The sequence below is a fragment of the Agromyces sp. NPDC058104 genome (assembly GCF_042884835.1).
GTDB lineage: Bacteria > Actinomycetota > Actinomycetes > Actinomycetales > Microbacteriaceae > Agromyces.
Window position 1 is genome coordinate 648832 of sequence record NZ_JBHVTD010000001.1, and the last position, 51275, is coordinate 700106.

Sequence of the window (51275 nt, forward strand, 5' to 3'; positions counted from 1 at the left end):
TCTCGAAGGTTCCGTGCTGCGCGCCGGGCTGCTGGAGCACGGCGAGCACGTCGCCGTCGGCGTCGAAGTCGTTCGCGAGCACGCCGGGCGCCGCGACGACGAGGGTCTCCCCCGCGCTCGCGACCGCCTGGTCCTCGTGCGGGTCGGGCGGAGTGTTCGTCCCGTCGTCGGCGACGACCTCGAACACGAGCTTCGCCTCGTTGCCGTGCTTGCCGTGCTCGTCCTTCACCGTGTAGGTGAACTCGTCGATGCCGACGAACCCGACCGGCGGCGTGTAGCGCCCCCAGTCGCCCGAGTACCAGTTGAGCTGGCCGTCGCCGCTCGACCCGAACGAGCCGACCGAGATCGCGTCGCCGTCCGGGTCGGTGTCGTTGGCGAGCCCGAGCGGCGCAGGCAGCAGGTTCGTCTGTCCCGCCTTCACGACGAAGTGGTCGTCTGATGCGACGGGGGCGTGGTTGACCGAGCCGTCGCCGACCTGCAGCTCGACCTGCACCGGCTTGCTCGTGTAGGCGTGCTGGTCGTTGACGTAGTACTCGAAGGTGTCGGTTCCGGTGAACCCGGCCGGCGGCGTGTAGGTGAAGCTGCCGTCGGTGGACCAGGTGAGCGCACCCTGCAGTGCGCCGTCGTCGACGATCGCCTCGAGCAGTTCGCCGGGTTCCCCGAGTTCCGCGTCGGTGTCGTTCGCGAGCAGCCCCTGCGCGGCGCCGACGGCGATCGGGGTGTCCTGCACGACGCCGTACACGTCGGGCGCGGCGACGGGGGCCTCGGGGATGACGTCGGGGCCCGAGGGCTCGACGCCGTCGGGCGCGGGGGAGAGCCAGAGGAACGCCTCGCTGCAGGCGACCGCGGTGCAGACGCGGTACGTCAGCGTGTAGGGCGTGGCAGGCGAGTCGGCGAGCTCGGCGAAGAAGGCGCCGCCCGTGCCGAGCATCCGTGCGTCGCCGTTGCCGACCTGCTTGCCGTAGGGGAACACGAGCGAGGTCACCGGCTGCCCGTCGAGCGCGTCGTTCTGCAGGAGCCCCTGGATGTCGCCGATGTAGAGGGAGGCGCCGGGGGTGTAGAGGTAGGTGTCGTCGGCGGCGACGGGCGGGGCGTCGACGTCGCTGCCGGCGGGCAGCACGTCGACCGTGATCGTCGCCCAGTCGCTCGTGAGGTCGTCGGCGTCGTGGTCGTCGCGGATCTTGTACTCCCAGGTGACCGTGCCGGTGAAGCCCGCGGGCGGGGTGTAGGCGAATCCGGGGTAGCTGCCCCAGCCCGATCGCGTTCCGACCGATGGTTCGGTCGAGTCGTTGAGCGTGAACCAGTCGCCGTCGGGATCGACGTCGTTGATGAGCATCGCCGGGTCGGCGATGCGGAGGGTCGTGCCCTCGAGCATCTGCCAGTGGTCGTCGACCGGCGCCGGCGCGGTGTTCACGGGCCCGAACTGGGCCGGCCCGGCGACACCCGACTTCGCCTCGGGCAGGCCCGTCGTCGCCTCGGGCGCCGGCTGCGCGTCGACGGTCTCGGCGGTGGACGCCTCGTCGGAGGGCGTGGGCGCGGATGCCTCGTCGGCGTCCTCGACCGGGACGCCGGGCTGCTCGGCGGGGTCTTCGGCACTCCCGTCGGCCTCGGCGCCGGGCGTCGGCGCCTCGGCCTCGACCGGTGCCTCGCGCGCCTCCACGGCGGGCTCCGGCGATTCGGCGGCAGCGGGCACGGTGGGCAGTTCCTCGGCCGCCGCGCCGAGCGGTGCGGCGATCGCGGCACCGCCGATGACGGCGGCGAGCGCGAGGCCCGCGAGACGCGCGGCCGGTCTGCGGCGGAACTGCGGTTCTTCGGTTTCAGTGGGGTGCACGGTGTTCTCGCTTCTCTGCTGGGTCGGTCCGGAGTCGGTTCGGCGGAGGCGGTTCAGGCCCACTCGATCCGCAGGGTGTCGGCACGCCCCTGGACGAGGCTGACGTCGAGGGTCGCGCCGGGCACGGCACGCGCCAGGTGCAACGGCGCGAGCTGCTCGGTCCGGACGACGGGCATCGGCACGCCGCCCGGCATCAGCACGTGCAGCTCGAGCTCCACTGCCGCGTTCATGCCGAACATCACCGGCAACTGCCGGGCGCCGAGCACCGTCGCGGTCGTGTGGAACCGCTGCGACTCGAGTCGGGGGTCGGTCGCCGAGGGCGTCGTGGCGGCCATGATGCGGCTCGCCTGCTCCATCGAGGCCTGCGCCTGCGCCATCGTCGCACCGACGTCCATGCGTTGCTGCGCCTCGTATCCCTGGCGGGTCAGCGTCGCGAGGTTCTTCAGGAATCCCACGTCACACCGCCGAGTAGATCTCGTTGAATCGACGCCCGACCCCGCGGTCGGCCTGGATGCGGGCGCCCCAGCCGGCGGCGGCGGCCTCCCACGAGGGACCGTCGACGCCGAACATGGCCGCGACCGTCGGCAGCATGGCGGCGTCGTAGCCGTAGGCGGCGATGCCCTTGGAGATGCGGGCGTAGCGCTCGAGGTCGACGCCGGCGATCGGCTCGAGGGCGCCGGGCGCCGCCTCGACGGTCAGCGCGTACGCCGCCTGCGCGTTCATCTGCTGCTGGTACTGCGCGGACTGCGCCTGCAGCGTGTTCGCCTGGTCGATGAGGCCGGGGGCCGCCTCGACCATCTTCGCCATGTCGCCGAACTGCTTGAAGAGGTTCATGATGATGTCCTTGTCGTGGTGTTGCTCGGTGTCCGAGGGCCGTGCGGCCCCGATGACCAGAGGTTCCCGCGGCAGGGGACTGCGCCGGATGGGCAGCGCCTGCTCAACCGGCCTCCCGGCATTACTCACGACCCGCCCGGATTGCTCAGCAGCGTCTCCGGATTGCTCAGCGACACCCCCCGATGCGGGGTACTGCGCGGGTACGCGTGCGAGCCGTACAGTGAATCGACCCACCCACCGATGACGCGAGAGGCGGCGATGGCCCCGACCGACCCCGCCTCAGCGCCCGAAGCCGAGCCGACGCTCGACCGGCCCTGGCCCCTCGTCGGCCGCGAGCCCCAACTCGCCCGCGCAGCAGGAGCGCTCATCTCCGGACAGGCGCGCTCGGTCTTCCTCTACGGCCCGTCGGGCATCGGCAAGAGCCGCATCCAGTCGGCGGTCGGCGACCGCCTGGCCGAGGCCGGATGGCTCGTGCTCACCGCGAGCGGCAACCCGGCCCTGTCGTCGGTGCCGTTCGCGACGGTCGCACCGGCGCTCGCGCGCGGGGTCGAGAACCCGACGCTTCCCGCCACGACCGACCCGCTGGCGCTGTTCAGCGCGACGAATGCGACCATCTCCGAGCTCGCCGCCGGACGGCCGGTGATCATGGCCGTCGACGACCTCTCCACGGCGGACACCGTGTCGGTGGCACTCATCGCCCAGCTCGTCGCGGCCGGTTCGATCGCGCTCATCGCCACCCTCCCCGAGGGCGAGCCCGTGCCGGAAGGCGCACTGCCCGTCGCGGCCGCCGCCGACTCGCTGCGCATCGACGTCGCGGCCCTCGACCTCGAGGAGGTGAGCGAGCTCCTCGCGCTCGTGCTCGACGGGCCCGTCGCGCACCGCGACGCCATCGAGCTGCACCGCGCCTCGCACGGCAACCCGCTCTTCCTCCGCGAGCTCGCCATCGGCGCGGTCGAGGCGGGCACCCTCGCCCACGTGGGCGGCCAGTGGCAGCTCCACGGCGACCCGGTCGGCACCCCGGCGCTCCGCGACCTAATCCGCGCGCGACTCCGCAACCTCGACGTCGAGGAACGCGACGCAGTCGAGCGACTCGCGCTCTGCGAGCCGCTCGGCATCGACGAGTTCGTGCGGCCGGGCGCCCCCGAGGCGCTCGCCGAGCTCGAACTCCGCGGCATGGTGCGCGTCGACGAGTCGGGCCACGGCATCGCGATCACCCTCGCGCATCCGCAGTACGCCGGCGCGGTGCGCGAGTCGCTCCCCCGCATCCGGGCGATCTCACTGCTGGCCGAGCAGGCCGACGTCGTCGCGAACGGCCCGATGACGGTCGTCGACGAGCTCCGCATCGCGATGTGGCGCCTCGACGCCGGCCGGCCCTCCGACCCCGAACTGCTGATCCGCTCGGCCGACCTCGCGCGACGCGCTCACGACCATCGCACCGCGGAGCGGCTCGCCTCCGCCGCGATCGGCGCAGGCGCGACGGACGCCTCCGCACACCTCATGCACGGCGACCTGCTCTGGTCGCTCGGCCGCGGCGAGGAGGCGCTCGCCGCGCTCGCGAACGCCGAGGCCGCGGCTCGCGCCACCCAGCACCCCGGTGCGGCCCTGGCCGCGATCGCGGCGAAGCGGGCCGAGATCTACGGCGGCGACCCGCTCGGCAGCGAGCGCGGCATCCGCCTGCTCGAGGAGATCGGGCGGGCGCTGACCGAGCAGGCGCCCATGCTGCTCATCAGCAAGGCGACGCTCGTGCTGCACCTGCTGCGCGCCGAGGAGGCGCTCGCCCTCGTCGACGAGGCCGACGCCGGCCTCGGCGACAGTCCGGTCGAGCGCGCCATCGTCTCGCTCGCCCGGGCGATGCCGCTCTCGCAGATGCAGCGCTCGGCCGAGGCGCTCGCCGAGGCCGAGACGGCCGTCGCCTACGCCGGCACCGAGGGCGCGCACATCCCGAAGCGTCGCGCACAGGTGCCCTACGCGTACGCGCTCATCGAGAGCGACCACTACGACGACGCCCGCCGCACGACGATCGAGATGCTGCACGACGCGATCCGCAACGACGACGAGCTCACCGCCCGGCACGCCGAGTTCCTGATGGGCCGGCAGTTCTGGGCGGTGGGCCGGCTCGACACGGCCGCACGCTGGTTCCGCGACAGCCTGAGCGGCGCCGAGCTGCGCGGTCCGGCGTCGCTCCGCGGCCCCTCGCTCGGGTTCCTCACCGTGATCGCCTGCATGCAGGGCGACCTCGCCCGCGCCCGCGAGCTGCGCGGCCGCTTCGACGCCGGCTACGACCGCGAGGACACCCTGACCGCGCTCTCCGACGCCTGGCTCGCCCGCACAGAGGGCGATGCGGAGACCGCGGCCACGATCCTGCTCACGCGGGTCGAGGAGGTGCTGCCGCGCGGCGCGTTCAACGTCGCCGCGTCGTTCCTGCACACCCTCGCCCGCATCGGCCCGCGGCCTCGGGTCGCCGACGCGGCCGAGCGGCTGGCCGAGCTCGAGCGACGCACCGGCGCCCCCGAGATCGGGCTCCGCGCCCGGCACGCCCGGGCCGAGGCCGCCGCCGATGCCGCCGGGCTGCGCAGCGTCGGCGAGGAGTGGGAGCGCCTCGGCGGCCTGCTGTTCGCCGCGGAGGCGTTCGCCTCGGCGGGGCAGGCGGCCCGCGCCGACGGGCGCGGGCGCGAGGCATCCGCCGACCTGCAGCGCGCCGGCGCGCTCGGCGCCGCGTGCGAGGGCGCGCGCACGCCGCTGCTCACCTTCACGGACGGCACCGAGCCGCTCACGCCGCGCGAACGCGAGATCGCCTCGCTCGCCGCCCAGGGGCTCAGCTCGAACGAGATCGCGCAGCGGCTGTTCCTGTCGCCGCGCACGGTGAACAACCACCTGCAGTCGACGTACACGAAGCTCGGCATCCGCGGCCGGCACGAGCTCCAGCTCTGACCGCGACGCGTGCGCTACGCGCCGACGATGTCGCCGCGCATGCCCTCGAGCCGCTCGCCGACCGTGTGCACGGCCTCCTTCGCGACGCCGAGGTCGGCGAGCGCGGTCATCAGCGCGGAGACCACTCGGTCGAAGGCGTCGTCGGTGATCGCCATGCCGCCGTGCGCCTCGGGAATGGAGCGCCCGGTGAAGACCTGGGGCCCGCCGAACGCGGCGGCGAGGAACGCGCGCTGGTGCGCCTTCAGCCGGTCGGTGTCGACGCCCTCGAACCAGGGCGCCAGCTCGGGGTCGGCGACGACCCGGTGGTACATGACCGTCACCGCGGTGCGCACCCCGTCGCTGCCCCCGAGATCGTCGTAGATCGCGTGCATCCGGCCTCCTTCGGCTGTCGGACCCAGTCTGGCCCGCCGGGTGCCGCTCGCGCCTGAGCAATCGTTGCTCATTCCACCCGACCGCGCGGCGCCGGCGCCGCGCGTGGGACGATGCTTCCGTGGCGCCGACTCCCCCGCGCATCGAGTTCGAGACCGACATCTTCTCGTCGACGGGTCTCACCCTGCTCGTCGACGGCACGGCGCAGTCGCACGTCGACGCAGCCGACCCGACGCACCTCTTCTTCGAGTACGTGCGCCGCATCGGGCACGTGATCGACGCGATGGGCCTGCCGGGCGAGCCGCTGCGGGCGCTGCACCTCGGCGGCGGCGCCCTCACCCTGCCGCGCTACCTCGCCGCGACCCGGCCGGACTCGGCGCAGCACGTCGTCGACATCGACGGCGAGCTCGTCGACCGGGTGCTCGAGCGCCTGCCGCTGCCGGCCGGCGTCGACGTCGTCGTGCAGATCGGCGACGCGGCATCCGTGATCGGCGAGCTCGGCGACGCGACGCCCTTCGACCTCGTCATCGTCGACCTCTACCAGCGCCTGCAGGCGCCCGGCTTCGTCGAGACGCGCGAGTTCATGGCCGGATGCCTCGCACTCCTCTCGGATCGCGGGCTCCTCGTCGTGAACGTGGCCGACGCCGCGGGCCTGGGCCGGCTGCGCGCGCAGGCGAGGGCGGTCGCTCGAGCCTCCCCGTCGGCCGAGCTGCTCGTCACGGGCGACGCCGCCGTGCTGGCGGGCGCCGAGGAGGGCAACACCGTGCTCGTCGCCGCGCCCTCGGGCCTGCCCGACGGCCTCGCCGGGCGTCTCGCCGCACACGGACCGCACCCGGCGGAGGTGCTGACGGCGGAACGACTCGACTTCGTGCTGTGGGGCGCCTGCTGAGCGTCCGCGCCGGAGGGGCGCGGGCCGTCGGGGTGATCCGCGCTGCCGGCCGCCGCCGCGCGGGGAGCGGGTAGCGTGGGCACGTGCCCTCCTCCGACCGCTCGCTCGAACGCCGCCTCGCCGTGAGCGGGCACCTCGCCCACCTCGAGGAGTCGCGGCAGACGCCGGGCTCGTGGACCCTGTACGTCGACGGCACCCCGCAGTCGCACGTCGAGCTCGAGCGGCCCGAGTGGCTCGGCTTCGAGTACGTGCGCCGCATCGGGCACGCGGCCGACCTCGTGCGTCCCGAGGGCGAGGCGATCACCGCCGTCCACCTCGGCGGCGGAGCCCTCACGCTCCCCCGCTACGTCATCGCGACCCGGCCGGGCTCGCGCCAGCAGGTCGTCGAACTCGAGTCGGAGCTCGTGGACCTCGTGCGCGAGCATCTGCCCCTGCCGCGGGGCGCACAACTCCGTATCCGCCACGGCGATGCCCGCGAGGTCCTCGCGAAGCTCCCGGGCGGGCTCGACGGCGCGGTCGACCTCGCCGTGGTCGACATCTTCTCGGGGGCCCGCACGCCGGCGCACGTCACGAGCGTCGAGTTCTACCAACTCATCGCACCGCGGCTCGCCCCCGGCGGCATCGTCGCCGTGAACGTCGCCGACGGCGCAGGGCTCGCCTTCGCGCGCTCGCAGGCGGCCACCCTGGCGCACGTCTTCGCGCACGTCGCGATCGCCGCCGACCCGAGCATGCTGAAGGGCCGCCGCTTCGGCAACGTCGTCATGTATGCGTCGAACGCGCCGCTGCCGTTCGACGAGATGCCGCGCCGGCTCGCGAGCGATCCCGCTCCGGCGAAGCTCGTCGAGGGCGAGGAACTCCGCCGCTTCATCGCCGGGGCGCCGATCGTCACCGACGCGACCGCGGTGCCGTCGCCGCCGCCGGCACGGTCGATCTTCCTCGCGAAGCCCGGGCGCTGACGCGAGGGCGGGCTCGCACGCGCGACTCGGCCCGCCCCCGCGTCCCGCCTCAGCCGATCGAGCGAGTCCGGCTCGGCGCGCTCTCGTTCCACACGCGGTCGAGGGCCGTCACCGCGTACGAGTACGAGCGGCCCGCCTCCGCCGAGTCGTCGACGAACCGCTGCACCACGCCGGCGCCCGCGCGGACGGTCGCGATGAGGGCCGTGGCATCCTCGACGTCGATCTCGCCGTCGCCCTCGACGCGGTAGACGGCGAAGGAGGTGGCTCGCCGCGAGGGCGGCGCCGCATCCTGCCACTGCAGCACGACGCCCGCATCGCCGCGCACCGGCGGCGTGAGCACGGGGGCGCGCACCGCCGTCGCGGGCAGCCACTCCATGGCTGGCACGATCGCGGGGTGGGCGTAATGATCGGCGAGCACCCGCGACATCGACCCCTGCGGGTCGGCCGGCACGTGCTTCGCCGAGAAGTACACGTTGCCGTGCACGGGCGTCCCCGATGCATCGATCGCCCGGTCCATCGTGAGGTGGTTCGAGAGCTCTGCGGGGTCGGTGAACACGCCGGAGGTGACCTTGTAGAGCGCCTCGCCGATGTAGAGGTGCGTGCCCGAGGTCGCGGCGACCTCGGCCCACCAGGGGGTGAGCTTCGCGTAGTCGGCGACGGCGAGGCCGATCTGCCAGTAGATCTGCGGGTTGATGTAGTCGAGCCAGCCCTCGAGCACCCACTTGCGGGTGTCGGCGAACTGGAGGTCGTACGACTGCGACCCGCCGGTCTCCGAGCCGAGCGGATCGGTCGAGCGGTTCCGCCAGATGCCGAACGGGCTGATGCCGAACTTCACCCACGGCTTCAGCGCCTTGATGCGCTCGGAGATCGAGCTGACGAAGGCATCGACGTTGTGGCGCCGCCAGTCGGCGACGTCGTCGAACCCGGTGCCGTGCGCGGCGAACGTCTCGGCGTCGGGGATCGTCTGCCCGGCGACCGGGTACGGGTAGAAGTAGTCGTCGAAGTGCACGCCGTCGAGGTCGTAGTGCTCGACCGAGTGCAGGATGGCCCGCTGGATGTGCTCCTGCACCTCGGGCAGCCCGGGGTCGAAGTAGAGCTTGCCGCCGTACGCCCAGATCCACTCGGGGTGCACGCGGGCCGGGTGCTCGGGCACGAGCTTCGACGGGTCGGCCTGCATCGAGACGCGGTACGGGTTGTACCAGGCATGCAGCTCGAGGTTGCGGGCGTGCGCCTCCTCGACGATGAAGGCGAGCGGGTCGTAGCCCGGGTCCTGCCCCTGCACGCCCGTCAGGTACTGCGACCACGGTTCGAGCGGGCTCGGCCAGAAGGCGTCGGCGGTGGGCCGCACCTGCACGAACACGGCGTTGAGGTTGAACTGCTCGGCGACGTCGAGCCAGTGCAGGAACTCGGCGCGCTGCTCGTCGGCGGTGAGCCCGGTGCGGCTCGGCCAGTCGATGTTGACGACGGAGGAGATCCACATGGCCCGCAGCTCACGCTTGCGGGGACCCGTCGCGGCGGCCGACGCCACGGCGGCGGCAGGGCCAGCGGCGAAGGCCGGCGTCGGGGCGAGCGCCCCCACGGTCACGGTGAACGCCGAGGCCGCGACGCCCGCCACGGCGAGGGTGAGGAAGCCGCGTCGGTGGAGGCTCCCGGCTGCGGGAGCGAGGGGCGCGCCTCCGTCGGGCGTCGCATGGTGGTCGTGCGTGTCGTCGAGGGGCATCTTCGATCCTCCGAGTCGTAGGGTTTTGGAAGATACTTCCATACCCGCTCGAAGTTGTGAAGAGTAATTTCCACGCAGTCAGGCGTGCCGGAACCGCAGCTCCTGCCCCGGCCGCAGCTGGGCGATCGCATCGAGCGACGCGCTCGCGACGATCGCGATCACGGGATAGCCGCCGGTCACCGGCCGATCGGCGAGCAGGATGGTCGGACGCCCGTCGCCCGCGACCTGGATCGAGCCCGGCACCGTCGCCTCGCTCGCGAGCTCGCCCTGCACCCGCCGCTCGAGCACTGGGCCCAGGAGCCGCGCGCCGATGCGGTCGGCCTGCTCCGAGAGTCGCCAGCTCGCGTCGAACAGCGCCGCCCGCGCCGCGTCCGTGAACCGGTCGGCCCGGGGGCCCGGGAGCAACGCCACGGTCACCGCGCCGTCGGGCGGCGCGAACGCGGCCTCCTGGTCGATGAGCGGCACGGATGCCTCGGGCTCGCCGCCGATCGCGAGCACCCTGCCGGCGGCGAGCGGCTCGGGCCCGAGTGCGGCGAGCGTGTCGCGCGAACGCGAGCCGAGCACCGGCGCCTCGTCGATTCCGCCGCGCACCGCCAGCGAGTAGCGGAGCCCGCGCACGGCGGGCCCGAGCTCGAGCACCGCGCCGTCGGGGGCGCGCGCGGCCGTGTACGGCGCCACCGGCCGCCCGTCGAGGGCGACCGGGCCCCACGCCCCGGTGACCGCGAACCAGCAGGGGCCGCCCGTGAACCGCGCCCGGAACCCGCCGACCAGCACCTCGGCGATCGCGGCGCCGTCGGGGTTGCCCACGAGCCGGTTCGCGAGCCGGGCGGCGCCGCGGTCGAGGGCGCCCGAGCCCGTCACGCCGAGATGGGCGAACCCCGGCCGGCCGAGGTCCTCGACGAGCGCGAGCGGGCCGGGAGACTCGATGACGAGGGCGCGGGTCATCCGGTCACCCGCTCGAAAGGCACCAGGCGACCGGGTGCGAGCATGGCGGGCTCGGCCCGTGCCGCGTCCCAGAGCACGGCGTCGGTACGGCCGATCAGGCGCCATCCGCCGGGGCTCTGACGCGGGTAGACCCCGGCGAATCCCCCGGCGAGCGCGACGGCCCCTGCGGGCACCCGCGCCCTGGGGGCGCCGAGCCGCGGCACGTCGAAGGGCCAGTCGTCGCTCACGAGGTACCCGAATCCCGGCGCGAAGCCGCCGAACGCGACCCGCCACGACGCGGCGAGGTGGCGGGCGACGAGCGACTCGGGCGAGACGCCGAGCAGCTCGGCGGTCTCGTCGAGGTCGTCGCCGTCGTACACGACGGGGACCACGGCTTCGCCGGGCGCGACCGCGTCGGCCGGCCCGACGCCCTCGACCCGGACGCGCCGCAGCCAGGTCTCGAGCGACTCGAGCGGGAGCACCGCCGGATCGACCGCGACGAGCACGGTCCGGGCCGCGGGAACGAGCTCGACGACGCCGGGCCGCCGCTCGGCGGCGAGCGCGTCGTGCAGCGCGAGCACCTCGTCGAGGTCGTCGCACTCGACGAGCAGGGCGGCCTCGCCGCTCGGGAGGAGTCGCCGCGTCACGCGAACGCCTCGATGCGCAGGCCGGCGCCCTCGAGCGCGCCGCGCACGGCGCGGGCGATCGCCACCGCACCCGGGGTGTCGCCGTGCAGGCAGAGCGAGTCGGGGGCGAGCTCGAGCCGGCTGCCGTCGTCGGCGGTGATGCCGCCCGTCTCGACGAGCTCGAGCGCCCGGTCGGCGGCCGCGGCGGGATCGTCGACGATCGCGCCCGGCTCGCCGCGCGGGCTCAGCGAGCCGTCGGCGGCGTACCCGCGGTCGACGAACGCCTCACGGGCGAAGGCGAGGCCCGTCGCCGCGGCGGCCGCCTCGATCTCGCTCGCGCGGGGGCCGAGCACCGCGAGGGTCGGGTCGTACGCGGCGATCGCCTCGACGGCGGCGTGCGCGGCGGCGCGATCGGCGACGAGGCGGTGGTACAGCGCGCCGTGCGCCTTCACGTAGCGCACCCGCGTGCCCGCGAGCCGGGCGAGCGCGTCGAGCGCTCCGAGCTGCGCCACGAGTTCGGCGGCGATCTCGCCCGGGGCGACGTCGAGCGCCCTGCGGCCGAAGCCCACGAGGTCGCGGTAGCCGGGGTGCGCGCCGAGCGCCACGCCGTGACGGGCCGCGCGTCGCGCGCTCTCGAGCATCGTGACCGGGTCGCCGGCGTGGAAGCCGCAGGCGACGTTGGCACTCGACACCAGGCCGAACATCGCCTCGTCGTCGCCGACGCGCCACGCGCCGAACGACTCGCCGAGGTCGCTGTTGAGGTCGATCGCGGGCCGCATCCTCCCATTCTGCCGCTGCGGCGCGCAGACTGGGGGTGGGAGGCGGCATGGGACGAGCGGGAGACGGGACGGTGGATGCCGCGGGCCGGCCCCGCGGTCGAACCGGGCGCCCGACCGCGCTCCGCGTGCTCGGCGCCGCATGCGCCGCACTCGCCGTCGCCGTCCTCGTCGGCTGCACCTCGGCCCCGCCCGTGCCGACGCCCTCCATCACCCCTGCGCCCGAGCCGTCCGTCACGCCGACGCCGAGCCCGACGCCGGCGCCGCCACCCGAGGTGCTCCAGCCGTCCGGCGAGGTCTCGGTCGTCGCCGAAGGGCTCGACGCGCCCTGGTCGATCCTCGTGCTGGCAGGCGGCGGCACGCTCGTGTCGCAGCGCGACCGGGGCGACATCGTCGAGGTGCTGCCGGGCGGCGCCATCCGCGTGGTCGCCGCGGTGCCCGGGGTCGCGGCCGGAGGCGAGGGCGGCCTCCTCGGGCTCGCACTGCTGCCCGGCGACGCCGACCGCCCTCCGTACGTGTACGCCTACTTCACCGCGGCCGCCGACAACCGCATCGTGAGGATGCCGCTCGGCGGCGCCCGGGGCACGCTCTCGCTGGGCGCCCCCGAGGAGATCCTCACCGGCATCCCCAAGGCCGGCAACCACAACGGCGGGCGCCTCGCCTTCGGACCCGACGGCCTGCTCTACGCCACCGCCGGCGATGCGGGCGTCCGGGAGGCCGCGCAGGATCCGGCCTCCCTCTCGGGCAAGATCCTGCGGATGACGCCCGACGGCGGGCCCGCGCCGGGCAACCCCTTCGGCAACTACACCTGGTCGCTCGGGCACCGCAATCCGCAGGGCCTCGCATGGGATGCCTCGGGCGGCATGTGGGCCGCCGAGTTCGGCCAGGACACGTGGGACGAGCTCAACCGCATCGACCGCGGGGCGAACTACGGCTGGCCGGTGGTCGAGGGCGCCGCGGGCGACCCGCGCTTCACCGACCCGGTCCAGCAGTGGGCGACCGGCGACGCGAGTCCCAGCGGGCTCGCCGTGATCGGCGACACGCTCTTCCTCGCGGCGCTGCGGGGCGAGCGGGTCTGGGCGATCGCGCCGGCGACCACCGCCGGGGCGCTCGGCTCGACCCCGTGGTTCACCGGCGATTTCGGGAGGATCCGCGACGTCGCCGCGGCACCCGACGGCGGGCTGTGGTTCATCGGCAACAACACCGACGGGCGGGGCTCGCCGCGCGACGGCGACGACCGGCTGTTCGCGGTGCAGCTGGCCCCCGCGGGCTGATTGCCCCGTTCGGGGGTGTCGCGCCCCTCCCCGGCGCGGGCGGCCGGGGCTATTCTCATCCCATGGCGGATCTCGATCGAGTGCGGCGCTGGGCTGAGGCGCTGATCGTGCTGCACCTCGATCCGGCCGTGTGGAGCTTCGAGTTCGACAACGCCAAGAAGCGCGCCGGCCTCTGCAACTACACGGCCAAGCGCATCTCGGTGTCCCGCTACCTCGCGGCGCGCTACGACGACGACGAGATCCACCAGATCCTGCTGCACGAGGTCGCCCATGCGATCGCGGGCCCGCGCGCGGCGCACGGTCCGAAGTGGGCGGCCGTCGGGGCCGAGCTCGGCTACGTCGGGCGCCGCACGCACGACGGCGAGGTCGCCCACGAGCTCGCGCCGTGGGTGGGCCGCTGCCCGGCGGGGCACGAGCACTTCCGGTACCGGCAGCCGACGAGGCCGCTGAGCTGCGGACTCTGCCGCAGGGGCTTCGACCGGGCCAATCTCATCGTGTGGCACCACCGCGAGATCACCCCCGCGGTGCGCCGCCGGGCGGCGAGCGCGGCCGTCGGCTGACCGCCGAGTACCACTACGCTGGACGGATGCCCGTCTCCACCGTCTCGATCCCCATCGGGCAGTGGCTCATTCCCGCCGAGGGCGTCCGCTGGTGGTTCGACTCAGGCTCGTTCGCGCTCGACTTCGCGACGACCGGGGCGATCGGGGGCACCGCGGCCGGAGCCGGCGTCGAACGCCTCCACTCCCCCGACGACCTCACCGCCTGGCTGCGCGAGCGCTTCCCCGTGCCCGTCGGCGTCGCACGGTCCCGCGACCTGTTCGACGCCGTGGCCCTCCGCGACGCGATCGCGCGCATGGCGCTCGCCGCCAGCCGCCGCGAGGCGCCGCGCTCGGGCGACGTCGACCTCGTGAACCTCTACGCGGCCACGCCCGACGTGCCCCCGTCGCTCGGCGGCGGCTCGCGCCAGGCGGGCCGCTCGGTGCACACCGTTCCGCAGGCGCTGTCGACGATCGCGCGCGACGCCGTCGACCTGTTCGGCCCGGCGAACCTCGAGCGCATCCGCGAGTGCTCCGGCGACGACTGCGACATCGTCTACCTCGACACCTCGCGCGCCGCGACCCGGCGCTGGTGCTCGATGCAGCGCTGCGGCAACCGTGCGAAGGTGCGCGCCCACCGGGCTCGCAAGAGCGGTCGCTCGTCGAACGCCGGCTCGGCTCCGACGCTGCCCCTCACGGAACTCGAACTCGAACCGGCGACCACGACCGCGACAGGGACCGCGACCGCGGTGCGCCCGACCGCCCCTTCGCCGATCGAGCCCGACCGCGCCGCCTGACCGCAACCACGGCGCCAGCCGCAGCCGCAGCCGGGATCACCCGTCGGCGACGACCCGTGCCCGGCGCCGCGGCAGCGCGAGCAGCACGCCCGCAACGAGCAGCAGCAACGCGAACCCGGCGGCATACCAGGCCGTCTCGCCTGGGATGTCGAGGTACGTGGTGATGCCGAGGATGCGCGCGAGGCCCCACGGCAGCAGCCCCATCTCGTCGTTCCAGAGCGTGAGCGCGCGCTCGAGGCCGATCGCCCCGATCACGACCGAGGGCACGACCAGCCCGGCCCCGACCGCCGCGAGCACGAAGCCGGTCGCCCGCCTGGCGCCGACCTGCGTCGCGAGCGCCCAGCCGGCGGCCACGAAGACCCAGACGAAGAGCGCGAAGGCGAGCGCGACGTAGCCGGTGCGCAGCAGCGGGTCGGTCCAGAAGGCGAACCAGTAGCCGCCCGGTCCCGTGAACGACAGCGCGAACAGCGTCACGATGCAGCGCAGCACGACGACGCCGCCGACCGCCGCGATCACCGGCCACGGCGAGCGCCGCCCGACGCAGAGGCGCAGCACGCCGGCGAACACCGTCCACGCGCCGATGACGACCACGAGATGGGTCCACGACAGGAACGACGTCTGCACGGCGCGGGTCGCGACGAGGAGGGCGACCGGGACGAGGAAGAGCAGCCAGCGGTCGAGCTCCAGCAGGCCGAGCATCGACTCGCGGGCGCGCCACGGGCGCGTCGAGGCCACCCAGGTCGCGCGCGCCGCCGCGGCGCCGGGCTTCGCGACGAGCCGCGTCCGCGCGGCGAGGATGCCGATCACGACCCAGGCGAGCGCGAGCACGAGCAGCCCGCGGGCGAACCATGCCATGACGAGATCGCGTTCGGCCCGGTCGACGCCGAGCTCCGCGGCGGTGAGGTTGAACGCGGGGTGGTCGAGGTCGCCCTCGTAGCGCTCGAGGTGCTCGGCCGCGCGCTCCTCGAAGACCGCCCGGTCGGCCTCCCACGCTTCGCGGGCCTCGGGCGCGAGGGTGTCGTGCCACTCGCCCTGGTGCAGGATCATCGCGCGGTAGGCCTCGAGCAGGCGGAGGGTGTCGAGCTCGTAGTCGAGCGTCGAGACGAACGCCTCGCGCATCTCGGGCGAGCGCCAGCTCGAGGCCTCCGTCGCCGCGACCATCTCGCGCATCTCCTCGACGGCCGCGACGGCATCCGCCCCGCTCGCGATCGCCGCGTCGACTCCGGACCCCGGGTCGGCGCCGTCGGCCGCCGAGTCGCGCACGATCGAGTACATGACGTCGAGCACCGCCGAGTCGCCGGTGAGGATGTCCCACTCGAAGATCCACATCATGGGCGGGGGCTCGAGCCCGATGGCGAACACGCGCTGTTCGGCGAACTGCTCGACGTACATGCCCTGCTCGATCGCCTCGCGCGACCGGGTCATCGTACCGACGATCGCCTCGACGGTGGCGGGGTCGTCGCTGAACCACTCGCGCGCCCACGCGGCGGTGATGGCGGCGACGTCGGCGTCGGGGTCGCGCGCGAGCTCCGCCGCGAGCTGCGTGTCGAGCTCGTACAGCTGCCAGAAGCCGGCCTTGAGGTAGAGCGACATCGGGCCGGCCCGCCACGGGCCGCCGTCCTGCGTCCAGACCCAGACGCCCTCGATGCGGTCGTTCGCCGCGAGCAGCTGCTGCAGCGCCCACTGGTACTGGGTGCCGAGGTCGTTCGGGAACGCCCCGAAGTTCTCGAACTCACGGCGGCTCTGGAACTCGACGATGCGGCGTTGCTCGCCCTGTTCGAGGGTGTGGTTGAGCGGCAGCCACGAGTAGAAGTCGCCGAGGGTGTACTTCGTCGAGACGATGAGGGCCGGCGAGTCGACTCCGGCGAGCACCGCCTCGTACGAGGCGTCGTTGGTGTGCATGTCGCCGACGGCGCCGACGCCGACGCTCCACGTGCGGAAGATCACCTCGCGCTCGGCGGCCTCGGCCTGGCCCGTGAACGCCTCGAGCATCGTGCGTACCGCGTCGACGGTCGTCACCTCGAGCGCGGAGTAGTAGTCCCAGCCGCCGACGTCGTAGATCGCGCCCGCCTCGCCGATGCGGATGAGCACCCCGTCGAGCGCGGGTGCCGCCTCGTAGAGCTCGTCGAGACCGGCGGTGTAGACGTCCCAGAACTCGGGGTCCTCGGTGTCGAGCGAGCCGAAGCGCTCGGTGAGGAACTGCTCGAGGGGCCCGGTCAGGGCGAGCATGTCGGTGCGCAGGAAGACCTGCATGCCGAGCTGGTCGGCGCGCTCCCAGAACGGGGCGAACGCCTCGCGCAGCGCGAGCGCGCGGTCGCGGTGGTCGTCGCCCTCGGCGTACACGGGCCCGCCGGGCACGTCGTCGAACGTGACGAACTCGACGAAGCCGGGGAAGGCGACGGCGTTGAACCCGTTCGCGAGCGAGTGGCGCAGGAACCCGTCGAAGTCGTCGTACGCCTCGGCGAGCGCGGCCTCGTCGATGTAGGGCGCCTCGGGCTGCACGACCGCCGCGAACGCCTTCGACGCGTGGGAGTAGTCGTCGCCCGAGGCCCACTCGGCCGGGTCGGGCGCGACGCCGACGGCGCCGAGGTCGGTCATGCGCAGCGGCAGTCGCGAGCGCTCGTGCACGCCGAGGAGGTCGGCGATCGGCGCCCCGGCCCGCACCTGCGCGGCGAGGTCGTAGACCGCCCGCACCGCGCCGACCTCGGTGAACGTGAGGATCCGCAGCGAGGCGGCGCCGCCGAGCAGCTCGTAGCCGTCGTCGCCCGGTCCGGAGTCGGCCTCCTGGCCGGCGACGATCTCGACCGAGACCGCGGCCTCGCCCTCGCGCGCCGGGGCGTCGGCGACGGCGTCGCGCAGCTCGTCGACGGCGACGCCCATGCGCACCGTGTCGGGCACGTCGAGCGTCGTGAACTCGGGCGGCGGCGCGGCCGCCTCGACCTCGGGCACGACCGCCGCAGCGGGCTGCATCTGCTCGCTCGGCTCAGTGCGGATGCCGAGGGCGTCGCCCACCGCGAACGCGACGCCGAGGCCGAGCGCGACGAGCACGAGGGCGGTGACGATCGCGAGGATGCCCCGCCGCGTCGCCGTCGTCATGCAGAGATCCTATGCGGCGCGGAACACCCCGTCGCGCAGCACCGGCACGACGTCCGTCACGTCGCGCTCGGCGGCGAGACGCGCGTCGCCCGCGAAGCCGAGACCGCCGAGCTCGACCCCGCTCCCCGAGGCCCTGATGAGGTGCACCGTGGCGCGCGCGAGCCCCTCGAAGGCGGCGCAGGCGACCGCCGCCTCGGGCGAGGTGTGGTCGATGCCCCGTGCGACGAGCGCGTCGACGACGGCCCCCGCGACGAGCAGGTCCTCGACGGCGAACCGCAGAGCACCGCCGGCACCGTTGCCGTCGCGCTCGTGCTCGCCCGCGGCGACGATCGCGATGACGAGCCGTTCGCCGCGCTCGGCCTGGAGCGCGAGCAGGCGCTCGGCGACCGCGCTCCGGTTGCGCATCGCCGCGGCGATCACCACGACGTCGCGGTCGCCGAGGGCGTGCGCGATCGCGCCGCCGTTCGGCGAGGGGACGACGACCGGCGAGGCCCCGACGCCGGCCCAGCCCTGCGGCGAGAGCGTCGGCACCCCGGGCGCGCTGCGGGCTCCGGCGACGATTCCGCCACGCTCGGCGGCGAACGCCTCGGCACGCGCACGCGCCGCGGGATCGGCGGGCCACGGCGCGACGGCGACCCCGTGCTCGGCCGCGACGACGGCGGTGGTCGTGAACGAGAGCGCGTCGACGACGACGACCGCGTGCGCGCCGGGAAGGACCCGCTCGGCGCCGGCGGCGCCCCAGTCGAACCGCACCTGGTACTTGCCCTGCCCGAAGGGCGACGTCGAATCGGTCATCGCGACAGGCTATCGGCCGAGCGCGTCGTACCGCGCGAGGGCCTCGGCGTCGCTCGCACGCGCATTCGCCCGTCTGGCCGCGTCGAGGGCGGCGACCGGGTCGGCCTCCTGCCTGGCGTTCTGCAACTGGCGCTCGGCCTCGGCGAGCCGGGTCCGCGCGGCCGCGCCGACCCGGCCGCCGCCGCGCTCGATCGCCGCGCGTGCAACGCCCAGCTGCCCCTCCGCGATCGAGATCGCGCCGTCGAGCGCGCCTCGGGCCCCGTCGAGCCGGCCCTGCGCGGTGCGTGCCGCCGCCCGCGCAGCCTCCAGTCGGTCGAGTGCGGCGCGAAGCCGGTCTCGGTCGAGCAGCGGGTCGCGGGCGAACGCCGCCCGCCCGCCGAGCGCCCTCGCGGCCTCGCCGATCTGCGCGCCGAGGGACTGCGCCGCGTCGGGATCGTCGAGCGCGTCGCGTTCGCCCCGCGCGGTCTCGAGGTCTCCCGCGAGCTCGACGGCAGCCCGCTCGGCGTCGTCTCCCGCGGCGGCGAGCTCGGCCTCGAACCCCTCCACCGCCTCGACGTCGCGCCGCGCCCGCGACATCGCGTCGGCGGCGGTCGCGAGGCGCGCTGCCGCGGGGCGTCCGTCGGCGACGAGGGCGAGCGCCCCGGCGATCGCCGACTCGGCTTCGGCGAGCCCTGCGGCGGCCCGTTCGCCGGCGGCGAGGGCGCCGCCCATCGCCGACGGGTCGTAGCGCGACGCGAGTCGGGAGAGCACCGTGGCGGCCGCGTCGACGCGGCTCCGGAGCGCATCCGCGTCCTCCGTGAGGGCCGGCAGCTCCGCGCCGGCGCCGCGCTCACTGCGTCGGCGCTCGGCGAGCGCGGCATCGGCCGCGGCGAGCTCGCCGAGCGCGGAACGGCAGAGCTCGTCGATGCGGCCGCTCCAGCTGCGCCGCTCGGCGGCGGAGTCGGGCTCGGCGTCGTCGAGCCGCTGCTGCAGCAGGAACGCCTCGCGCAGCCGTGCCCCGGCGCGATCGACGGCGGCTCGGGTGTCGCGCGCGGTCGCCGCCCCGAACTGGGCCTCGGCGAACGCGATCTCGCGTTCGGCGTCGCGCAGCGCCTCGTCGGCGAGCACGATGAGCTGCTTCGCCTGCACCTCGGCCTGACGCCCCGCCGCGAGGTCGGCGCGCTCGCGCCGGACTCCGAGTCGGCGCAGGCCCACCACCGCCCCGACGAGGGCGACCGCCGCCGCCCCGAAGACGACGAGCGAGGGCAACCACGAGAGGGCGTCGGGCATGGCGCGAGTCTAGGGGCCGCGGCCGACCGCGAGCCGGGAATCGCCCACGATCCCTTGGCACCGACGACGGCCCCGGCCTACTCTCTGCTCATGCGGGTGCTGCTGAAGCTCGAGCTCGACTGCACGCCGGATGCCGCGTGGCGGGCCATCCGGAGTCCCGCCGTGCTGCGCGAGGTGGTCGCGCCGTGGCTCGACTTCTCCTCGCTCGAGCCGGGCGGTCTCCCGTCGGTCTGGCCCGAGGGCCGGCATCGCGTCCGGGCGCTCGCGTTCCGCCGCTTCCCCGCCGGCGAGGAGTTCGTCGACGTGAGCTACCCCGGCGGCCTGCCCGCCGGGGTGCGCATGCTCCGCGACGGCGGCGGGGCGCTCACGGGCCCGCTCGCCGCGTTCCGCCGGTGGGACCACCGCATGGCGGTCTCGCCGCTTCCAGGCGGTCGCACGCTCTACCGCGATCGGCTGCTCGCGAGCGCCGGACCGTGGACCGCGGCGGCCTGGTACCCGACGTGGGCGTTCTGGCAGTGGCGGGCCCTCCGCCTCCGGCAGCTCGCACCGGGGTGGGCGTACGACCCGCCCGGCACCGCCGACGCCGCGGCCGCACTCGACGCCGAGCGGCGAGCCGGCATGCGGTCCGCCCCGTCGGCCCGGTCGCCGGAGGCCCCGCGATGACCGACTCGCTCGGCGCCCTCCAGCTCGCCGACTGGCGCCGCCGCGTGTTCGGCCTCTACGCGGGCGTCCGCCAGCTCAGCGTGCACGACCCCGCAGCCGGCCACGCCCTCTGGATCTCGGGCCGCGACGAGCTCTTCGCTGGGCATCCGCAGTCGCCGTTGCTGCCCGACGACCGCGCGCGCTTCACGGGGCTCACCGTCGCCCGCTACGACCCCGACTGGCGGTTCGAGCTCGAGGTGCGCCGCACGGATGAGCCGCAGCGGATGACCGTCGACAGCGCGACGGACGGCTCCATCCCGTTCGCGCTCGTGGGCACGGTGCGGCTGCCCTACCTCGGCACGCTCGACGTCTGGCGGCTCACCGGCTACGGCGGCGGGCTCTTCCTGCCCGTGAAGGACGCCCTCGCGGGAGCGCCGGGCGGCACCTACGGCGGCGGCAGGTACCTGCTCGACACCGTCAAGGGCGCCGACCTCGGCCCGGGGTCCGACGGCGACACCCTGGTCGTCGACTTCAACTTCGCGTACAACCCGTCGTGCGCCTACGACCCGTCGTGGTCGTGCCCCCTCGCGCAGGAGGGCAGCACCCTGCGTGCCGAAGTCCCGGTCGGCGAGCGGATGCCCCGCTGACGGCGCCCGCACAGGGGCATCCGCTATGCTGGCGGGCGGTGCGCGCGACGATCGCGCCGCCTGCGTCGTAGAAACGCTTCCGGGCAGGGCTCCTCACCGAGCTGCCCGATGACTCTCATACGGCGAACGGATGCGCCGACCGGCGCCTTCGCCACACTCCCACCGCCGGGTCCGATGCCCGATGCATCGGCGCGCGGTGAACCATGCCCCGAAAGGCACCAGTGACCGACATCACCTTCGCAACGCTCGGCGTGCCCGCCCCCCTCGTGGCGGTCCTCACGGCCGACGGCAAGACCGTCCCCACTCCCATCCAGGCCGACTCGCTGCCCGACACCCTCGCCGGGCGCGACGTGCTCGGCCGCGGCAAGACCGGCTCGGGCAAGACCATCGCCTTCGCGCTGCCCATGGTGGCGCGCCTCGGCACGACGCTCGCCGGCGGGCAACGCCGCGCCGGCCGCCCGCTCGGCCTCGTGCTCGCCCCGACCCGCGAGCTCGTCACCCAGATCGCCCGCACCATCGAGCCGCTCGCCGACGCGTACGGCCTGAAGGTCACGACGATCTTCGGCGGCATCAACCAGAAGCGCCAGGTCGAGGCGCTGCGCGCCGGCGTCGACATCGTCGTCGCGGCGCCCGGCCGCCTCGAGGACCTCATGAACCAGGGCTTCGTGCACCTCGACGCCGTCGAGATCACCGTGCTCGACGAGGCCGACCACATGGCCGACCTCGGCTTCCTGCCGGTCGTCACGCGCATCCTCGACAAGACCCCGCGCGGCGGCCAGCGCCTGCTGTTCTCGGCGACCCTCGACAACGGGGTCGACAAGCTCGTCAAGCGCTACCTGCAGAACGAGGTGCTGCACTCGGTCGACGAGGCGAACTCGCCCGTCGCCGCGATGACCCACCACGTCTTCCTCACCGAGGACGCCGACACGAAGTTCGAGCTCGTGAAGACGCTCGCGAGCGGCATGGGCCGCCGCATCCTCTTCATGCGCACGAAGCACCACGCCAAGAAGCTGGCGAAGAAGCTCACCGAGGCGGGCATTCCGGCCGTCGACCTGCACGGCAACCTCTCGCAGCCGCAGCGCGACCGCAACCTCGCAGCGTTCGCCGACGGCTCGGCCAAGGTCATGGTCGCCACGGATGTCGCGGCCCGCGGCGTCCACGTCGACGACATCGAGCTCGTGGTCCACGTCGACCCGCCCATGGAGCACAAGGCCTACCTGCACCGTTCGGGCCGCACCGCGCGCGCCGGCAGCGAGGGCGACGTCGTGACGATCGCCATGCCCGGCCAGCTGCAGGACCTCAAGCAGCTGCTCCGCAAGGCGGCCATCACGGTGACCCCGTCGCCCGCAGTGCCGACCACGCCCGAGGTCGTGAAGCTCGTCGGCGACGTCGCGCCGTACGTCAAGCCCGCGCCCCGCGAGCCCAAGCCCCAGCAGGGCGGCGGTCGCTCGCAGGGTGCGAACGCCCAGCGCAAGCGTGCGGCCCGCGAGGGCCAGGGCGGCGAGCGCCAGGGCCAGTCGCAGGGCGGGCGCGGTCGCGGCCGGGGCCGCTCGGGCCAGTCCGACGTCTCGGCCGGCGCCCCGCGCCGCGACCGCTCGGGCCGCCCGGCGGAGGCGAAGTCGAACGCCCCCAAGCAGGGCTCGGGCCAGAGCCGCGGTGCGCAGACCACGGGCGCGCAGCGCAGCAGCGGCTCGCGCGGCGCCAAGCAGCCGATCCGGGTCGGCAGCCTCGTCTCGCCGTCGCGCAACTCGCGCACCAACCGGCGCGCGCAGGGCTGACCCCCGCTCGACCGTGCACGAGGGCCCGTGGAGTTCGACTCCACGGGCCCTCGTTCTCATCGGCCGGCGTTCCCCCGATCGCCGTACCGACTCCCGTCCCCCGACGGGATCGGGCCGCGTCCCCTCGGCCCGGGTCGGTCGCGATGCGTCGCGTCAGCCGCCCAGCATGACCGTCCGGCCGATCTCTCCGCCGACGACCGTCGCCAGGACGACCATCGCCGCGGCGGCGAACGCCAGCAGCATGGTGGTCATCGTCTTCGTGCGTCGCATCGCCACTCCCCTTCCCTCAACACAGGTATGTCCGGGTGCGCCAGGAAGGTTCCCGATTCGTGGAACTTTCTTCGTGCCCCCGGACATACCTATTGCGAACCCGTCGTCCGAGACTGCGCCACCCGACCCGAGGGAGCCTTCCATGCAGATCCGCCGTGCCGTCATGACCACCGTCTCAACCCTCGCGCTCGCGATCGGGGCACTCGCTCCGACGATGCCGGCGAGCGCCGAGCCCGTCGACACCGCACTCGCGACGCTCGACCGTCCGGCGCAATCAACCGCCGCCCAGGAGCACTGCGCGCTCGATCTCGACGTCGCGGCCGAGGCCGAGGAGCTCGGCCTCGACGCTCCCGAGCCCGTCTGCTTCGCCTCCGTCGAGGAGGTCGAGCGGTATCTCGAGCGGCGCTCCGTCGCCGCGGCCGACTCACGGCTCGCCGCGGCCGCCTCGGCCTCGATCGCCGTCGGCCGCATCTACAAGGACGCCAACAAGGGCGGGTCGAGCCTGACGTTCTGGGGGTCGAGCGGATGCGCCGGGGTGACCTTCGGCTTCTCGGCACTGTCGTCGGCCTGGAACACCTCGGTGAGCTCGCTCACGGGCCTCAGCGGCTGCTGGGCGACGGCCTACGCGGCGACCGGCTACAGCGGGTCGCGGGTGAACTGCACCCCGTACTGCGCCGGCCTCGGCGGCCTCAACGACCGGGTCAAGTCCCTCGTCTTCCGCCCGACCGGAACCCTCGGCTGACGCCGCGGGTCTCGGCCCTCAGTCGGTCGGTCGCGCCATGCCGAGTGCGGCGCAGATCGACTCGTTCGGCGAGGGCACCACTGCGGCGGTGCCGTCCTCCATGACGCAGAGCTGCAGTTCGTCGGGCACCCGTCCGGGCGGGTTGGTCTGGGCGAGCGGGTCGTAGTCGGGCTCGAAGAGCCCCTGCTCCCACATGAGCGTGCACAGTTCGATCGGATCGGTCGGCAGCCCGTTGTCCTCGGCGACGGTGGCACCCGACCCGGGGTAGGTGCCGTCGGAGTTGCGGCGCGGCTCGTCGAGGCACTGCACGTAGGCGGTCTGCGTCACCGGACCGGGCGCGAGCAGCATCGTGCCGGCCGTCGCCGCGACGCCGACCGCGAGCACGCCGAGGCCGCCCCAGCCGATGACGAGGTTGCGGCGGCGACGCGCCCGCACGACCGGCTCGGTGCGGGCGTTCTCGACGAGCATCGCCCGGATCGCGTCGGCGCGCTCGGGCCGCATCTCGGGACCGGTCATCCGATCACCTCCAGGTCGTCGGGGGCGTGCGGAGCACGGGCCGGAGCCGTCGGGGGCACCGCATGCGAGGGCGCGGCCGGCGCGGGCCGCGCCGGTGCCTCGATCGCCGCCTCGCCCGGCCACGCCGCATCGCCGAGCTCCGCCTGCAGCTTGCGACGAGCGCGCGACAGGCGCGACTTGACCGAACCGAGCGGCACGTCGAGCGCCGCGGCCGCGTCGGCGAGCGGCAGCTCTTCGACGAGGCACAGCTCGACCACCCGGCGCTCGGCCGGGTTCAGCCGCTGGAGTGCCGCCTGCAGGCGCCCCGAGAGCAGCCCGCCGTCGAGCCGCTCGTCGACCTCGGGGCCGAAGTCGACGGCGTGGCGGGCGACCGGGATGGCGGCGAGGAGTCGCTTGTGCCGCCGCGCGGCGCGCTGCGTGTTGAGGGTCACGTTCGTGGTCACCACGAGCAGCCACGGGAGGAGCGAACCGTCGACGAAGCGCACGTCCTTCCGGCGTCGCCAGGCCTCGAGGAAGACCACGGCCACGATGTCCTCCGCGTCGGAGACGTCGCGCACCTGCGCGTACGCACGCCGGAAGATGCGCGCGCGATATCGGTCGTAGACCACGCCGAACGAGGCCTCTGTGCCCGACGTCGCCTCGAGCCAGAGCGCCGCGTCGGTCCGTCGGTCTTCGCCCATGCTCGGGCAAGCCTAACCGGGCGATCCGCCGACAGCGGATTCGTGAGAGGGGCCATGCAGTGATATGTCCGGATGCCGTGCCGAGGTTCCCGATCCGTCGGGCCGCTCGATTTCGCGCCGACGGAGGTCTGGCTTAGTCTCGGGGCATGAGCACCGAAGTCGTTGCCGAAGTCGTCGTCCGTCCCATCCGCGATTCCGATGTCGAAGCCCTGGGGCGCGTCCACGCGACCTGCTGGCACGAGACCTACGACCACCTGATCAGCTCCGCCGCGTTCGAGAAGCTCTCGCCGCGACGCATGGCCGAGCTCTGGAACCACTACGCCGAGCGCGGCGACGAGTACGCCCAGTTCGCCGCACTCGTCGACGGCGAGATCGTCGGCTTCGTCGGCTCGGGCCCCGCCCGCGACGAGGCCGCGCCGCGCGACCGCGAGCTGTACTTCATCTACCTGCTCGACGCCTACCACGGCACCGGCATCGGCCAGAAGCTGTTCGACGCGGCCGTCGGCACCGACCCGGTCTACCTCTGGGTCGCCTCCGACAACCCCCGCGCGCACCGCTTCTACACGCGCAACGGCTTCACGGCCGACGGCGCCGACCAGCGCGTGCCGTTCCTCGGCGAGGAGATCCACGAGGTGCGACTGGTGCGCTGAGCGGGCGGCGTCACGCCGCGGCGGGCGCCGGCGCAGCGCGGCGGGCGTCAGTGCAGCGCACCGACCGAGGCGAGTCCCTGCTTGACGAGCACGCCGCGCCCGCCCTCCATCTCGCTCGTGACCGTCTCGTCGACGGCCTCGGCCGGCGTCATCCAGGTCACCTCGAGCGCGTCCTGGCGCGGCTCGCAGGTGCCGGTGACGGGCACGACGAACGCGAGCGACACGGCGTGCTGCCGTTCGTCGGTGAACGGCGTGATGCCCGGCAGCGGGAAGTACTCGGCGACGGTGAACGGCACCGGACTCGCCGGCAGCAGCGGGAACGCCATCGGCCCGAGGTCCTTCTCGAGGTGGCGGAAGAGCGCGTCGCGAATGGTCTCGCCGTACATCACGCGCCCCGAGACGAGCGTGCGGGTCATCTCGCCGACGGCGTTGGCGCGCAGCAGCACCCCGACCTCGGTGACCTGGCCGAGCCCGTCGACGCGGACGGGAACGGCCTCGACGTAGAGCAGCGGCAGCCGGCCGCGGACCTCGGCCAGCTCGAGGTCGCTCAGCCAGCCCGGATTCGCCGGCGGGCGCACGACGGGCTCGTCGCCGGGATTCCAGTCGGGATCGGGGGTGCGTACGCTCATGCCCTCGATTCTGCCCCACGCCGATAGCGTTGTCGCATGACGAGTGTGCTGATCGACGACGACGCCGTGCTCTGGTCGGCCTCCCCCGCCGACCGCGAGGGGCGCCCGCTCCTCGTGCTGCTGCACGGCTACAACTCGAACGAGGGCGACCTCTTCGGGCTCACGCCGTACCTGCCGCTCGAGCCCGCAATCGCCTCGTTGCGGGCGCCGATCTTCGCCGGGTACGGCTACGCGTGGTTCCCGCTGCTGGCCGAGGGCGCCGAGCTCTCGGTCGACGGAGCGTCCGCCGCGGTCGACGCGCTCCTCGCCTGGCTCGATCGCGCGGCCCCCGACGCCGGGCGGGTCGGCCTCCTCGGCTTCTCGCAGGGCGGCGCGATGGCGCTCGAGTTGCTGCGCCGCGCGCCCGAGCGGTTCGCGTTCGCGGTCAGCCTCGCCGGGTTCGCCCTTCCGGGCGACCGCGAGGGCGACGGCCGGATGTCACGGCTCGCGCCGCCCGTGTTCTGGGGCCGCGGCACCGCCGACGAGGTCATCCCCGAGGCATCCGTCTCGCGCACGCTGGCGTGGCTGCCCGGGCATTCGACCCTCGACGCGCGCGTCTACGAGGGGCTCGGGCACTCGGTGTCCGAGCGCGAGCTCGCCGACGTCGCGGGCTTCCTGCGCGAGCGCTACGCCGTCTCGGTGGAGTGACGGGCCTGCGGGGTCAGACCCCGCCGCCGCCTCCGCCGCCGCCCGCGCGGCGCGCGGCCCGCTCCTTGTCACGTTCGGCCACGCGGATCTTCTCGGCGCGGACGGCCGCCTGGGTGGCGCGCTCCTGCACGAGCCACGCGGGCGGCGCGGCGAGGAGCGCCTTGATCTCGGCGGTCGTGAGCGGCTCGGTGACGCCGCCGCGGGCGAGGCCCGAGTTCGAGACGCCGAGCTTGGCCGCCACGACCGGGCGCGGGTGCGGCCCCTCGCGGCGCAGGGTCTCGAGCCACTCGGGCGGATCGGCCTGCAGCGCCGCGAGCTCGTCGCGCGTGACGACCGACGCGCGGAACTCCTCGGGTGCGGCCTCGAGCAGGATGCCGAGCTTCTTCGCCGCGGTCTCCGCCTTCATGGACTGCGGCTTCATGGCCTTCGGCTGCTTCTCGCTCACCCTGCAACCGTAGCCGACGGTAGCCTGAGAGGCATCCGCACGCAGGGAACAAGGGGGCGCCGAATGGCATTGCGGCTCGACTACGTCGCGGGCGTCTCCCCGTCGAAGTGGCTGCGCGCGTGGGGCGAGCGACGCGCCGACCTGCCGCTCGAGGCGGCCAGGGTCGACGAGCACGAGCAGCTCGAGCGCCTGCGTTCGGGCGAGGTCGACCTCGCCTTCGTGCGGCTGCCGGTCGAGGCCGACGGGCTCCACCTCATCCCGCTGTGGGAGGAGCTCGCCGTCGTCGCGCTGCCGAAGGAGCATCCGTTCGCCGACGAGGCCGAGCTCGCCCTCGCCGATCTCGACGGCGAACCCGCCGCGCCCGTGCAGTCCGATCCGGCGATGACGCTCGAACTCGTCGCGGCCGGCACCGGCTACGCGATCGTGCCGCACTCGATCGCACGCCTCCACCAGCGTCGCGACGTGGTGGCGGTGCCGCTCGCCGATGCCCCGCCGACGCGCATCGCCCTCGTCTGGCGCGTCGAGCGCGACGACGACGACATCCAGGAGTTCGTCGGCGTGGTGCGCGGACGCACCGCACGCAGCTCGCGCGCCGACGAGACGCCCGAGCTCTCACCCGCGAAGGCGGCGAAGAAGGCGGCCGCAGAGCGACGTGCCGCCGAGGCCGCGCGCGGCGGCGGCAAGAACGCCGCCAAGGGCAAGAACACGGGCAAGGGCGCTTCGGCGCGCTCGGGCACCGGCCGCGGGGCATCCGGCCGATCGGCCTCGCAGCGCGGGCGGAGGAAGGGCCGATGACCGAAACCGCGCCCTTCCTGTTCCTCTCGGCGCGCCCCGAGATCGAGGCCGTGGGGCCCGAGTACGAGTCGGTGCGCCGCGCGACCGGGCTCGATGCGGGTCGGCTCGAGCACCACCGCCTCGACGTCGAGTCGCTCCGCCAGGTGCCGCTCGCCGAGTACGCGGGCGTCATCGTCGGCGGCAGTCCGTACAACGTGACGACGCCCGAGGCGAACAAGCACGCGGTGCAGCGCCGCGTCGAACGCGAGCTCGCCGAGCTGGCCGAGTGGGCGCTCGAGACCGAGTTCCCGCTGCTCTTCACCTGCTACGGCATCGGGGTGCTCACCCGTGTGCTCGGCGGAACCGTCGGCACCCTCCACGGCGAGAATGCCGCGGCGGTCGAGATCACCCTCACCGACGAGGGCGTCGCCGACACGCTCGTCGGAGCCCTCCCGCGCCGGTTCGACGCACTCGTCGGGCACAAGGAGTCGGTCGAGGCGCTGCCGGCCGGCGCCGCGCTGCTCGCGAGCTCGGCCGGGTGCCCGGTGCAGATCTACCGGGCCGGCCCCCGCCTCTACGCGACGCAGTTCCACCCCGAGGTGACGACGGCCGACTTCATCGCTCGGGCGCAGGTGTACCGTCACCACGGCTACTTCCCCGCGAGCGAGCTGCGCGAGGTCAGCGCTCGCCTCGACTCCGCCAGCGTGACCGAGCCGCAGCGGCTGCTGGCGCGCTTCGTCGAGCTCGCCGGGGGCGACTGGCGGTAACGCGCGGCAGCGGGGGTTGTCGCGCAGCGCGCGCTGCAGCGGAACGCGTTGCGGCGAACGCGCCGCAGCGGAGCGGAGGCCGGGTGAGGCATCCGCTCCGCCGAAGGCGATCAGGCCGCGCTGTTGCGGCTTCCGCGCGTGACGAGACCCCAGATGAGCAGCACGATGATCGAGCCGCCGATCGCGAGGAGCCAGGTTCCGAGGTCCCAGAACTCCGTGAGGGGGCGATTGAGGATGAGGCTGCCCAGCCAGCCGCCGAGGAGGGCCCCGACGACGCCGAGCAGCAGGGTGACGAACCAGCCGCCCGCCTGCTTGCCCGGCAGGATCAGCTTGGCGATGGCCCCGGCGATCAGGCCGAGGATCAGAAACGCGAGGAAACTCATGGTCACTCCTTCGATCGTTGATCCAAACTTGGCACCGCGGCGTCTGCGTGGCAAGCCCTTGCCACGCGTGTCGTCGGCATGGTTGGATCACGCGGGATTCGGCTGCGGGAGCGGGTACACGCGACGCAGCAGCACGCGCTGTCCGAGCGTCCACGCGACGGTGACCAGCAGGTAGAGGCCGGCGGCGAGCGGCACGAACACCGCGACGACGGCGGTGACGAACTGCAGGAGGCCGAGCATCCGCTGGGCCCCGGCCGTCGAGAGCGGCGAGGCGGATGCCGCGGTGCGAGCGCCGGCCGCGGCCGGCCGTGCGGGCGCGGCGGGCACCGCAGTGGCCTGGGCGCGGAACACGCGCCGAGTGACCTCTCCGACGAGGGCGATCGAGAGGATGATCGTGGCGAACACCGCGAAGCCCGCCGGAGCGAGGGTGCCCTCGACGAGCGAACCCGCGAGGCTCGAGCCGAGCGGCACCCCCGCGAGCGTCTCCTGCAGCAGCGCATTGTCGTGCCCCGCGATCGTGGGCAGGATGAACAGCGCGTAGATGATGCCGACGACCGGCGCCTGCGCGAGCATCGGCAGGCAACCGGCGAACGGGCTGGTGTTCTCGTCGCGGTAGAGCGCCATCATCTCGCGCTGCAGGCGCTCGGGGTTCTTCGCGTGCCTGCGCTGCAGTTCGGCGAGCCTCGGCGCGAGCCGGGCGCGCCCCTGCTCGGCCTTCGCCTGCGAGACGCCCACGGGGATGAGCGCGGTGCGCACGAGGAGGGTGACGAGCACGATCGCCGCGGCGGCGCTCGTGGCGCCGGTGAACGGGGCGAGCAGCTCGGCGAGGCCCATGAGGAGCGCATGCGCCCCGTCGAGGAGGGCGGCGACCGGTGGGAAGGCGTACAGATCCATGGTGAGTCCTTTGCGGGTCGGCGAAACGGGTTCCGTCTGGCCGCGAAGGGTCGTCGATCGTCGCCGGGGTCGCCGGGCGCGCCGCAGGTCGTCGGTGGACGAGGGCGGGCTCGGCGGAGGCGGGACGGGCGCTACGCGGCCGCGAGACCGCGCGCGGGCGCCCTCGGTCGCGCACGCCCCGGTGCGTCGGGGTCGCTCTGCGAGAGGAGGAGCCCTGGATCGGCGGTCTGCCGCAGGCGGCGGGCGGCGCCGCTCGCGTCGGCGGCCACGAGCGCGGGGAGCGCCCGGCAGGCGACGACCACGACCGCGACGGCCGCGGCGCCGACGACGCCGACGAGGAGCACTGCGAGCAGGGCGTTGGACGCGAGCGACAGCTCGAGCGAGGCCTGCACCGAGCGGAGGAGCGCGCCGACGAACTCGATCACGACGCCTCCTTCCGACGCAGTCACGCTACCACTCGTCTCCCCGGCTCACTCGGCCCAGTCGGCTCACTCGGGGCTCACTCGGGGCTCACTCGTCGAGCAGCCGCTCGTACATCACGTGGTCCTGCCACTCCCCCGCGATGCGCAGGTAGCGGCGGGCGAGCCCGAAGCGTTCGAATCCGTTGCGCTCGAGCACCCGCTGCGAGCCCGTGTTGTGCACGAGGGTGCCGGCCTGCACCCGATGCAGGCCGGCGGCGCGGGCGTGGTGCAGTACGACCCCGACCGCCGTGGTGGCGACCCCGCGCCCGGTCAACCGCTCGTCGACCCAGTAGCCGAGGTGGGCGTTCTCGAACACCCCGCGCACGACGTCCGACAGGTTCACCCGCCCGACGATCTCCTCGCCCTGCTCGAGCACGAACGGCACCGTGGTGCCGGCCTGCACGCGCGCCAGCGCCCCGGCGACGTCGCGGTCGTGCCAGGCGGCGGTGAAGAACTCGGGCGTGCGCTGCGGCTCCCACGGAGCGAGGTGCTCGCGGTTGCGCGCGTAGGCCTCGGCGAGCGCGGGGCCGTCGCCCGCAGCGAGCAGACGCATGACGACCGCGTCGTCGAGTTCCACCGCGTCGAACATGGCCGCCTCCCCGAAAACACGAACCCCGCGATCATACGTTCGCGGCGGAGACCGGCGCGACGGCCTGCGGCGTCACTCGGCGGAGGCTCTCAGCCGCTCGAGGGCGCCGAGGACGAGGCCCAGGCCGAAGTCGAACTCCTCCGCCGGGTCGTAGCCGGCCGCGACGAGCGCCGCGGCGGACTCGTTGAGGTAGGGGAACTCGTCGGGAGGGAGCTGGGGCAGGAAGACGTGCTCGGCCATGTCGGCGAGGGTCTCGGCGGTGCCGCCCGGCAGGTTCGCCTCCTGCAGGGCGAACCCGTACACGTAGCTGTCGAGCAACCAGTTGGCGTGCGTCGCCATCACGACCGGGAAGCCGGCCCTCCGCAGGCAGGCGGTGACCGCTTCGCGGTGACGGAGGTTCGCCGGCCCCGGCGACGTCCGCGACTCCATCAGCCCGATGGCCCACGGGTGGCGGGCGAGGACCCGCCGGGCGGACTCCGCGCGGCGCCGCATCGCCGATTGCCAGTCGGCCTCTCGAGGCGGGAGTTCGATCTCCTCGAACACGAGGTCGATCATGGCGTCGAGCAGCTCCTCCTTGCTCGCCACGTAGCGGTAGAGCGACATCGCCCCCGCGCCGAGCGACCCGGCCAGCCGGCGCATGGTCAGGCCGTCGGCTCCCTCTCGGTCGGCGAGCCGGATCGCCTCGGCCACCACCCGCTGTCGGCTCAGGCCCGCGTCGGGCGCGGTCCGGTGGTCCTCACTCGCAGACACAGGCCCCTCTTTCTCTCCAAATCTTGACAAGCGTACATCGTACGCGCGAGAGTACAACGTACGCGTACATCGTACGCGCCGCCGTCCCGAAGGCGGACCTCTCCACGCGAAGGAAGAACCGATGACCATCCGAACGACCGCCCCACGCCTGCTCGACGCCCCGCCGATGCCCCTGCAGGCCAAGCTCGCCGCCGCATGGGCGAGCTTCATGTTCCTGTACGTCTACGTCGACGTCCTCAACTTCTACAAGCCCGGCGTCGTCGACGGCATCCTCGACGGACTCATGTGGCGGTTCGACGTCAGCTCGATGCTGTTGACCGTCGTCCTCGTGTCGGTCTCGATCCCGGCGATGATGGTCGCGCTCTCCATGACGCTGCCCGCCCGGGCGAACCGCGCCGCGAACCTCGTCGTCGCCTCGCTGCTCATCCCCTACTCGATCTTCAACGCGGCAGGGACGACGTGGGAGTGGGCCGGCTTCTACGGCATCTCGATCGGACTCGAGCTGCTCCTCCTGGCCTTCGTCCTGCGCTCGGCCTGGAAATGGCCGCGGATGCCCGCGATGCCGGCCGACGCCGAGACGAGCGGCCTTCGGCAGACCGTGTAGCCGGTTCGCGACGAACCACGTCGACTCCGGGCGACGTCGGCACCCGCCGGAATGACGCCCCGGTTGCCGCAGACCGGGTCCGGATACAGAAGAACCCCCGATCAACGGGGGTTCTTCGTGGCGGTACCGGTGGGATTTGAACCCACGGTGCGCTTTCACGCACACAACTTTTCGAGAGTTGCACCTTCGGCCGCTCGGACACGGTACCGGGATCAATAGTAGGGGACGAGGGCAAGACTGCCAAAACGAGCGGATGCCGCGCCGCCGGGCGCATCCCGCGCTCGCCCGCTCGCGTGGCCTTCCAGGCCCGATCAGCGGGGCATTCCCTGGTCCGCACGTCAGCCACGGGCCGCGCAGCGCCCCGCCGTGATCGATTCGTCACCGGAAGCCCAGCCGGCGCTCAGCGGCCGTCCAGTCCACTCGAAGCGGGCCCGGATACGTTCTCGGCATGACGCCCGTTCCCCTCGCCACCGCCTTCGCGCCGCCCCGGCCGCGCAGCTCGGCGCGCGCACTCGCGGCGGGCACCTCCCTCGCGATGTCGACGGTGCTCGGCACGGCGGGCGTGCGCCCCTTCCGCGAGCGGATGGAGCTGCGTCGTTCCACGCTCAACGACACCCTGCCCGTGCACTCGAAGTGGTGGCGCGAGCACGGCGCGGCGAGCGGGGAGCTGCTGTACGTCGCACTCGGCGACTCGGCGGCCCAGGGCATCGGGGCGTCGCGGCCCGACCGCAGCTACGTCGGCGTGCTCGCCGAGGCGATGCGAGCGGCCTCGCCGCGGAGCATCCGGACCGTGAACCTCAGCGTCTCGGGTGCCACGACCGCGCTCGCGGTGCGCGATCAGCTGCCCCGGCTGCGCACCCTCTCACCCGACGTCGTCACGGTCGCGATCGGCGCGAACGACATCGCCGACTGGGATGCCGCGGCCTTCGACCGCAACCTGCGGGCGATCCTCGACGAGCTGCCCAGGCACGCGATCGTCGGCGAACTGCCGTGCTTCCACTTCCCCCGCAACGAGCGCAGGGTCGCCGAGGCGAACCGGATGCTCCGTGCCGCCGCCGGCGCGCGAGGCCTTGCCGTGGCGCCCCTGCACGAGGCGACCCGGCGCCAGGGCCTTCCGGGCATCCTCACGCAGTTCGCGCGCGACATGTTCCACCCGAACGACGGCGGATACGCGGTGTGGGCCGAGGCGTTCCGCCCGCTCGTCGGGGCACGGCTCGACGCGCTCGAGCTGCGCCCCGATGGGGCGGAGCTCGCGGAATCCGTCGGTGTCGGGGGCCGCCGGTAGTCTCGGGGCATGGCCCGACCCACCTCCGCGTTCCGTTGCACCGAGTGCGGTTGGTCGACCGTCAAGTGGGTCGGCCGCTGCGTCGAGTGCCAGCAGTGGGGCACCGTCGTCGAGGCCGCCGAGAAGACCGGCATCGTGCGCGCGGTGCAGGCCGTCCAGCTCGGCGAGGCGCGGGCGGCCCGTCCGATCGTCGACGTCGAGACGGCCGACGCCGCCCACCGTCCGAGCGGCATCGGCGAGTTCGACCGGGTGCTCGGCGGCGGCATCGTCGCGGGCGCCGCCATCCTGCTCTCGGGCGAGCCCGGCGTCGGCAAGTCGACCCTGCTGCTCGAGGTCGCGGCGCGCGTGGCCGCGACCGGGCGACGGGTGCTCTACGTCACCGCAGAGGAGTCGGTGGCCCAGGTGCGCCTGCGCGCCGGCCGCACGGGCGCCCTGCATGACGAGCTCTACCTCGCGGCCGAGACCGACCTCGCGACGATCCTCGGGCAGGTCGACGCGACGCGGCCCGACCTCCTCATCGTCGACTCCGTGCAGACGGTGTCCTCCTCGCTGTCCGACGGGCTGCCGGGCCAGCCGAGCCAGGTGCGCGAGGTCGCCTCGACCCTCATCCGCGTCGCGAAGGAGCGGCAGCTGCCGGTGCTCCTCGTGGGGCACGTCACGAAGGACGGCTCGATCGCCGGTCCGCGGCTGCTCGAGCACCTGGTCGACGTGGTCTGCCAGTTCGAGGGCGATCGCCAGACGGCGCTGCGCTTCGTGCGCGCCCTCAAGAACCGCTTCGGCCCGACCGACGAGGTCGGCTGCTTCGAGATGACGGGCGACGGCATCGCCGAAGTGCCCGACCCCTCCGGGCTCTTCCTCTCGAGCGGCCGCAGCGTCGTGAGCGGCACCTGCGTGACCGTCGCCCTCGAGGGCCGTCGTGCGCTGCCCGTCGAGGTGCAGGCGCTCGTGGTGTCGACGAAGGCGCCGCAGCCCCGCCGCGTGGTCAACGGGGTCGATCCCGCTCGCGTCGCCATGATCATCGCCGTGCTCGAGCGGCGGGCCGGCCTGAAGGCGCTCGGCGAGCACGACGTGTACGTCTCGACCGTCGGCGGGGTGAAGCTCGCCGAGCCCGGCGCCGACCTCGCGATCGCCGTCGCCATCGCCTCGGCCATGCGCGACTCCGCGGTGCCCCACGAGCTCGCCGCCTTCGGCGAGATCAGCCTCGCCGGCGAGGTGCGCCCCGTCACCGCGGCCAAGCAGCGCGCCGCCGAGGCGCGTCGACTCGGGTACACGACCATCCTCGACGTCGAGGCCGGCAGCGTTCGGGCCGCCGTGACCCAGGCGATGCTCGTGGCGAACGACGCCCGCACCCGCGAGCTCGACGCCGCGTTCTGAGCGCCCGGCGGCGCCGTGCGGCCGACGCCTGGATTTCCCGCTGCCTGAGCACGGCTCGAACGCCGGCGCCCTCGGATCGCGGTCGGTTCTCAGGCCTCCAGCGCCCGCAGCAGCTCGCCGGGCGGCGCCTGCATCGGGTGCGGGCCCGCGATGTCGAGGAACACGGTCGTGATCGTCGACTCGTAGCGCTTCAGGAAGCTGCGAAGCCACGCCGGGCTCTGGAGGCCCACCGCGGGCGGCAGGTTGGCCGGCTTGTTCGCGGCGTCGCTGAACAGCAGCAGCGCGACCTCGCCCGTCTTCGGGTCGCGGAAGGTCCACACCTCACCGCCGTCGAGCGGCTTGTCACGCGGACCCGGCTTGATGAGCGGCACCACCGTGTTGCCGTTGCGCAGGGCGAGCGCGACGGCCGCCATGTCCTGCCGCTCGAGCGCCTCGGCGAGCGCCTGCGACCGGAACTCGAGGGGTTCGCCCGCGGGCTTCTTGCGTGACTTGCCTGCCATGCCTCAAGGCTAACGGAGCCCGCGCCGACGCCCGGCGGCACCCGAGCCCGTCGCCGCTCCTCACGTGCGTGCTGCAGCTGCTCATGCTGCAGCTGCTGCAGCTGCTGCAGCTGCTGCTTCTGCAGGAGAATTGCACTGAGCCCCTCCCTCAGCCGGGGATGGGGCCTGATTTCCTGCAGAGGCAGCACGCTCCGGCACACGAGTGCGTTCGACCGCGCGAGCTCAGTACAGCAGGAAGTGCACTTGCGGTATTGCCAAGTATTGGCACACCTTAGTTTGTCGAGTTGACCGGGCATTAATTCACCAAGACGCCATGGCGGGAATAGCCCTGGGTTGGAACTCCTGCGGACTATCTGCGGACTGGCGGCGCACCAGCCAAAAGGTCTCGAGCGCGTTGGCTCCGTCGGAGCGCTTCTGATCGCGTCGACACCGCCGGCTCGTGATGCGTCATCTCGATGACGCGGTCGATGTCGTCTTGCGACATCCGCCGGTTGCGCTCGCTGATCTTCGAGTGGGGCCATTTGCCGCCGTAGACCGCCTTCCGCACGAGCTCGTAGTCGAGCTGCAGGATCTCGGCGACCTGCGCGAGGGTAAACAGTTGCGGCGCCTCGGGCATCAATTGCCTCGTCGACTGTAGGTGCGCGCGTCGATGCACGCCTGCAGGTCGTCGGTGCGAATGCGCTCCTTAGACCGGATGCTCGTGCCGAGCTCGGTGATGCGGAGCGAACCGTCGTCGATGCGGGCGTAGCCGTAGTCGTTCGAGACGGCACCGAGGATGTCGGCGGCAGGACCATCTCGCCCAACGTTCATGCCGTCGAGCCTAGGAGCGGCGCACCGGGTCGACGTAGCATTTCGAGCATGGGAACGCTGTACTACGGCGACTCGCAGACACCGATCGGCATCGACGATCGCACGCTGTCGCACCTGAAGGTCGCGCTCATCACCAATGCGTCGCGGCGAGAGCTTCAGCGTCTCGTGGCAGCATACCGAGGACCAGCCTCGCGGCCGCTCGACCATCTGGCTTCACCCTGCGATCCCGCTCCGGTTCGTGTTCGACGAGCCCGAACGGCCCGAGTTGAACCCGCAGTGGGTTACCGAGCTGATGCGCTCCGCCAATTCGACTGGCGGGGTTCAGCTAGCCCCCGAGCACCTGGACACGTCGGCGATCGCAACGCAGCCGGATCAGCCTGTCGCTGTCGGAGCCGATGTGCAGGAGATAGCCGCACCCGATCAGTAGGTGGGATGGGCTTCGGGTAGCGTGCAGATATGCGGGCGCGTCACACATTCCACGCTGAGTGGTTCACCAACGAGGAGACCGGCGACCGAATCGCGGTCGCGTGTGACTGCGATGTGGACAAGGACCACGCGTACCGTGGCCCAATCCCGGGTTACCGCTCGAGCGAGAAGGGACGGTAGCGGGCGGGCCCCTGCTGTCGCCGGACGGGTCAGCGTTCAGCCGAACGGTGCCGCTCGAGCGCCTTCTGCAGCGACCGCAGCGCAAGCCCGGACGCCTCCTGGACCTGCACCCAGGTTGCTCCCTCTTCGAACGCCGCGGCAATCTCAGCATCCCGCTCACGCAAGACTTCAGCACGCCGCTCGTCGACGTCCGCGAGGCGCTTCGCGGCATCACGGAGGCGGTCGATGGCGGACACAACGCAACAGTATCCGCTCAGGGCCACCACCTAAGTCTCTGCCCGGTAGAGACTTTCTGCCCTCTGCCGGGTAGAGTACGAGCATGTTCATCGTCACGTTCTCTGACGGCCACCGCATTCCGGTCAGCGCCACGTGCGAGCAGGCGGCCCGCAACATGGCCTACGCGATCGAGAAGGTCTTCTCGATCGTCAGCGTGCGCCCGGCGTAGCCTGCGCCATGCCGAAGCGTCCGCCGCTCCCGCGCACCACGCGCGACGCGGTCGCCGACGCTATCCGAGCCGGCCGCGGCCGCAACGAGATCGCCCGCGCCTTCGGCATCTCGACCGGCTCGGTCAGCAACATCGCCCGCGACTCCGGGCTCTGGTTCGAACGCTCCTCCGTGACGGCCGAAGCCTCCCACGCACGCCAAGTCGATATGTGGGCCGCGCGCGTCGAACGCGAGGCGCGACTCCTCGACGAGTACATGGCACTCACCAACACCATGCGCCCAGATGGCAGGCCCACCCGCGCAGAGAAGCGGCTCTCCTATGCGCTCTACAATGTCCGGCGCCACCATGACGGCACCTACCGCTAGCCAGGACGCGAGGCAAAGTTCGCGGACGACGATGCCCCCGGCGCGTACGGCGCGGGGGCATCGTCGTGAGGTCATCTAGCGTTCGGTGCGGCGCATAACGCCAGCCAGCTCCTTGAGCGCGAGCGCCAGATACTGGACGGCCTCGGCAGTCTTCGCCTCTGCCACCGTCGAGCTCGCAGACTGCGCCTGCGCGGCACTCGCATTGGCCGCGTCCGCGTACCGTTCGACATCGCTGTACGCCACGACAGGCCTCTACTTCTCGACCGAGACGCCACCCGGCTGCGCACCGCCGCGCAGATGCCGGTACGCGGCCGCGAGGTCACGGAGAGCAGCAGCCTTCGCCGACTCCTGCATGTTCGCTTCACCGACGGCCTCCGCCCGCTCCTTGATCGCGATCATCACCGCGCGGAACGCGTCTTCGTGGGCTGCCATTTCTTCCTCCATCCCCAGAGCCGAATTGCTCTGACCGACCAGCCTAGGGAAAGCCCCCGACACGGGTATCCCGGGCGGAAGCCGCCATGCCGCACCCATGTGCACCGGTCACACCTATGCGCGCGCGTGAGGCGCGTACGCGTGTAGAGCAGACCCGCGTACCTTCGGGCTGAGCGGCGCGGCCGAGGTGGCCCACCCAGTGGAACGTTGCGCAGCGGTTGTGTACCCCGTTGCGGGGGCAGCCCTTTTCCTGCGCGGTTGAATACGCTGTGGTCTATGTGTCGCGCGGGCGTGGGGGTGACAAATGGTTGACGTGTTGCCTTCCGAGCAGGTTCTCGCCGCGAGGTCCTCCCAGCTCCTCACCGTGTCGGCCGAGCTCGACCGCGAGATCGACTCGCTTACTTCGCGCTCGAACGCGATGGAGCAGCGTGCGACCCTCCTGATCGGTGCGGCGAGCGTGGTGGGTGCTCTCCAGGTCACGTCGGAATTCTCGATCACCACCACACTCAACCTGGCGTTGAGCTTCCTAGCTGCAATTGCGGGTGTCTGGGTCGTCTTCCCGCGTCGGGGCGACGCCCTCGATGTTCGCGCCGCTCGAGACGAGATGCTGGAAATGCCGCCGTGGCAGGGCTTGTACGTGCTCGTCGACGAAAAGATCGGCTTCCTCGATCAAGACGAGAAGCGACTCGATAAGCGAGGAGCCATCGTGCGCCTGGGCTTCATCTTCTTGGCGCTCAGTATCGCTGTCACCCTGATCGGCGCACTGACCCCTCTAGCCAACGCACACCCGGGTGAACCGAGCCCGACACCTACAACGCAGCGATCGGAGAGCTGATGGCCGACGGAAGCAAACCACCGGAGAAGCCGGCGGGGGGATGGGGCAAGCCTGTCTACAAAGAGGAGCGAGCCACAGGGGCGTCGCGTCCAGCTCCTGCGAACCCGACCCCGCGGCCGACGCCTCCGCCCCCACCTCCGAAGAAGTAGCGTCACTCGCCGCTCCAAGTCACGTAGAACGCCGTCACGGCCGCCCGGATGAGTCGTGGCGGCCTGGGGTTCCGGAACCCGTACTTGTACCGAAGGTTCGCCTGCGCGAGCTTCCGGGCCCTGATCCGGTACTTGAGCGCGGCCATGCGCTCGGCGGTGAACGCGGGGTAGGGCAGCCCTCGACGTGCGAGGTCGCGCATCTGATGCTCCCACTGCGCGTTCTCGGTCTTGTCGACGGCGAGGCACTCCTGCTGGAACGCCCAGTTCGCGAGAGCCGCCCATGCGGCTGCGTCGTGGTTCGCCGGCCACCTGTGCTGCTTGATGTCCTCGAGCAGTTGACCGAGCTCACGGCCGGAAGGTTCCATCGCCAACTTCCCGCTCGATCAGCTTGAGGACCGTGTTGTCGCGCTTCGCCTTCGCCAGGGCCTTCTTGGAACGGCGCCCGAACTCCATCAGCAGCTGGTGCTCCGCATACGTGCGCTCACTGATGGACAGTGAATCGTCGGCTTGCAGCTTCTTCTGCTCGGCCTTGTGCCATTCGAGGATCTCGACGGCTGCCCTGTCCTCGGCTTCCCGGCGAGCTCGCTTGGCTCTGCGGTTCAGATCTGATGTGGCCATGGTGCCCCTCCCCTTTGTTCGTCTCTGGGGGCGGGCTGGCCTTTGCAGGGTGCCAGCCCGCCCGGTCTGGTTACGCTTCGCGGCGACCCCTTGAGAGCCGCCACGGAGCCTCGAGGATGCGCTGACTCGCGAGGCCGCGCTGGACGAGATTGCGGGCCATGCGCTCGAGCTCGTCCGCGGCCGTCCCACGGCGCGGTACCGGCTGAGGCTTCCGTTGCTTGCCCATCAGGCGGTCAGGCCAGCCGCGTACGACTGCTGCGCCTCGGGCGACGTGTCGACAGGCACCTGCGCACCGATGGCGAATGCGCCTCGCTTGAGGCCGATCTCGACTGCTACGGCTTCGCGTGGCGTCGCGTCCGCCGACCACCGCATGACGGTATCGATGAACTCGAGCGCGCGCACCGTGTCGGCGTGCTCGCGAAGCGCAGCGCGTCCCTCAGCAGGCAGCGCGTCGGGCAGGCGGCGCTCACTCATTGCCTTGATGCCGGCGAGGGAAGCAGGCACCTCATGCTGGTGGAACCGGTCGCGGGTGCGAGCCTCGTATCCGGGGGCAAAACGTTCGACCGCGAGGAGCCCGTCAACGTCGAGGGTCGGGATGATCTGGTCCCACCCCTTGCCGTCCTCGAGAGCAGGCCGGATCGTGTTGTTCCACGCCTGATCGGTTCGGGCAAGCTGCGACGTCGAGTCAGGATCGAGCCGCGGCCGGTACTTCTCAGCGGCCCGGTCGGCCTCGTCTCGGGCTCGTTCAGCCTGCCGGCGGAGACCGTCGCCCGGGTTCGTGAACTGGTCGGCGAGGTCGTTCTTGAGCCGATCGGTCAGGCCGGCCCGCAGGTCGGGGAGCACTTCTGCTGCGATGTCGTCGCTCGTGTACTTGCTCGCGGCGACCACGTTCTGTACGTGCTGCTCGGCGGCCTTGTACGCGGCGTGTGCAGCCGAGCGGGCTCGGAGGCCTGGCCGGGAGTGGGTGAGCGTCGGAGCACCGCCTCTCGGCAGGTCGGCGGCGGCTCGGTTGATGAGGTACTGGTCGACGGTCATGACGTGCTGCTCCAGTTCAGTTGAGGGTGGCGACGAGCGCGATCGCGTTGTCGTGGTCGTGGACGCTGTGGAAGCTCGCCGCGAGCTGCAGGGCGGCGTCGCGGGCGGCGATGTCGGAGCCAGTGAGGACGACTCCCGGGACTTCGGCGGCCTGCAGCGCGCGCGCGGCCCGGTCTGCCTGGTCGCCGTACTCCTTCACGAAGCGGTTGACGTTCGCGACGCGGGCTACCTCGACGGCGTCGTCGCCGTACTCGTGCTCCGGGAAGTAGTTAGCGCGGTCGAAGTTCGGCTGCCACTCGTGTGAGCGGCTCGCGAGCCCGAGGTGCGCCTCGAAGTCGCGCGCGAGATCCGTGAGGCGGCTGTGGATCGATGCCACGCGATCGGAATAGGTGGTCATGCTGTTCTCCTTCGTTCGATGCGGCGGTCGCCGCGGGTGGGGCAAATGCGCCCGTTGATCGTCGTCATCCCTGGCTCCCCGCCATCTCATCGGCTGCGCGCCGGTCGAGGACGCGGCCGACTCGTTCGGCGAAGTGCTCGGGGTGCTCAACCGGCTGCATGTAGACGGCGCCGATCAGCGGCCCCGAGCTGCCACCCTGGCGCGCCGGCGGCATGGCGCCCCCGCCGCCCGATCGTGACCCCGAGGGCACGAGCTGGTACCCGAACTGTGCGGCGACGTCTGCGAGGATCGCGGTCGACCCGGCACGTTTGGCTGGTGACATCGGGATGTACGCCTCGCCGCCCGTCTCCGGTTCGGCCCACACGCGGTACGAGCCCGCTCGGGCGAACTGGGCGACGTGGTTCTCTCGCATGCCGCCGCCGGCGAAGTACTGGACGATGCCCCCGTCTGCATACTGGCCAACGTTCATCGGGCGACCCGACTGGTCCTTCATCGCCGTGACGTAGACCGGGATCTGTCGGCCCGAGTAGTCGCGGATGAAGCTGTCGATCGCCTGCTGCGCGGCACCCGTCTGCGCGAGGATCTCTACTTCCTTCTGCGACGGGACGTCGTACACCTTGTCGATCAGCTTCTGCACCTCTTCGGCGGTGGCGCCGTTTTGGATGGCCTGATCGATGAGGGCTTGCCTGCTGGTCTCGAGGGTCGCGGCGTACTTCTCCGCGGCGTCGCGCGCCGACATCGTCTTCAAGTCCTGCTGGTACGTGGCCTCAGCGCTCGCCTGCGCCTTCGCGGCGACATCGGAGAGCATGTCCGCATTCGCAGAGCCGGCCACGGTCGACTCGTCGAGCGAGAACCGGTATCCGTCGAGGCTGCCGTTCGCCTCTTCGTAGGCGTCCTTCTGCGCCTGGACCTCCTCCGAGATGCCGGCGAGCGCATCCTTGTACGCTGCGTTCGCCGATACAGCGTCCTGCCCGACCCCGTTCGCCTCGTTGATTCGGTCGATCAGCTGGTTGATCTCGTCGCCGAGCTGCTGCGCCCCGTCCGCCGCGTCAAGGTAGGCGGTCGCGGCGCTTTCCGTGATCGGCACGCCCTCTTCGGTTACCTGGTTCTTCTGCTCGGCAACACGGATGGCCTCTTCGAGGGAGCTCTTCTCCCCAAGGACTGATTGCGCGACCAACGACGATGCAGCGGATACGTCCACGAGAGAGAGGCCGAGATCGTCGGCGATCTTCTGCGCCTCCACCTGACTGCCCGAGCCCGCCTTGATGACGCTCTCGAGCTCGCGGAGTGCGTCGACATTGCCGGTCGCGGCGTCGGTGACCGTCTCGAGCGAGAGCCCGAGCTTTTCCGCGGCGTCGTACGCCGAACCCCGTGACATCCACAGCCACGACTGCTCCGCCGCCAAGTTCTCCTTCGCGAGGTCGCGCGTCGCGTCCGTTATACGAAACGTTCCCTCTTCGAGGGTGGTGGCGTACGCCTCCGCCTTCTGCCGAGCTTCCGCCTGCGCGGACGCGACGAGCGCGACGACGGTGAGGACACCGGTCAGCGCGAGGCCGACGCCGCCGGCGATGAGCGCGGTCTTGCCCATCGTGAGGTTGGTGAGCTCGAGCGTCTTGCGGAGCTCCATGAACCGGGTGACTGCGCCGAGCGTGGCACCCGAGAACAGCAGCATCGCGGCGGTGGCGACACCGAGCACCAGCCCGGTGGTCTGCACGCCGTCAGGGAGTTCGCCGAACCAGTCGACGAGCGCGGTGACGCCCTGCACCATGTCGCGCAGCACGTCGTTCGCACCCGAGCCGGACTTGATCAGCGCGGTCTCGAACGCGCCGCCGAGCTTCTCCACGTCGCCGGCGAGGTTGTCCTGCCGCATCGCGGCCTGGTCAGCTGCATAGCCCGAGTCGTTGACCTTCTCGGTCCACTCCTCGACGGCCTTCGCGCCGCCGCGCATGAGGATCGTGGCGGCCGTGATCTGCTCGTTGCCGAAGATTCGGCCGAGGGCCTCCTGGCGCTCGGCGTCCGTGAGACCGACGAACGCCTGGTGCAGCTCCTCGGCGACCGCGGCGCCGGACTTCATCTTGCCGTTCGCGTCGAACAGCTGGATGCCGTACTGCTCCATGGTCTTCGCCGCGAGCGACGAAGGCGAGGTGAGCGACGAGAGGACACCGCGGAGGCTCGTACCGGCCTGCTCTCCGATGATTCCCTGCTCGGCGAACATCGCGAGGATGCCGGTCGTCTCTTCGAGCGAGAGGCCGAGGCTGTTCGCGACTGGGCCGACGAACTTCATGGCGTTCGCGAGGTCGTCGACGGAGCCCTGCGCCTTGCCGGCGCCTGCGGCGAGGAGGTCGGCCACGTGCGACGCGTCGCCCGCTTCGAGCCCGAACTGCTTGAGGGTGGTCGCCATGATCGTCGCCGATCGGGCGACCTCGAGCTGCCCAGCGGCAGCGAGCGCGAGGGAGGAGGTGAGCCCGCCGCCGACGATCTCGGCCGTGTTCAGGCCCGCCTTCGCGAGCTCCTCCTCCGCGTGCGCCGCTTCCGTCGCTGAGTACGCGGTGTCCGCGCCTGCCTCGAGCGCGGCGTCGCCGAGCTTCTCCTGCTCGGCAGCGGTCGCCATGGTCGCGGCGGCCGTCTGCGACATCGCCTGGTCGAAGGTGGCCCACTTCGCCACCGAAAGCCCGACGAGCGCGGTGACCGCGACGCCGGCGGCGAGGAGGGCGACCGACAGCCTCTTGGCGTTCTCCGCCTGTCGCTCGGTCGCCTGCGCCTGCTCATCCTGCTTCGTCTTCGACTTGCGGGATTCGTTGCCGACCTTCTCCGTCGCGCGCGCATGCTCCTCGAGCGGCTGCTTCGCGGCCCGCGACTTCTTCGCGGTGCCGTCGGTCGAGTCACCGAGACGGTCGAGGTCCTTCCCCGCCTTCGCCGCGGAGTCGCCCGTCTTCACGATCGCCTGGTCGGCGTCCCGCATGTCCTGCTTGAAGATCTGCGCCCCGGCCGACTTGATCATGAAGATCAGCGCGCCGGCGTTGAACCCGTCCATGCTCAACCCCCGATCGCACGAGTCGTGAGCTGCACGGCCGTCATCACCTTCGCCATCGTGAGTCGCCCCGGAAGTGTGACCGTCGGAGCCTCGAACACGAAGTAGACGCCGAGCAGTGCGGCGACGTTGCTCATCACCGCCCGCGCGTAGTCGCGGCCCGCTGTACCGGCCAGCTCGAGGATCGGACCCGAGATCGCCTTGGTCGTGTCGGCGGTGACGATGGCGGCGAACAGGCGGCGGACGTCGGCTTCGAGCGTTGCCTCGTCGGTCAACGTGAGGTTGTCGAGCTCGGCCCGCATCAGGGCGACAAGCTCATCGTCAGATTGGTTGTTCATGACAGGTCTCCCCCGCAGGAGGTCGTCGAGTTCGCCGGCATCGAGCGCCTGGTCGATTTCGGCAGCGGACGCAGCCATGAGCCACGCTTCACCCCGCTGCCTCGTCCCGATTCGCATCGGTTCCCCCGTATCGGTAGTCGTCCAGATCGTCGGACCTGATCACCCAGTCCCTGCCGGCCTTCTCCGCCTGCAGCCGCTGCTCTTCGCATGCCTTCCGGATCGCTCGTGGTGTGCGACCCGATCGCTCGGCTGCCTGCGGAACGGTGAGTAGTTCCACTTCGATGCTGCGCCCTTGACCGATGGTGGTTCCCCGTGCGGAACCGCGCTGCTGCTTGAGCGAATCGACGAGCACGTTGATGTCCTCCAACACCTGCTGGTTCCCGGCCGCGGAGGCTCCCCGGCGGGCCATCACCAGCACGCGCACGTACCGGTCGATATGGCCCGCCGGAACTGTCACCCCGCTCACCGCGCACCACCCGCCCGGCGTCGCCGATCCTGCGGATACCGCTCACCGGCCCAGAAGCCCGCGGCCGGCCGCTCGGACGTCGCGAACGCCGTACACGCCTCGAGCAGCGGGCACCCACTGCAAATGTCGGCCAGGTCAACATCGCCCGACTGGTCGCTCGTGAAGCGCGCGTCGCCGAGGCAGTTCACGCGGACCCTGTGCGCGGCGGCCATGAGCGTCGCGTACGCCTCGCCGGTCATGCTGCGCCGCCCATCTGGTCGCCGCAGATGGCGCAGAATCCGGGGCTCGACGGGTGTTCACGATGGTTGCACTCGCCATCTCTCGGTGGACGGTCGACATCGAGTGCGAGTGTGGCTCGCGCGCGCTGCTCGGGCGTCTGCCGGTGCTTCCCCAGCCGCTGGAACTCCTTAACCGACATGCCGCTGGGGCCGCCGACGCGCGGCTTCGAGCCCGCTCGGTCGAGCTTCAGCCACCAGTCGGGGTTGGACTTCGCAGGAATCGGCTCGTCTTCCCAGCGACGGCCGCGGAGCCAGCCCGCGGCGAGCTTCACATACTGTGGGTCGCCGCCGAGGCTGGCGAGCTTGTACTTCTGCGCCCCCGCAAGGATCTCGTCAGCGGGCGTCGACTTGACCGCGGCCTGGTAGGCCGTGAACGCGTCCGCCTTGCCCTCGTGCCTCGGGTAGACACTCCAGAACTCCTCGAACTCGGACGTGTAGTTCTTGTTCTTCTTTCCTGTTCTTAGAGACGTAGTCTCTATTGCCTGCTCGCTCCGAGCAGTAGTGGGGGTTCGCTCCGAGCGCTGCTCGGATTCAGCACTGCTCGCTCCGACTACTGCTCGCTCCGAGCACTGGTCGATTGAATCGAGCTGCAACTCGTAGGCGTCGGCGATGCGGTAGCGGCCGCTCATGCGCTTGGTCCGCGAGATCAGCCCGTGGTCCTTCTCGAGCGCGGTGAGTGCATTGCGCACCGTCGCGAACCCGAGCGAGGTCATCTCGGCGAGCGTCTCCTGCGACGGGCAGCAGAGCCCGGTCTTCTCGTTCCTGCAGTGCGCGAGCGCGACGAGCACAGCCTTCTGCGGCCCAGAGACGCCCTGGACCGCGAATGCTTGCGTCGTCGACTGAAATCCCACCGCTGCGTGCGCCCTACGCTTCGGGCTCGGAGTCGAGGCCAAGCATCTTGAGCAGCGGCGCAACAGGCACGACGTAGCGCCCGCCGATACGGATGCTCGGGATCGTGCCCTTCTTGACCGCGGCGTATGCCTGGTTCAGGCCGATCTCGAGCAGTCGGGCAGTGGTCGCGACGTCGGTCGTGACCTTGCCTTGGAGCTCGTCGGGGATGACCATCGGGTACCTCCTGATTCGTTGTTCGCTGCTACTTCAAGCCTTCGCTCTTCACTTCCCTTCGTCAATCAACTTCATTACACTGTCATTCATGACGATGACAGATAGCCCCCAGAGCCTTCGCATCGAGAAACTTGTTGGGCAGAACATGGCGGGTCTGCGCGCCGCTCGGCACTGGAGTCAGGCGGACTTCGGGAAGGCGATCGGCGAGCTCCTCGGGAAAGCATGGACGCGGCAGGCGGTTTCGAACGCCGAGATGGGGAAGCGCACGTTCACAGTTGCCGACCTCGTAGCGATCGCCTACGTGTACGAGACGTCGCCGGCTGCGCTCATGACGCTGCAGCCAGCCAGCCACGTCGCATCGATCGTGATCGGAAACGTCAGCATCCCGCGCAAGGATCTCGAGAACCCGACGTGGCAACACGAGTCGACGTCGGCCGCCCTTGGCGACGTACTCAAGGTGCTCTCGAGCATGGGCAGCCGGCTGGATCAGGTCGTGGATCTCGCCTACGAGCTCGAGCGGGATGCATCGGCTCTCACGGCCGCGGGGCTTGTGCTGCAGGGGCGCATCCGGCTCGAGGAGAAGGGCGTCGCAATCCCCGGCGACTACGGCTACGAGTGACCTTCGCCCCACATTCGCGGGCTTACGGCGTCTCCGGCTTCGTGGATACCGTTCGACGATGACGAACGAATCCGACCCCACACCCGCTCCCAAGCGGTTCTTAGGCTTCACCCCAAAGCAGCTCGCCGCGGTCGGCGCGATCGCCCTCGTCGCGCTCGCGATCGGTAGCGCGGTCGGGTACGCCGCCACCCAACCGCAGGTCGCCTCCGCGCAGGACGCAGCCGCCGACGCACAGGGCGAGACCGACGACCTCGCATCCAAGCTGAGCGACGCCGAAGACGCCCGGGACAAGGCGTCCACCGATGCCCGGGCGGCACAGGGCGACCTCGCCGAGGCGACCGCGACCATCGATAAGCTGATGGCCGGCCGTGACCCTGTCGTCCTCACCCTCGACTTCCCCGTGCCGGACGGGTACCCAACCGTCGTCGACATCAGCGCGGTGCCCGAGCACATGCGCGACTCGCTCGGCACCCCGAAGGCCGTCGCCGTCGCACCAGGCGTGTGGGCAGCGTTCCCGCCCGGTGCGACCGTGGAGTCGGCGGTCAACGCGAAGGCGTTCGACGGGTACTGCGCTTCGAAGCTTGCGTTCGAGGAGCAGTACCTGGGCGGGGAGTCGACCTCGGGCTCCTGCTGGTAGCGGCTCCAGCGCAGGCCCGAGGCCCTCGCGCAGTTCGCGCGAGGGCCCTGCCGTTCAAGACGTGGCGTCACGGCCATTCGTCGGCGGACAGCGGGCGTTCCGCCCGGTGCGCGGCCTCGATCAGCGCGACCGCGAGGGACCGCGCCTGATCGGGCGTCAGCTGCGCGTGCACGTTGACGTTCGACAGGCGAACGCCGGTGCCCCACCCGTTCAGACTGACGTCGACCTCGACGGGCTCAACCGCGGCGTCCGGCACCAGCCGGAACCCGCTCATCGCCCGACCCCCTCGATATCCGCGACCGACTTGCCTCGGAGCTTCGACACGTCGAGCTCGGGCACCGGGCTGTACCCGCGGTTCTGGTCGCGCGCCGTCGCAACGAACAGCTCGACAACCTCGAACGGGCCTACGCACACGACTTCGCCGTCCGACGTCGAGATCCTGTAGTGGTCGACGCCGTCGGGCTTCTTCACCGCGAGGCCGAGTCCGTACGCCCAGTTGCGCAGCGTCTGCTGCGTGTGGGGCGACTCGATGATCATGCCCCGACCAGCTTCGCGTTCAGCGTCTCGACAAGATCGGCGAACCGGACGATGTCGGCGGCGAGCTCTTGTGCCTGCTCCTTCGTGACACCGTCGCCGAGGTGTTCGAACCGGGCGAGGATGTCGAGCTTCCACAGCCCGTCCTCGGGCTGCTTGAACACCTCAAGCTGAACGTCGCCATGACGAGCTCGTGCCGCACAGCACGTTCCCGTGTCGTCGGTCTCGAGGACGATCTCATGCTCGGCGTCGATGCAGTCTGAGCTCTCGCAGCTGACCGTGGCCATCCCGGGATCGCGCGACCACACGGTCGCGCCGGCGAGCTCCTTCCGGGTCGCATCGACCGAAGCAAGGGCAGCACCGAGCGCCTCGCGCAGGCGGAGAGCCTCAGCGAGGCGCATCGTCACCAGGTCAGACAAGCGCAGGTCTTCGGCGGACTCGCTTCGCGCGAGATGGAGCGCGTAGCCGTAGGCATCGTCCCAGGTAACCTCGATCTCGCCGCGGGTCGATCGGCCCACCCAGTCGGTGCTGTCGAAGTTGATCTTCGGCCCCTGGCGAAGGCCGACCGAGCCCGGGTAGGCGGGCCAGCTTTCCGGAGCAGGTCCGCGCTTGCTGGTGTCGGCAGGGGGTGCGACGATAGTCATGATCTAGTTCCCTTCACGGTTCTGGTTCTCGCCCTCGAAGTCGGTGGCCGCCGACTCGGGGGCTTTCTTCTTGTCGGTCACGAAATGACCCACAGCTGGCACGTGGAGCCCGTCCGGGTAAGTCCACGTCGGTCAGAGGCTCGCACCAGGCCCTCAACCTCGAGTTCCTTCCGCCTGGTGCGGATGTTCTGCGGCGTCGCGGCCGGCACCGACGGGTACATGAACCTATAGGCCTCGAACCGGTCGTTGATCTCCTCGTCCGACATCGGCCCGTGATTCTTGATCAGGGTGACGATGACGGCCTTGATGATCTCCCGCCGGCTCGGCGTCTGCTGCTCTGCGGCGTCCCACGACGACTCGGGGTCGTGCGGACGAGCGATCGGCGCGAGCGTGCGGCCCATCAGGCACTGGCCTTGTCGAACTGCTCAGCGATCCACGCCTCGAGCTTGTCCTCGTCGAACAGACGCCGCCCGCCGATCAGCGCGGACGGCGGTGCCTTCTTCACGTGCACCTGGTACTCGAGCGCCGGCACAGTCTTCCGCAGTCGCTCGGCGACCTCCTTCATCGTGAGCAGCTTGCCCATCACGCCTCCAACTCTCGCTTGTGTTTCCGGTCGAACACATATGAGCATATGCCGTCTTGTATTGATCGTCAATGCCATGTTGTGTCAGGCTTAGCGAGTGGTTGATGCACATGAGGACTTTGCCGCGGAGATTGACCAGGCCGTCGCCAAGAACGTCAAGCGTGCCCGCGAGCAGATCGGGTGGTCACAGGAGGAGCTCGCGTCGCAGCTCAGGACGCTTGGTGTCGCCGGCGTGCATCAGACCACGATCGCCAGGATTGAGAGCGGCCAGCGGTCACTGCGAGTCGCGGAGGCTCTGGCCCTCGCTCGCCTGCTCGACTATCGGGTTGAAGAGCTCGCGATGTCGTCTGCGACTGCGTCTCTCCGAGAGAGCTACCGCGAGCTCCAAAAGCGACTCGACGCGTTCGAGAAGGCCGGCAGGTCCCTGATGTACACAAGACAGAGCATCGCGGAGTCGCTTGACGCGCGCTTCCCCGGGTACGGGGACGATGAGTCGTACACCTCTGAGGTGCTGAGCGCCGTGAACCCGGAAACGTACAACATGCTCGACGAGTTGCTCTACACGAACTCATCCCCAGCGATGCGCCTCAACTCGATGTACTACAGCTGGAGGCGCGACGGCGCATTCCCATTCCAGCCTTGGGTCATGTCGCGCCAGCTCGAAGTGTACGAAGACACGATGTCGAACGGGTGGGGTGCGCTAAAGGTCATCGAGCGCATGTCCGAACCTGACAGCCTGTTCGAGCGAGAGGTTCTCGCTCGGTTTGGAGCCGGCGATGGCGAGCATCAAGAAGCGCCCTGACGGGAAGTATCGAGCGCGCTATCGCGACGTAGACGGCCGAGAACACGCCCGTCACTTCGCGAGAAAGACGGACGCGCAGCAGTGGCTCGATGAGGAGACCGCGAAGCTCGTCACGGGCACGTGGACGGACCCGCGAAAGGCGAAGACGACGGTCGCGGAATGGTGCGCCACCTGGCTGAGCGGTTACCAGCGGCGACCACGGACCATCCTGCAGGCTCGATCACACGTGAAGCACATCACGGACGAGTTCGGGGCTCGGCGACTGAACACCATCCGGCCGTCGGACGTGAAGACGTGGGTTGCGAAGATGAAGGCCGACGGCTTCGCCGACTCGACGATCTACGCGATCCACTCGAGGTTCGGCCAGATCATGACCGATGCCGCGCATGACGGCCTGATCCCCCGCTCGCCCACCTCGAAGCGCACGGCGCCGCCCCAAGGCGCACAGCGGCCGTACGTGGCCGAGACGGGGCAAGTGTGGGCCCTACATGACGCGATGCCCGAGGGACTCGCCCCGGCCGTTCTTCTCGGCGCGTTCGCCGGCCTCCGACTACGCGAGATCGTCGCGCTGCGTGTGGAGGACGTCGACTTCATGCGCGGAATGATCTCCCCCGCGATCCAGTACCCGAGCGACCCGCTCAAAACGGATGAGTCTAGGACGCCGATCCCGATACCCCTCGAGCTCGCACTCGAGCTCAACAAGATGCCGGCGAAGTGGTCATCCGACACGATCGTCGTCAACGAGATCGGACGGCGCGCCACGCCGACCATGCTCGACAAGGCCTTCCGCGAGGCCAGGGCGACCATCGACGGACTCCCGGCAGGGTTTCGGCTGCACGACCTTCGCCACTACTTCGCCTCGCTCCTCATCGCGGCAGGCCTCGATATCAAGACCG

General features: G+C 71.8%; 65 protein-coding genes and 1 tRNA gene (2 of these 66 only partly in view). 24 read left to right on the plus strand and 42 right to left on the minus strand.

The annotated features are described in order from the left end of the window. The 3 genes in view from ACFVTH_RS03055 to ACFVTH_RS03065 are tightly spaced (at most 53 nt apart) and all read right to left on the minus strand, a layout consistent with a single transcriptional unit that may run on beyond the window. On the minus strand, positions 1–1831 hold the 5' portion of the coding sequence (locus tag ACFVTH_RS03055) for an Ig-like domain-containing protein (RefSeq protein WP_387086624.1). 731 nt of this gene lie to the left of the window's left edge; 1831 of the gene's 2562 nt are visible here — the first part of the coding sequence; the start codon lies at positions 1829–1831; the stop codon falls past the left edge of the window. A gap of 53 nt (positions 1832–1884) precedes the next feature. Next, complete coding sequence (locus tag ACFVTH_RS03060; protein WP_387086626.1) at positions 1885–2286, minus strand: hypothetical protein; 402 nt, start codon at positions 2284–2286, stop codon at positions 1885–1887. A gap of 1 nt (position 2287) precedes the next feature. Next, a complete protein-coding gene (locus ACFVTH_RS03065; RefSeq protein WP_387086628.1) occupies positions 2288–2665 on the minus strand; it encodes a hypothetical protein in 378 nt (125 codons plus the stop codon). Between the two features lie 258 nt (positions 2666–2923). Between ACFVTH_RS03065 and ACFVTH_RS03070 the strand changes: the two genes are divergently transcribed. Continuing rightward, the gene (locus ACFVTH_RS03070) at positions 2924–5596 is read left to right on the plus strand and encodes a LuxR C-terminal-related transcriptional regulator (RefSeq protein WP_387086630.1); all 2673 of its coding nucleotides are present in this window, start codon (positions 2924–2926) and stop codon (positions 5594–5596) included. A 14-nt stretch (positions 5597–5610) separates the two neighbouring features. Here the strand turns inward: ACFVTH_RS03070 and ACFVTH_RS03075 are convergent, their stop codons facing one another. Further along, positions 5611–5967 (minus strand): group 1 truncated hemoglobin, encoded by a 357-nt coding sequence (locus tag ACFVTH_RS03075; protein ID WP_387086632.1) that lies wholly within the window; start codon positions 5965–5967, stop codon positions 5611–5613. A 119-nt stretch (positions 5968–6086) separates the two neighbouring features. Between ACFVTH_RS03075 and ACFVTH_RS03080 the strand changes: the two genes are divergently transcribed. Then, positions 6087–6854: a spermidine synthase gene (locus tag ACFVTH_RS03080; protein WP_387086634.1), complete on the plus strand. Its 768-nt coding sequence runs from the start codon at positions 6087–6089 to the stop codon at positions 6852–6854. A gap of 83 nt (positions 6855–6937) precedes the next feature. Continuing rightward, positions 6938–7810 (plus strand): spermidine synthase, encoded by an 873-nt coding sequence (locus ACFVTH_RS03085; RefSeq protein WP_387086636.1) that lies wholly within the window; start codon positions 6938–6940, stop codon positions 7808–7810. Positions 7811–7859: 49 nt separating this feature from the next. Here ACFVTH_RS03085 and ACFVTH_RS03090 read toward each other — a convergent pair whose 3' ends face one another. The 4 genes from ACFVTH_RS03090 to ACFVTH_RS03105 form a co-directional block, all read right to left on the minus strand. Then, complete coding sequence (locus ACFVTH_RS03090) at positions 7860–9530, minus strand: glycoside hydrolase family 10 protein (RefSeq protein ID WP_387086638.1); 1671 nt, start codon at positions 9528–9530, stop codon at positions 7860–7862. A 78-nt stretch (positions 9531–9608) separates the two neighbouring features. Beyond that, positions 9609–10475 (minus strand): biotin-dependent carboxyltransferase family protein, encoded by an 867-nt coding sequence (locus ACFVTH_RS03095; protein WP_387086640.1) that lies wholly within the window; start codon positions 10473–10475, stop codon positions 9609–9611. After that, entirely contained in the window at positions 10472–11101 is a 630-nt protein-coding gene (locus ACFVTH_RS03100) for an allophanate hydrolase subunit 1 (RefSeq protein ID WP_387086642.1), read from the minus strand. The genes ACFVTH_RS03095 and ACFVTH_RS03100 overlap by 4 nt, the downstream gene beginning before the upstream one ends. Beyond that, positions 11098–11859, minus strand: a complete 762-nt coding sequence (locus ACFVTH_RS03105; RefSeq protein WP_387086644.1) for a LamB/YcsF family protein — start codon at positions 11857–11859, stop codon at positions 11098–11100. The genes ACFVTH_RS03100 and ACFVTH_RS03105 overlap by 4 nt, the downstream gene beginning before the upstream one ends. A 47-nt stretch (positions 11860–11906) precedes the next feature. Here ACFVTH_RS03105 and ACFVTH_RS03110 point away from each other — a divergent pair, with 47 nt between their 5' ends. From ACFVTH_RS03110 to ACFVTH_RS03120, 3 genes are all read left to right on the plus strand, one after another. Continuing rightward, the gene (locus tag ACFVTH_RS03110) at positions 11907–13130 is read left to right on the plus strand and encodes a PQQ-dependent sugar dehydrogenase (RefSeq protein WP_387086646.1); all 1224 of its coding nucleotides are present in this window, start codon (positions 11907–11909) and stop codon (positions 13128–13130) included. 62 nt (positions 13131–13192) lie between these two features. Continuing rightward, a complete protein-coding gene (locus ACFVTH_RS03115) occupies positions 13193–13690 on the plus strand; it encodes a SprT-like domain-containing protein (RefSeq protein WP_376944239.1) in 498 nt (165 codons plus the stop codon). A gap of 26 nt (positions 13691–13716) precedes the next feature. Further along, a complete protein-coding gene (locus tag ACFVTH_RS03120) occupies positions 13717–14463 on the plus strand; it encodes a CGNR zinc finger domain-containing protein (RefSeq protein ID WP_387086648.1) in 747 nt (248 codons plus the stop codon). A gap of 36 nt (positions 14464–14499) precedes the next feature. Here the strand turns inward: ACFVTH_RS03120 and ACFVTH_RS03125 are convergent, their stop codons facing one another. Genes ACFVTH_RS03125 through ACFVTH_RS03135 form a run of 3 tightly spaced genes read right to left on the minus strand, consistent with a single transcriptional unit; the run spans position 14500 to position 19623 of the window. Then, positions 14500–17559 carry a hypothetical protein gene (locus ACFVTH_RS03125; RefSeq protein WP_387086650.1) on the minus strand — a complete coding sequence of 1020 codons (3060 nt, stop codon included), beginning with the start codon at positions 17557–17559 and terminating at the stop codon, positions 14500–14502. A 9-nt stretch (positions 17560–17568) separates the two neighbouring features. Further along, complete coding sequence (locus tag ACFVTH_RS03130) at positions 17569–18354, minus strand: 2-phosphosulfolactate phosphatase (protein ID WP_387086652.1); 786 nt, start codon at positions 18352–18354, stop codon at positions 17569–17571. Between the two features lie 9 nt (positions 18355–18363). After that, positions 18364–19623 carry a hypothetical protein gene (locus tag ACFVTH_RS03135; protein ID WP_387086654.1) on the minus strand — a complete coding sequence of 420 codons (1260 nt, stop codon included), beginning with the start codon at positions 19621–19623 and terminating at the stop codon, positions 18364–18366. A 90-nt stretch (positions 19624–19713) separates the two neighbouring features. On the opposite strand from ACFVTH_RS03135, the gene ACFVTH_RS03140 reads away from it, so the two are divergent. The 4 genes from ACFVTH_RS03140 (at position 19714) to ACFVTH_RS03155 (ending at position 23702) form a co-directional block, all read left to right on the plus strand. Further along, entirely contained in the window at positions 19714–20286 is a 573-nt protein-coding gene (locus ACFVTH_RS03140) for a hypothetical protein (RefSeq protein ID WP_387086655.1), read from the plus strand. Continuing rightward, positions 20283–20912 (plus strand): DUF1684 domain-containing protein, encoded by a 630-nt coding sequence (locus tag ACFVTH_RS03145; protein WP_387086657.1) that lies wholly within the window; start codon positions 20283–20285, stop codon positions 20910–20912. Before ACFVTH_RS03140 ends, ACFVTH_RS03145 begins: the two co-directional genes overlap by 4 nt. A gap of 221 nt (positions 20913–21133) precedes the next feature. Then, positions 21134–22690 (plus strand): DEAD/DEAH box helicase, encoded by a 1557-nt coding sequence (locus ACFVTH_RS03150; protein ID WP_387086659.1) that lies wholly within the window; start codon positions 21134–21136, stop codon positions 22688–22690. Positions 22691–23102: 412 nt separating this feature from the next. Then, positions 23103–23702 carry a hypothetical protein gene (locus ACFVTH_RS03155; RefSeq protein ID WP_387086661.1) on the plus strand — a complete coding sequence of 200 codons (600 nt, stop codon included), beginning with the start codon at positions 23103–23105 and terminating at the stop codon, positions 23700–23702. A gap of 18 nt (positions 23703–23720) precedes the next feature. Here ACFVTH_RS03155 and ACFVTH_RS03160 read toward each other — a convergent pair whose 3' ends face one another. Both ACFVTH_RS03160 and ACFVTH_RS03165 read right to left on the minus strand, forming a co-directional pair. Continuing rightward, the gene (locus ACFVTH_RS03160; protein ID WP_387086663.1) at positions 23721–24218 is read right to left on the minus strand and encodes a hypothetical protein; all 498 of its coding nucleotides are present in this window, start codon (positions 24216–24218) and stop codon (positions 23721–23723) included. Further along, positions 24215–24898: an RNA polymerase sigma factor gene (locus tag ACFVTH_RS03165; protein WP_387086665.1), complete on the minus strand. Its 684-nt coding sequence runs from the start codon at positions 24896–24898 to the stop codon at positions 24215–24217. The genes ACFVTH_RS03160 and ACFVTH_RS03165 overlap by 4 nt, the downstream gene beginning before the upstream one ends. A gap of 146 nt (positions 24899–25044) precedes the next feature. Between ACFVTH_RS03165 and ACFVTH_RS03170 the strand changes: the two genes are divergently transcribed. Beyond that, positions 25045–25548 carry a GNAT family N-acetyltransferase gene (locus ACFVTH_RS03170; RefSeq protein WP_387086667.1) on the plus strand — a complete coding sequence of 168 codons (504 nt, stop codon included), beginning with the start codon at positions 25045–25047 and terminating at the stop codon, positions 25546–25548. A gap of 47 nt (positions 25549–25595) precedes the next feature. On the opposite strand, the gene ACFVTH_RS03175 is transcribed toward ACFVTH_RS03170, so the two are convergent. Next, entirely contained in the window at positions 25596–26177 is a 582-nt protein-coding gene (locus ACFVTH_RS03175) for an NUDIX hydrolase family protein (RefSeq protein WP_387086669.1), read from the minus strand. Between the two features lie 36 nt (positions 26178–26213). Between ACFVTH_RS03175 and ACFVTH_RS03180 the strand changes: the two genes are divergently transcribed. Further along, positions 26214–26864, plus strand: coding sequence for an alpha/beta hydrolase (locus tag ACFVTH_RS03180; protein WP_387086671.1), 651 nt, complete (start codon positions 26214–26216; stop codon positions 26862–26864). A 13-nt stretch (positions 26865–26877) separates the two neighbouring features. On the opposite strand, the gene ACFVTH_RS03185 is transcribed toward ACFVTH_RS03180, so the two are convergent. After that, on the minus strand, positions 26878–27285 hold the full coding sequence (locus ACFVTH_RS03185) for a DUF5997 family protein (RefSeq protein ID WP_387088696.1): 408 nt from the start codon (positions 27283–27285) through the stop codon (positions 26878–26880). A gap of 87 nt (positions 27286–27372) precedes the next feature. On the opposite strand from ACFVTH_RS03185, the gene ACFVTH_RS03190 reads away from it, so the two are divergent. Next, entirely contained in the window at positions 27373–28104 is a 732-nt protein-coding gene (locus tag ACFVTH_RS03190) for a LysR family substrate-binding domain-containing protein (RefSeq protein ID WP_387086673.1), read from the plus strand. Beyond that, positions 28101–28850 carry a glutamine amidotransferase gene (locus ACFVTH_RS03195; RefSeq protein ID WP_387086675.1) on the plus strand — a complete coding sequence of 250 codons (750 nt, stop codon included), beginning with the start codon at positions 28101–28103 and terminating at the stop codon, positions 28848–28850. The genes ACFVTH_RS03190 and ACFVTH_RS03195 overlap by 4 nt, the downstream gene beginning before the upstream one ends. A 110-nt stretch (positions 28851–28960) precedes the next feature. On the opposite strand, the gene ACFVTH_RS03200 is transcribed toward ACFVTH_RS03195, so the two are convergent. The 5 genes from ACFVTH_RS03200 to ACFVTH_RS03220 form a co-directional block, all read right to left on the minus strand. Then, a complete protein-coding gene (locus ACFVTH_RS03200; RefSeq protein ID WP_386939606.1) occupies positions 28961–29233 on the minus strand; it encodes a GlsB/YeaQ/YmgE family stress response membrane protein in 273 nt (90 codons plus the stop codon). Between the two features lie 87 nt (positions 29234–29320). Continuing rightward, positions 29321–30127 (minus strand): YidC/Oxa1 family membrane protein insertase, encoded by an 807-nt coding sequence (locus ACFVTH_RS03205; protein ID WP_387086677.1) that lies wholly within the window; start codon positions 30125–30127, stop codon positions 29321–29323. A 131-nt stretch (positions 30128–30258) separates the two neighbouring features. Then, on the minus strand, positions 30259–30552 hold the full coding sequence (locus ACFVTH_RS03210; protein WP_387086679.1) for a DUF6412 domain-containing protein: 294 nt from the start codon (positions 30550–30552) through the stop codon (positions 30259–30261). Positions 30553–30637: 85 nt separating this feature from the next. Then, entirely contained in the window at positions 30638–31177 is a 540-nt protein-coding gene (locus tag ACFVTH_RS03215) for a GNAT family N-acetyltransferase (RefSeq protein ID WP_387086681.1), read from the minus strand. A gap of 72 nt (positions 31178–31249) precedes the next feature. Beyond that, complete coding sequence (locus ACFVTH_RS03220) at positions 31250–31870, minus strand: TetR/AcrR family transcriptional regulator (protein ID WP_387088699.1); 621 nt, start codon at positions 31868–31870, stop codon at positions 31250–31252. 178 nt (positions 31871–32048) lie between these two features. Here ACFVTH_RS03220 and ACFVTH_RS03225 point away from each other — a divergent pair, with 178 nt between their 5' ends. Beyond that, positions 32049–32531 (plus strand): DUF6326 family protein, encoded by a 483-nt coding sequence (locus ACFVTH_RS03225; RefSeq protein WP_387086683.1) that lies wholly within the window; start codon positions 32049–32051, stop codon positions 32529–32531. Positions 32532–32649: 118 nt separating this feature from the next. Here the strand turns inward: ACFVTH_RS03225 and ACFVTH_RS03230 are convergent. Then, positions 32650–32739: transfer RNA gene (locus tag ACFVTH_RS03230), tRNA-Ser, on the minus strand. Positions 32740–32979: 240 nt separating this feature from the next. On the opposite strand from ACFVTH_RS03230, the gene ACFVTH_RS03235 reads away from it, so the two are divergent. Both ACFVTH_RS03235 and radA read left to right on the plus strand, forming a co-directional pair. Beyond that, the gene (locus ACFVTH_RS03235) at positions 32980–33816 is read left to right on the plus strand and encodes an SGNH/GDSL hydrolase family protein (protein ID WP_387086685.1); all 837 of its coding nucleotides are present in this window, start codon (positions 32980–32982) and stop codon (positions 33814–33816) included. Positions 33817–33825: 9 nt separating this feature from the next. Then, the gene (gene radA, locus ACFVTH_RS03240) at positions 33826–35190 is read left to right on the plus strand and encodes a DNA repair protein RadA (protein ID WP_386939594.1); all 1365 of its coding nucleotides are present in this window, start codon (positions 33826–33828) and stop codon (positions 35188–35190) included. Between the two features lie 89 nt (positions 35191–35279). Here radA and ACFVTH_RS03245 read toward each other — a convergent pair whose 3' ends face one another. From ACFVTH_RS03245 to ACFVTH_RS03260, 4 genes are all read right to left on the minus strand, one after another. After that, positions 35280–35690 (minus strand): dehydrogenase, encoded by a 411-nt coding sequence (locus tag ACFVTH_RS03245; protein WP_387086687.1) that lies wholly within the window; start codon positions 35688–35690, stop codon positions 35280–35282. 349 nt (positions 35691–36039) lie between these two features. Then, complete coding sequence (locus tag ACFVTH_RS03250; protein ID WP_387086689.1) at positions 36040–36306, minus strand: hypothetical protein; 267 nt, start codon at positions 36304–36306, stop codon at positions 36040–36042. After that, on the minus strand, positions 36306–36500 hold the full coding sequence (locus tag ACFVTH_RS03255; RefSeq protein ID WP_387086691.1) for a hypothetical protein: 195 nt from the start codon (positions 36498–36500) through the stop codon (positions 36306–36308). Before ACFVTH_RS03255 ends, ACFVTH_RS03250 begins: the two co-directional genes overlap by 1 nt. 635 nt (positions 36501–37135) lie before the next feature. Further along, on the minus strand, positions 37136–37342 hold the full coding sequence (locus ACFVTH_RS03260; RefSeq protein WP_387086693.1) for a hypothetical protein: 207 nt from the start codon (positions 37340–37342) through the stop codon (positions 37136–37138). A gap of 83 nt (positions 37343–37425) precedes the next feature. On the opposite strand from ACFVTH_RS03260, the gene ACFVTH_RS03265 reads away from it, so the two are divergent. After that, positions 37426–37551, plus strand: a complete 126-nt coding sequence (locus ACFVTH_RS03265) for a hypothetical protein (RefSeq protein WP_387086694.1) — start codon at positions 37426–37428, stop codon at positions 37549–37551. 8 nt (positions 37552–37559) lie between these two features. Further along, positions 37560–37916, plus strand: coding sequence for a hypothetical protein (locus ACFVTH_RS03270; RefSeq protein ID WP_387086696.1), 357 nt, complete (start codon positions 37560–37562; stop codon positions 37914–37916). A 75-nt stretch (positions 37917–37991) separates the two neighbouring features. On the opposite strand, the gene ACFVTH_RS03275 is transcribed toward ACFVTH_RS03270, so the two are convergent. After that, the gene (locus ACFVTH_RS03275; RefSeq protein WP_387086698.1) at positions 37992–38159 is read right to left on the minus strand and encodes a hypothetical protein; all 168 of its coding nucleotides are present in this window, start codon (positions 38157–38159) and stop codon (positions 37992–37994) included. Positions 38160–38168: 9 nt separating this feature from the next. Continuing rightward, positions 38169–38348: a hypothetical protein gene (locus tag ACFVTH_RS03280; protein ID WP_387086700.1), complete on the minus strand. Its 180-nt coding sequence runs from the start codon at positions 38346–38348 to the stop codon at positions 38169–38171. 304 nt (positions 38349–38652) lie between these two features. Between ACFVTH_RS03280 and ACFVTH_RS03285 the strand changes: the two genes are divergently transcribed. After that, entirely contained in the window at positions 38653–39183 is a 531-nt protein-coding gene (locus ACFVTH_RS03285; RefSeq protein ID WP_387086702.1) for a hypothetical protein, read from the plus strand. A 151-nt stretch (positions 39184–39334) separates the two neighbouring features. On the opposite strand, the gene ACFVTH_RS03290 is transcribed toward ACFVTH_RS03285, so the two are convergent. The 10 genes from ACFVTH_RS03290 to ACFVTH_RS03335 all read right to left on the minus strand — a co-directional run bounded on the left by ACFVTH_RS03290 (position 39335) and on the right by ACFVTH_RS03335 (position 46560). After that, on the minus strand, positions 39335–39697 hold the full coding sequence (locus tag ACFVTH_RS03290; RefSeq protein ID WP_387086704.1) for a hypothetical protein: 363 nt from the start codon (positions 39695–39697) through the stop codon (positions 39335–39337). Next, entirely contained in the window at positions 39678–39950 is a 273-nt protein-coding gene (locus tag ACFVTH_RS03295) for a hypothetical protein (RefSeq protein ID WP_387086706.1), read from the minus strand. The genes ACFVTH_RS03290 and ACFVTH_RS03295 overlap by 20 nt, the downstream gene beginning before the upstream one ends. Positions 39951–40175: 225 nt before the next feature. Further along, on the minus strand, positions 40176–40985 hold the full coding sequence (locus tag ACFVTH_RS03300; protein WP_387086708.1) for a hypothetical protein: 810 nt from the start codon (positions 40983–40985) through the stop codon (positions 40176–40178). Between the two features lie 16 nt (positions 40986–41001). Further along, on the minus strand, positions 41002–41382 hold the full coding sequence (locus ACFVTH_RS03305) for a hypothetical protein (protein WP_387086710.1): 381 nt from the start codon (positions 41380–41382) through the stop codon (positions 41002–41004). A 64-nt stretch (positions 41383–41446) separates the two neighbouring features. Then, complete coding sequence (locus ACFVTH_RS03310) at positions 41447–44416, minus strand: phage tail tape measure protein (RefSeq protein ID WP_387086712.1); 2970 nt, start codon at positions 44414–44416, stop codon at positions 41447–41449. 2 nt (positions 44417–44418) lie between these two features. Further along, complete coding sequence (locus ACFVTH_RS03315) at positions 44419–44868, minus strand: hypothetical protein (protein ID WP_387086714.1); 450 nt, start codon at positions 44866–44868, stop codon at positions 44419–44421. Continuing rightward, complete coding sequence (locus tag ACFVTH_RS03320; RefSeq protein ID WP_387086716.1) at positions 44840–45175, minus strand: helix-turn-helix domain-containing protein; 336 nt, start codon at positions 45173–45175, stop codon at positions 44840–44842. The genes ACFVTH_RS03315 and ACFVTH_RS03320 overlap by 29 nt, the downstream gene beginning before the upstream one ends. Positions 45176–45213: 38 nt before the next feature. Further along, positions 45214–45456: a WhiB family transcriptional regulator gene (locus tag ACFVTH_RS03325; protein WP_387086718.1), complete on the minus strand. Its 243-nt coding sequence runs from the start codon at positions 45454–45456 to the stop codon at positions 45214–45216. Then, positions 45453–46346: a helix-turn-helix domain-containing protein gene (locus ACFVTH_RS03330; protein WP_387086720.1), complete on the minus strand. Its 894-nt coding sequence runs from the start codon at positions 46344–46346 to the stop codon at positions 45453–45455. Before ACFVTH_RS03330 ends, ACFVTH_RS03325 begins: the two co-directional genes overlap by 4 nt. A gap of 13 nt (positions 46347–46359) precedes the next feature. Then, positions 46360–46560, minus strand: coding sequence for a hypothetical protein (locus ACFVTH_RS03335; protein ID WP_387086722.1), 201 nt, complete (start codon positions 46558–46560; stop codon positions 46360–46362). Positions 46561–46648: 88 nt separating this feature from the next. Between ACFVTH_RS03335 and ACFVTH_RS03340 the strand changes: the two genes are divergently transcribed. Together ACFVTH_RS03340 and ACFVTH_RS03345 are read left to right on the plus strand one after the other, a co-directional pair. Continuing rightward, complete coding sequence (locus ACFVTH_RS03340; RefSeq protein ID WP_387086724.1) at positions 46649–47179, plus strand: helix-turn-helix transcriptional regulator; 531 nt, start codon at positions 46649–46651, stop codon at positions 47177–47179. Between the two features lie 58 nt (positions 47180–47237). After that, complete coding sequence (locus ACFVTH_RS03345) at positions 47238–47816, plus strand: hypothetical protein (RefSeq protein WP_387086726.1); 579 nt, start codon at positions 47238–47240, stop codon at positions 47814–47816. Between the two features lie 67 nt (positions 47817–47883). Here ACFVTH_RS03345 and ACFVTH_RS03350 read toward each other — a convergent pair whose 3' ends face one another. The 5 genes from ACFVTH_RS03350 to ACFVTH_RS03370 form a co-directional block, all read right to left on the minus strand. Continuing rightward, entirely contained in the window at positions 47884–48090 is a 207-nt protein-coding gene (locus ACFVTH_RS03350) for a hypothetical protein (RefSeq protein ID WP_387086728.1), read from the minus strand. After that, a complete protein-coding gene (locus ACFVTH_RS03355) occupies positions 48087–48353 on the minus strand; it encodes a hypothetical protein (RefSeq protein WP_387086730.1) in 267 nt (88 codons plus the stop codon). Before ACFVTH_RS03355 ends, ACFVTH_RS03350 begins: the two co-directional genes overlap by 4 nt. After that, the gene (locus tag ACFVTH_RS03360; RefSeq protein WP_387086731.1) at positions 48350–48994 is read right to left on the minus strand and encodes a hypothetical protein; all 645 of its coding nucleotides are present in this window, start codon (positions 48992–48994) and stop codon (positions 48350–48352) included. The genes ACFVTH_RS03355 and ACFVTH_RS03360 overlap by 4 nt, the downstream gene beginning before the upstream one ends. A 77-nt stretch (positions 48995–49071) precedes the next feature. Continuing rightward, positions 49072–49395 carry a hypothetical protein gene (locus ACFVTH_RS03365; RefSeq protein ID WP_387086733.1) on the minus strand — a complete coding sequence of 108 codons (324 nt, stop codon included), beginning with the start codon at positions 49393–49395 and terminating at the stop codon, positions 49072–49074. Beyond that, positions 49395–49577, minus strand: coding sequence for a helix-turn-helix transcriptional regulator (locus tag ACFVTH_RS03370; protein ID WP_387086735.1), 183 nt, complete (start codon positions 49575–49577; stop codon positions 49395–49397). The genes ACFVTH_RS03365 and ACFVTH_RS03370 overlap by 1 nt, the downstream gene beginning before the upstream one ends. Positions 49578–49674: 97 nt before the next feature. Here ACFVTH_RS03370 and ACFVTH_RS03375 point away from each other — a divergent pair, with 97 nt between their 5' ends. Together ACFVTH_RS03375 and ACFVTH_RS03380 are read left to right on the plus strand one after the other, a co-directional pair. Continuing rightward, positions 49675–50379: a multiprotein-bridging factor 1 family protein gene (locus tag ACFVTH_RS03375; RefSeq protein ID WP_387086737.1), complete on the plus strand. Its 705-nt coding sequence runs from the start codon at positions 49675–49677 to the stop codon at positions 50377–50379. Continuing rightward, a protein-coding gene (locus ACFVTH_RS03380; protein ID WP_387086739.1) for a tyrosine-type recombinase/integrase crosses the window boundary here: on the plus strand, positions 50354–51275 show its 5' portion. Its footprint extends 155 nt past the window's final position; the window shows 922 of its 1077 coding nt (coding positions 1–922); its start codon is at positions 50354–50356; its stop codon lies off the right edge, out of view. Before ACFVTH_RS03375 ends, ACFVTH_RS03380 begins: the two co-directional genes overlap by 26 nt.

What these genes read in the sequence shown, in the direction of transcription:
- ACFVTH_RS03065 (WP_387086628.1), bottom strand. Translation starts at nt 2,665, where the DNA reads ATGAACCTCTTCAAGCAGTTCGGCGACATGGCGAAGATGGTCGAGGCG.
- ACFVTH_RS03070 (WP_387086630.1), top strand. Translation starts at nt 2,924, where the DNA reads ATGGCCCCGACCGACCCCGCCTCAGCGCCCGAAGCCGAGCCGACGCTC.
- ACFVTH_RS03075 (WP_387086632.1), bottom strand. Translation starts at nt 5,967, where the DNA reads ATGCACGCGATCTACGACGATCTCGGGGGCAGCGACGGGGTGCGCACC.
- ACFVTH_RS03090 (WP_387086638.1), bottom strand. Translation starts at nt 9,530, where the DNA reads ATGCCCCTCGACGACACGCACGACCACCATGCGACGCCCGACGGAGGC.
- ACFVTH_RS03095 (WP_387086640.1), bottom strand. Translation starts at nt 10,475, where the DNA reads ATGACCCGCGCCCTCGTCATCGAGTCTCCCGGCCCGCTCGCGCTCGTC.
- ACFVTH_RS03105 (WP_387086644.1), bottom strand. Translation starts at nt 11,859, where the DNA reads ATGCGGCCCGCGATCGACCTCAACAGCGACCTCGGCGAGTCGTTCGGC.
- ACFVTH_RS03110 (WP_387086646.1), top strand. Translation starts at nt 11,907, where the DNA reads ATGGGACGAGCGGGAGACGGGACGGTGGATGCCGCGGGCCGGCCCCGC.
- ACFVTH_RS03115 (WP_376944239.1), top strand. Translation starts at nt 13,193, where the DNA reads ATGGCGGATCTCGATCGAGTGCGGCGCTGGGCTGAGGCGCTGATCGTG.
- ACFVTH_RS03120 (WP_387086648.1), top strand. Translation starts at nt 13,717, where the DNA reads ATGCCCGTCTCCACCGTCTCGATCCCCATCGGGCAGTGGCTCATTCCC.
- ACFVTH_RS03125 (WP_387086650.1), bottom strand. Translation starts at nt 17,559, where the DNA reads ATGACGACGGCGACGCGGCGGGGCATCCTCGCGATCGTCACCGCCCTC.
- ACFVTH_RS03130 (WP_387086652.1), bottom strand. Translation starts at nt 18,354, where the DNA reads ATGACCGATTCGACGTCGCCCTTCGGGCAGGGCAAGTACCAGGTGCGG.
- ACFVTH_RS03135 (WP_387086654.1), bottom strand. Translation starts at nt 19,623, where the DNA reads ATGCCCGACGCCCTCTCGTGGTTGCCCTCGCTCGTCGTCTTCGGGGCG.
- ACFVTH_RS03140 (WP_387086655.1), top strand. Translation starts at nt 19,714, where the DNA reads ATGCGGGTGCTGCTGAAGCTCGAGCTCGACTGCACGCCGGATGCCGCG.
- ACFVTH_RS03145 (WP_387086657.1), top strand. Translation starts at nt 20,283, where the DNA reads ATGACCGACTCGCTCGGCGCCCTCCAGCTCGCCGACTGGCGCCGCCGC.
- ACFVTH_RS03155 (WP_387086661.1), top strand. Translation starts at nt 23,103, where the DNA reads ATGCAGATCCGCCGTGCCGTCATGACCACCGTCTCAACCCTCGCGCTC.
- ACFVTH_RS03160 (WP_387086663.1), bottom strand. Translation starts at nt 24,218, where the DNA reads ATGACCGGTCCCGAGATGCGGCCCGAGCGCGCCGACGCGATCCGGGCG.
- ACFVTH_RS03165 (WP_387086665.1), bottom strand. Translation starts at nt 24,898, where the DNA reads ATGGGCGAAGACCGACGGACCGACGCGGCGCTCTGGCTCGAGGCGACG.
- ACFVTH_RS03170 (WP_387086667.1), top strand. Translation starts at nt 25,045, where the DNA reads ATGAGCACCGAAGTCGTTGCCGAAGTCGTCGTCCGTCCCATCCGCGAT.
- ACFVTH_RS03175 (WP_387086669.1), bottom strand. Translation starts at nt 26,177, where the DNA reads ATGAGCGTACGCACCCCCGATCCCGACTGGAATCCCGGCGACGAGCCC.
- ACFVTH_RS03180 (WP_387086671.1), top strand. Translation starts at nt 26,214, where the DNA reads ATGACGAGTGTGCTGATCGACGACGACGCCGTGCTCTGGTCGGCCTCC.
- ACFVTH_RS03185 (WP_387088696.1), bottom strand. Translation starts at nt 27,285, where the DNA reads ATGAAGCCGCAGTCCATGAAGGCGGAGACCGCGGCGAAGAAGCTCGGC.
- ACFVTH_RS03190 (WP_387086673.1), top strand. Translation starts at nt 27,373, where the DNA reads ATGGCATTGCGGCTCGACTACGTCGCGGGCGTCTCCCCGTCGAAGTGG.
- ACFVTH_RS03195 (WP_387086675.1), top strand. Translation starts at nt 28,101, where the DNA reads ATGACCGAAACCGCGCCCTTCCTGTTCCTCTCGGCGCGCCCCGAGATC.
- ACFVTH_RS03200 (WP_386939606.1), bottom strand. Translation starts at nt 29,233, where the DNA reads ATGAGTTTCCTCGCGTTTCTGATCCTCGGCCTGATCGCCGGGGCCATC.
- ACFVTH_RS03205 (WP_387086677.1), bottom strand. Translation starts at nt 30,127, where the DNA reads ATGGATCTGTACGCCTTCCCACCGGTCGCCGCCCTCCTCGACGGGGCG.
- ACFVTH_RS03215 (WP_387086681.1), bottom strand. Translation starts at nt 31,177, where the DNA reads ATGTTCGACGCGGTGGAACTCGACGACGCGGTCGTCATGCGTCTGCTC.
- ACFVTH_RS03225 (WP_387086683.1), top strand. Translation starts at nt 32,049, where the DNA reads ATGACCATCCGAACGACCGCCCCACGCCTGCTCGACGCCCCGCCGATG.
- ACFVTH_RS03235 (WP_387086685.1), top strand. Translation starts at nt 32,980, where the DNA reads ATGACGCCCGTTCCCCTCGCCACCGCCTTCGCGCCGCCCCGGCCGCGC.
- radA (WP_386939594.1), top strand. Translation starts at nt 33,826, where the DNA reads ATGGCCCGACCCACCTCCGCGTTCCGTTGCACCGAGTGCGGTTGGTCG.
- ACFVTH_RS03245 (WP_387086687.1), bottom strand. Translation starts at nt 35,690, where the DNA reads ATGGCAGGCAAGTCACGCAAGAAGCCCGCGGGCGAACCCCTCGAGTTC.
- ACFVTH_RS03250 (WP_387086689.1), bottom strand. Translation starts at nt 36,306, where the DNA reads ATGCCCGAGGCGCCGCAACTGTTTACCCTCGCGCAGGTCGCCGAGATC.
- ACFVTH_RS03255 (WP_387086691.1), bottom strand. Translation starts at nt 36,500, where the DNA reads ATGAACGTTGGGCGAGATGGTCCTGCCGCCGACATCCTCGGTGCCGTC.
- ACFVTH_RS03265 (WP_387086694.1), top strand. Translation starts at nt 37,426, where the DNA reads ATGTTCATCGTCACGTTCTCTGACGGCCACCGCATTCCGGTCAGCGCC.
- ACFVTH_RS03270 (WP_387086696.1), top strand. Translation starts at nt 37,560, where the DNA reads ATGCCGAAGCGTCCGCCGCTCCCGCGCACCACGCGCGACGCGGTCGCC.
- ACFVTH_RS03280 (WP_387086700.1), bottom strand. Translation starts at nt 38,348, where the DNA reads ATGGCAGCCCACGAAGACGCGTTCCGCGCGGTGATGATCGCGATCAAG.
- ACFVTH_RS03285 (WP_387086702.1), top strand. Translation starts at nt 38,653, where the DNA reads ATGGTTGACGTGTTGCCTTCCGAGCAGGTTCTCGCCGCGAGGTCCTCC.
- ACFVTH_RS03290 (WP_387086704.1), bottom strand. Translation starts at nt 39,697, where the DNA reads ATGGAACCTTCCGGCCGTGAGCTCGGTCAACTGCTCGAGGACATCAAG.
- ACFVTH_RS03295 (WP_387086706.1), bottom strand. Translation starts at nt 39,950, where the DNA reads ATGGCCACATCAGATCTGAACCGCAGAGCCAAGCGAGCTCGCCGGGAA.
- ACFVTH_RS03300 (WP_387086708.1), bottom strand. Translation starts at nt 40,985, where the DNA reads ATGACCGTCGACCAGTACCTCATCAACCGAGCCGCCGCCGACCTGCCG.
- ACFVTH_RS03305 (WP_387086710.1), bottom strand. Translation starts at nt 41,382, where the DNA reads ATGACCACCTATTCCGATCGCGTGGCATCGATCCACAGCCGCCTCACG.
- ACFVTH_RS03310 (WP_387086712.1), bottom strand. Translation starts at nt 44,416, where the DNA reads ATGGACGGGTTCAACGCCGGCGCGCTGATCTTCATGATCAAGTCGGCC.
- ACFVTH_RS03315 (WP_387086714.1), bottom strand. Translation starts at nt 44,868, where the DNA reads ATGCGAATCGGGACGAGGCAGCGGGGTGAAGCGTGGCTCATGGCTGCG.
- ACFVTH_RS03325 (WP_387086718.1), bottom strand. Translation starts at nt 45,456, where the DNA reads ATGACCGGCGAGGCGTACGCGACGCTCATGGCCGCCGCGCACAGGGTC.
- ACFVTH_RS03335 (WP_387086722.1), bottom strand. Translation starts at nt 46,560, where the DNA reads ATGGTCATCCCCGACGAGCTCCAAGGCAAGGTCACGACCGACGTCGCG.
- ACFVTH_RS03340 (WP_387086724.1), top strand. Translation starts at nt 46,649, where the DNA reads ATGACGATGACAGATAGCCCCCAGAGCCTTCGCATCGAGAAACTTGTT.
- ACFVTH_RS03345 (WP_387086726.1), top strand. Translation starts at nt 47,238, where the DNA reads ATGACGAACGAATCCGACCCCACACCCGCTCCCAAGCGGTTCTTAGGC.
- ACFVTH_RS03350 (WP_387086728.1), bottom strand. Translation starts at nt 48,090, where the DNA reads ATGAGCGGGTTCCGGCTGGTGCCGGACGCCGCGGTTGAGCCCGTCGAG.
- ACFVTH_RS03355 (WP_387086730.1), bottom strand. Translation starts at nt 48,353, where the DNA reads ATGATCATCGAGTCGCCCCACACGCAGCAGACGCTGCGCAACTGGGCG.
- ACFVTH_RS03360 (WP_387086731.1), bottom strand. Translation starts at nt 48,994, where the DNA reads ATGACTATCGTCGCACCCCCTGCCGACACCAGCAAGCGCGGACCTGCT.
- ACFVTH_RS03365 (WP_387086733.1), bottom strand. Translation starts at nt 49,395, where the DNA reads ATGGGCCGCACGCTCGCGCCGATCGCTCGTCCGCACGACCCCGAGTCG.
- ACFVTH_RS03370 (WP_387086735.1), bottom strand. Translation starts at nt 49,577, where the DNA reads ATGGGCAAGCTGCTCACGATGAAGGAGGTCGCCGAGCGACTGCGGAAG.